Origin of the sequence: Treponema succinifaciens DSM 2489 (assembly GCF_000195275.1) — a bacterium.
Classification (GTDB): domain Bacteria; phylum Spirochaetota; class Spirochaetia; order Treponematales; family Treponemataceae; genus Treponema_D; species Treponema_D succinifaciens.
On sequence record NC_015385.1, the window covers coordinates 57,672 to 114,521 of the forward strand.

A 56,850-nucleotide genomic window follows, 5' to 3' on the forward strand; every position below is an offset into this window, starting at 1 on the left:
AATGTCTTGGCAGGTTACTCCGGGTGCAGTTTTCTATCGCCGTTCTCTTGCAAAAAAGTATCTTGGGACAGACGATCCTGCCGAAGTTCAGAAGCATCTTGCAAACTGGGATAAATTCCTTGAAACAGCAGAGCTTTTGAAACAAAAGTCAAATGGTGACTGCTATATTGTTTCTTCTACTGGCGATATGTTCAAGCCTTATAGTGCTGGCCGCGCATCTCCTTGGGTTGTAGATGACAAGCTTGTTATTGACCAGAAAATGTATGACTACATGGATATGTGCAAAATCTTGCATGACAAGGGCTATGAAGGCCGTGTTGGCCAGTGGTCTGAAGGTTGGTTTGCAGGAATGAAAGGTGTTTTCAAGGATGAATCAGGAAAAAATAAGGAAATATTCAGCTACTTCTTGCCAACTTGGGGACTTCATTATGTTCTTAAGACAAATGCTCCTGAATCTGCTGGCGACTGGGCAATGTGCGCAGGTCCTGTAGGCTATCGCTGGGGTGGAACTTGGGTTGCGGCATGGAAAGGAACAAAGAATCCTAACGCTGCTAAAGAATTTATAAAATACATTGCTACTGACGACACATTCCTTGAGTCATGGGCAAAAAATACAGGCGATGTTGTTTCAAACAAGAATGTTGTTGATAAAATAAAAGACAGCTATGCAGATCCTTATCTTGCTGGACAGAATCACTATTCAGCTTTTGCAGAAATGGCTAAATCTGTAAATGGAAAACTTTCGCAGGGAACAGATCAGGCTATTGAGTCAATATTTTCTGAAGAAACAGCGGCTTACGTAAATGGTGAAAAAACAAAGCAGCAGGCTCTTGATGACTTCAAGGTTCAAGTTTCTTCAACACTTTCACTTTCTTTGTAATGTAGCTTAAAAAACATTTATGCCTGATGCAGTTTCTTATATTCTGCATTGGGCATATATTTTTCCCGGTTTCTGCCGGAAAATTTTTTGGAGGTTTCAAGATGAAAAAAAAATCCGGAATAGAAACCAAGACAAATAGAAACGGATACTTTTTTGTTTTGCCTTTTATACTGGTTTATGCGGCATTTCAGTTTTGGCCGATTTTGTATACATTGATTTTAGGATTCAGCGATTTAAAAGGTCTTCGCTCTGATTTTAGTTTTGTCGGGTTAAAGAATTTTCAGAAACTTATACATGATAGATATTTCTGGGGTTCAGTAAAAAACACTTTTATAATGTGGGGCTGCAATTTTGCTCCTCAGCTTGGAATCGCCTTGCTTTTTGCAATCTGGTTTACTGATATAAGGCTGAATCTAAAAGGAAGAGGATTGTTCCGTGCGGTTTTTTATATGCCGAATCTTTTGACAACCGCATCTATTGCGATTCTTTTTAGAAGCCTTTTTGCTTATCCAGTTGGACCTGTAAATCAGTTTTTGACAGGAACTCTGGGAATTTGGTCTTCTGGAGTTGTTGACGGTGAGATTGTAAACCAGGGATTCAATTTCTTTAGAATGCCAAATGCTTCGCGGCTGATTGTTTCTTTTATTCAATGGTGGATGTGGTGCGGCCATACTTTGATTATGCTTATGGCTGGAATAACAAGCATTTCTCCTTCTTTGTATGAGGCTGCCATTGTTGACGGAGCGAATAACCGTCAGCAGACTTTCTATATAACATTGCCGCTTTTACGCCCGATGATGCTTTATATTCTTGTTACTTCGATGATCGGTGGAATGCAGCTTTTTGAAATTCCTTTCCTTCTCACAGGAATGCACGGAGAGCCTGACTTTAAGATTAGAACGATGTCAGTTTATCTTTACAATATGGGATTCCAAGGCGGAACAGATTATTCTTATGCCGCTGCAATTGCGATTGCTATCTTTATTATCACAATTATTTTGTCTCTTGGAATAAATGCTCTTGTAAAGGAGCGTCCTGCAAAATCCCGCAAGGAAGACTGATACAAGGAGCTTGTTATGAAATATAAGTATGGACTTACAGTTAAAAGAACAGTATTATATGTGCTGATGATTTTCTTTGCGTTGCTTGCAGTTATTCCGATTTATCTTATGCTTATAAACGCAACGAGAACAAATGCGCAGATTAACTCCGGAATTTCACTTTTGCCGGGAAATAATACTTTGCAAAACTGGAAAAATCTTACAAGCCGCTCTTTTAAAATCTGGCGCGGATTTGGAAACAGTGCGGTTATTGCTATTTTTTCAACTGTGCTTGGAGTTTATTTTTCTACATTGACAGCTTATGGAATTCAGGTTTATAAATTTAAGGGAAGGAATTTGCTCTGGGGATTTATTTTAGTTGTTATTATGATTCCTGGAACTCTTTCGTTTATCGGATTCTATCAGTTTATGGCTAAAATTCATCTTACAAACAGCTTTATTCCGCTGATTGTTCCTTCAATTGCTTCTGCTGGAACTGTTCTTTTTTTGCGCCAGTATATGGAATCAATTCTTTCATTTGAGCTTATTGATGCCGGAAGAATTGACGGAGCTGGTGAATTTAGAATTTTCAACACGATAATGCTCCCGATTTTGACACCAGCAATCGCTGCGCAGAGTATTTTTTCTTTTGTTGCTTCTTGGAACAATTTTATGACGCCGTTTGTTCTTCTTTCTGATCAAGATAAATATACTTTGCCAATGCTTGTTCAGTCTTTGCGCGGAGATATTTACCGCACAGAATACGGCTCAATTTATCTTGGAGTCGCAGTTTCGTTGATTCCGATTCTTGTGTTCTATGCGTTTATGTCAAGATATATTATTTCTGGAATTACAATGGGAAGCGTAAAAGAGTAAAATAAAGACAGAGGTAAAATTAATATGAAAATTTATAATCCTATTCTTTCAGGGTTTCATGCTGACCCTTCAATTGTCAATGCAGATGGCGAATGCATTATTGCGAATTCTACATTTGAATGGTTTCCGGGTGTTGAGTTGCATCGTTCTAAAGACATGAAGACATGGAAACCTGCGCCTTCTCCGCTTTCTGAAAAACGTCTTTTGGATATGGCGGGAAACAAGGCTTCGTGTGGAATTTGGGCGCCGTGCCTTTCTTATTCAGATGGAATTTTTTATCTTGTTTTTACAAATGTAAGAAGCTGGAACGATGGTCCTTGGAAAGACTGCCCGAATTTTTTAACTACTGCTGAATCTATTGAAGGTCCTTGGTCTGATCCGGTTTTTATGAATGCCTCTGGATTTGACGCTTCTTTGTTCCATGATGACGACGGAAAAAAATGGTTTGTGAACATGGAATGGGATTATAGACAGCAAGGTCCGCGCCAGTTTTCTGGAATTCTTGTTCAGGAATATGATTGCAAGGCAAAAAAACTTGTTGGAAAAGTTCATAAGATTTTTTTAGGAACGGACATTGGGCTTGTGGAAGGTCCGCATCTTTATAAGCGCGACGGATGGTATTATCTTGTTTGTGCGGAAGGTGGAACTAGCTATGAACATGCAATAACTTGCGCAAGGTCAAAAAATTTATTCGGACCTTATGAAGTTCATCCTGCAAATCCTCTGATTACTTCTTATGGCTATGACTGCAAGTTAAAAAGGGCTGGTCACGGCTCTTGGTGCAAGTCTCCAGACGGAAAAAAAGATTATTTGGTTTATCTTTGCGGACGCCCCCTTGAAGGAACTGAGCGCTGTGTTCTTGGGCGCGAAACTGGAATTGCAGAACTTGAATGGAAAGAAGGATGGCCTTGGGTGAAGCAGTCCGACGGAACTTTAAAGAATTGTCCGCCTGATTACATAGAACTAAATGGTCGCGGAGTTGTTGCACCAGGCTGTGGAGTTGTTCATGTTGCTGAAAAATATGAATTTAAAAACAAGGATTTTCTAGCGGAATTTAAAACCTTAAGAATTCCTTTTGATGATAAACGCTTTTCAATTTCAGAACGTCCGGGCTTTTTAAGAATTCACGGAGGGCAGTCTCCTAGTTCTTGCTTTGAGCAGAGCATTTTGGCGCGCCGCCAGACTGATTTTGATTTTGTTGCTGAAACAAAAATGGAATTCAGCCCGGAAAATTTTCAGCATTTTGCGGGAATGGTTTACCGTTATGATGAAAAATCCCAGTATCTTTGCATTGTAACTCAAGATGAGCAAAAAGGAAAAGTTATTCAGGTTATGTCCATTATGCCAGAAGGATTTTCCCGTGAAATGGAATGTCAGATTGATGAAGAAAAACCTGTCTGGATAAGGCTTGAAGTTCATCAAAAAACTGGATTTTTCTATTGGTCGCAGGATGGGAAAAATTTCAGGCAGATTCGTCCGCTTATAGATGCAAGTAAACTGTCCGATGAATATGGAACTCAAGGATTTACAGGAGCATTTGTGGGAATGTATTGCGCCGACTTGATTTCCTATAAGAAATTTGCAGACTTTGAATATTTTTCCTATAAGAGGCTCGGCTAAACGTATTTTCCATCTTTGCTTGAATAAGGATGAACAAAATTCATTTGTAAAATTTTGAAATTCTTGTTCATCCTAGATTAAGATTATAAATTGTAGTTCAAGCGGAGGCGGAAAATTTAATGGTTACAATTTATGATATCGCTTTAAAAACAGGTTATTCTGCTCCTACAGTTTCCAAGGCTCTTAACAAGACTGGTGGCTTAAGCAATTCAACTAGAAAAAAAATCCTTGATGCAGCCAAGGAGTTAGGCTATCGCCCAAATATGACAGCCCGCGCTCTTACTACAAAAAAGTCTTTTTTAATAGGGGTAATTTATGAAGATGCCGATATGCAAAGAGGTTTCGATCATCCTTTGTTTGGAAAGATTCTGAATAAATTCAGGGAATGTTTGGAATTTGCCGGGTACGATTTGCTTTTTATTTCCCATGCTCTAATTGGAGAAAAAAAGTCTTATGTTGAGCACTGCTACCACAGAAATGTAGATGCGGTTGGAATTATAAATCCTCTCAGTGCGGACAATGAAATTATGGAGCTTGCAGAATCCGACATTCCTTGCGTTTCAACAAACTTTATAATTCCCGGAATTTCAACTGTTGTAACTGCAAATGTTGATGCTGGATATAAAGCCGCTTCATGTTTTATTAAAAACGGACATAAAAAAATTGCCTACATAGGCGGAACTTATTCACAATATAATATGGCTGCAATTGACCGCTTGGAAGGATTAAAAAAAGCCTTTAAAGATTTCGGGCTGAAATATGATGAATCTTATGTGAAATTTTGCCATAAATGGTCGCGAGCGGAAAGCCATGATGCTATGAAAGAGCTTCTTGAACGGCATGACGATATTACCGCAGTTTTTGTTGCAAATGACAATATGGCGGTCGGCGCAATGGAATATGTAAAATCAATTGGAAAAAGAATTCCCGACGACATTTCTTTTATTGGTTTTGATGATGAAATGATTTCCGAATTTTATTCTCCGCCTTTGACAACATTCAGGCAGGATATAAAGACAATCGGCGAGCTTTCTGCAGAAATCCTTATGAATCGTCTTGTTGGAATTCCTGTGGGCGAATGTGTCCGTGTGCCGGCTATATTTATAGAAAGAAATTCAGTGAAAAAACTTTAGCATTTTCCGGGTGTTGAAAAAATAGCGGAATAACATTATTCTTTTATGGTTTGCGGTTATCGTATATCGGTATTACACAGGCTTCCCAAGCCTGATAGGCGGGTTCGACTCCCGTTGACCGCTGCTTGTTTTCAGCATATTACAAAGACTTTTCTGGAGAAAACAATGAATCCTTTTGATATGGTAAAAAATCTTGCGGGAATGCAGAGCCAGCTTAAGGCGGCGCAGGAAAAGCTTGCTGAGCTTGAGGCTGAAGGCTCTTCCGGCGGAAATATGGTGCAAGTTACTGTAAACGGAAAATTTGAGCTTGTAGATATAAAGCTTGATCCAATCTGTGTTGATAACAGAGATGTTCCTATGCTTCAGGATTTAATAAAAGCCGCCCATCATGCTGCCCTAGAAAAAATTCAGGATGAAATAAAAAATCAGCTTGGACCTATGGTTGCAGGAATGAATATTCCGGGAATGGGCGTGTAAAAAATGAACGCTCTTGACGAGTTGACAGAAAGTTTTTCAAGGCTTCCTGGAATCGGAAAAAAATCTGCGGCTAGAATTGCAAGCCATCTTTTAAAGACCGACAGTTCTTTTAATATCCGTTTTTCAAATCAAATTTTGTCGTTGCAGGAAAGAATAAAACCTTGTTCTATTTGCGGCGCCTGGACAGAAGAAGATCCCTGCCCTATTTGTTCCGACATTGCAAGAGATAAAACAATTCTTTGTGTTGTTGAGCAGCCACAGGACGTTGCGACAATTGAAAGTTCTCATGAATTCCACGGATTGTTTCATGTTTTGGGCGGAGTTATTTCTCCTCTTGAAGGAATTACGCCGGACAAGCTTAGAATTTCACAGCTGCTTGAGCGTGTAAAGCTTGGTGTTATAAAAGAAGTCATTATTGCAACGAATCCCACTGTTGAAGGCGATACAACAGCTCTTTTTATACAGCGCGTTTTGCAAGACACTCAAGTTGTTGTTACGCGGCTTGCTTCTGGACTTCCGGCTGGAGGAGATTTGGAATATGCGGACCGGCTTACATTGGCAAGAAGTTTTCAGGGACGCGTTAAAATTTAGCACAACGGTTCTTCTGGTTTGATTTTATCAGTTATCCGTGTTATTCTCTAAATATATGAATTTTATTTGTTCCATAAAAATTTTTGCTGCCTACATTGCTATCGTTATGCTTGGTCTTTGTACTGGCGCGTTTCTTTATATGACTTATTCGCTTTGCACAGTTCTTGTTGCCGGGCAGAAATTTTCTGCATTTAGTTCAGGATTTTTTTTACAGGGAATTTTTGAAGTTTTGCCGACTGTGCTTTCATTGTGTCCTTTATTTATTTCTTTCTATTTAATCCGACATAAAGAAATTCCTTGGTATTCAGTTCTAGTCTGCATGATTTTGCATTTGTGCCTTTGGATTTTTTTTATTCCGGCGTTAAAAGAAAAACTTGAAATTTCAGTTTATAAAAATAAGGAAATGCAAGCCGCAGTTTCTCTTTCGCCCGGATATTTTAGAGTTTCGCAAGACAACCGCTATGTTTTGTATTATTCAGAAGTTGACTCAGAAAACAATGCCTCTGGAGTTTGCATTGACAAATCAAAGTCAAACGGCAATGTTTTTACTTTCAGCTCGGAAAAGCCTGCGATTTTTCAAGATGAATTTTCAGATCCGCTTATAAAAAATACAGTTGAAATGCCGGTTCTTCTAAAACAGATTTTAAAGTATTTTCAAAAGTTTACAGTTTCATCATATTCAAGATGCTCTGAAAATTTTGTTTCCTGGATAATTTTTTCTTCAATTATATTTGCTTTTACTTCTGTGGTCTGGATAAAAAATATTTCTGCATGGCGGCTTGTAAATGTGCTTTTTATTTTAATGGACTACATTTTTGTTTTCTTTTTGAACTTTTTTATTTTGGGCGCAGATGATTCTTTGTTTCAGAAAATACCAATACTGATAAAATCTGTTCCGACAAAATCACTTTTAGTTTTCGTTCTGAATATTTTTATTTTTGTGTCGGCATTTGTTTTGTGGCTGATTTCAAGACTTGTAAAGGAAAATTCACCAGAGCCAGCTTACTACGGAGATGACTTATGAAAAAAGTTGTTTTTATTACTGGAATATATACGGCAATCATTTTTGCTTTTTGTCTTTTGATTTCTGTTTTTTTTATTCCGTGTCCTGAATCTTTGATAGCCGGTACAGAAAAACCATTTGTATTTTATTACGGACTTTATATTTTTTTAGTTTGCCTTCCGGGAATTCTTTTAAGTGGATTTACAGTTTCTTGCGCGGTTCTTTGGCAGAAAAAAACGGGAAACAGCCGCTCAAGGTTTTCTCCTGCGATGTTTTCAAGATTCAAGCTTGTCTTGTTTTTTTCTCTAGCGCTTATTCTTTTTCTTTCGTTTAATGAAGAGATTTTCAAGCCGTCTGTAAAACGTAAAATCGATTTTATAAAGGAAGCCCCGTCTGATTTTGCCGATGCGATTTCTATTGCCGGACATTTTCTGGAGCAGAACCAGCCGATTCTTGCGCTTCAATATGCAAAAAAAGCAGTGGAACTTTCACCGGAAAATTCAGATGCAAAAAGAGTTTTAAAGCTTACAGAAGATTCTGTAGCTCTTCTTATTGACAGTGAAATGCATGGAAAGAAAAATGTGCCTTCCGCAGAAAAAGTGCAGAAGCCGCTTCATGTAAAAGACAAAGGACATACAATTTTGGAGCTATTGGAAAAGTCTGATTCCGCGGCGCAAAAAAAACAGTGGTTTGACGCTCATTACTGGGCGAGTCTTGCAGTTGAAGCTTGCGATGGAAAAAACACAAATCTTGATGCGGCAGTTGAAAAATCAAACTATGCATGGAAAATGCTAAGCCTTCCAGTTGAATTTGACAATTCTGCCGAGAGGAATTATTACAAGATAAAAAAAGCCGGTTACGTTGCTTTTTCCCGCGGAGATTTTTTAAAGGCATATTATACTTTTCTTGGCTTAAAAAATAATTATGCTCAGGCTTCCGATGATCCTGATGTAAAGAAATTTCTTGCGCTTTCAGAAGAAGATTTGGAAAATCAGTATTTCTTTTTTGACGAAACAAAATACATAGAAGAGCTTTCTGACAGCCATAAAGTTTATTTTTCACTTGATTATCCTGACGGCTCAAAAAATGTTTTTTACATTTCGAATGCGATGGACATAAAAAAAGAAGGCAGCCTTATCCGCTACATGGAAAATTTCAATGTTGTGCATTACGATGAAAATGGTAAATTTGTCTGTTCATTTTTTGTTCCGTTTGCAAAAGCCGTTGCCCAGCCAGTTTCCGAATTCGGCGAAGAAAATCTTGCGCTTTTGGGAATTGAAAAAAAGTGGGAATATGTTCCGTTTGTTATCCTTCAGTCTGTAGACCGAAATACGGAAGGCTTGGTTTCGCGCCCAGTTTATTCTTATGAGCCTACAGGACTTTCAGAGCTTGACGCGCAGAATCTTGGAATTGAAAATCCGCAGAAAAAAGAACATTCCGCAAAAAGAATTCCTTTGAACATAAAGAAAGCTTCGTCAATGGTTTTGCCAATGCAGTTTTCTGATTTCAATCTTATAAATGCGGCGGCTTGCGGGGCTAAGGAAATGCCTCTTCCTGTTTTATTTAAGCTTTTGCCTAGAGCGTCTGGATATGGTTTTTCGCAGGAAGTTTTTGCGCAGAATCTTGTTCAGCGAGGAACTTTTCCTTTTATAATGCTGATAATGTTTGTTTTTTGCGCTTGCATTGGCTGGAACTACAGAATCGAGAATCCAGATGAAATTTTTAAATTCAAGTGGACTCTTCTTATTCCTGTTTTGGGCTTTATGATGGTTGTTGCCTTTAACATTGCGCTTTATTTTTTCAATATGCTTAGCTATGTTTTGGTCGGACTTTTAGGAACAAACGCTGTTTTTGCTGCTGCGGCTTTTTATGTGCTTATATTTTTTGCAGCTTCAGTTTTGTTCCTTTCTCGCAAAGCCTAGTTTTCCAAAGCTTTTATTCTTTCCATTAAAGGCGGATGGCTGTAGTTGAACATTGAATAAATCTTTGGCGGCTCAAGTTCAGAAAGATTTTCTTTGTTCAGCTTTATAAGCGCGCTGATTAACGGCTGGGAAGTTCCGCACATTTCTTTTGAATAAGCGTCTGCCTGAAACTCATCTTTTCTGCTAAAGAAATTAGAAACAAGCGAAACAATATTTCCGTAGCCTTCAAAGACTAATCCGATAAACAAAAGTCCTAAAGGCTGAATGTAAGGCGCGACATTGTTGAGCGGCTCATATCCGAATGCTGAATAAAGGGAAGGAAATTTTGCAATTAAACTTGCCGCCAGCAGCGAAACAAATACAAGCGGAATCATAACAATCATTCTTTTTGCAATGTGATGTTTTTTGCAGTGCCCAAGCTCATGTCCAAGAACCGCTTCAATTTCTGAAGGCTCAAGCTGCTTTATTAGTGTGTCGTACAAAACGATTCTTTTGTTTTTCCCAAAGCCTGTAAAATACGCATTGCTGTGGTTGCTTCGCCTTGAAGCGTCCATTGTAAAAATTCCAGAAGTCTTGAATCCAGTTTTTGCAAAAAGCTTTTCGATCCGCTCTTTTATTTCGCCTTCTTCAAGAGGAGAAAATTTGTTGAAAATCGGCGCAATCAGAACTGGATATATGTAGCTTATTCCAAGTGAAAATGCAAGGTAAACTATAGCAAACAAAAGCCACCAGATTTTGTTAAAGCAGACTATAAGGGCAACTGCGGCGCACAAAATTGGAATTGCTATGATTGCAGATAAAACTGTAGATTTTATAAAATCCAGAATCCACATTTTTAAATTCATATTGCTGAATCCAAACTTTTTTTCTATGCGGAATTCTCTGTAAAGTGAAAACGGCAGATTTAAAATAAAAGACGGAATTCCAGAAACAATAGAAAAAAGAATCACTGTTGCAAAAACATTTGTTGTAAAACTGTAGAATCCTTCATAAAGAAAAACATAGAATCCCGACAGAACAAGAGCAAGCTTTAAAATGAAATTCAGGATGTTTGAAGGAATCCAAACAAAATATTTTGCGTTTTCATAGGCGCAGGTTTTTTCTAGTTCCTGGGCATTTACAAATTTTTTTAGCCGCTCTGGAATTTGTTTTCCGTGCTTTTTTCTGAAAAAGAAATCCGAAGTTTCAAGAAACTGATTTAATGCAAAATCAAAAACAGTTCCCGCTAAAAACAAAATAAAAAAAACAGACGAATTAAAAATCATTTTTCCACCACAACAAGATTTCTTTCATGATCTTCCAGAAAAGGAACTTCCAGTTTTATTTTTTTATACGACGGAACAAGGAATTTTATAGATTCCATTTCCGCAGAAATTTTTTCTGTCCTTGCTTTGTATGCCGCAAGAATTCCGCCTTTCTTTAGCATTCTTAAAAGCAGCTTTGTATTTTTTGAGTCAAACGGATGAAACGCGCGGAACACTTCAATGTCAAATGATTCCGGCTTTATTAAATCAGCCTGAATGCAGTTTACTTTTACATTTGAAAGATTCATTTTGCAAACTGCGCTTTCCAAGAATCCGCATCTTTTTTCCATGCGCTCAACAAGCATAAAATTTTGCTCAGGAAACGCCACCGCTAAAGGAATTCCAGGACATCCGCCGCCAGAACCTATGTCCGCAATTTGCAATGAAGCAATATTTTTTTTCTCTTGAATTTTCTGAATAAAAGAAGCAATGCTTGGAGCCGCCGCAAGACTGTCAAGAATGTGGTTTACCGTAAGTTCGTCTGTGGAATCCGCTTTCATAAGATTGTAAGTCTTGTTGAATTCAAGGACACATGAAATGTAAGTTTCAATCCGGCTGATTTGATTTTGTGAAAATTCAAGTCCTAGTTTTTTTAAGCCTTCGTTAAGTTTTTCGTTCACGCTTATTTTTCTCCAAGATCAATTAAAAGTTCCAGTTTCCAGTTTGGCTCTTCTGTGCGCATTGAAACAAAGTTCCCGACCCGCATTGCAGGAAGACTTTCAAATTTTGAAAGCTGATATAAAAATGAATTTTCATTCAGGTAGTCTTGCGTTACATTTGCCGCGGCTTTGTAGTTTAAGGTTCCGCTTTCACTTGGAGAACTTTTAAATAAAATATGGAAAGTTTCAGTTCTGTTTTTTCCATCGCTTGAATAAACTCTGTCGCCTGTAATTAAAAAAGTTCCGTCCAGCTGCACTTCCGAAATATAAATTTTGCGGCAAGTTCTTAAAATGTCGTAGCCGTTCACACTGAACCTAAGAAGCCGTGCCTTGGCTTTTTCCGGCAGCTTTTCTTCTTTTGCAGAAGCGGCTGAAACTTCGGGAGCCTTTTTCTTTCCGTTTTCTTTGCCTGACTCATCTTTGATTTTTTCAATTTCAGCAAGAATTTTATTTAAAAGAACTTTTGTTTCCTGCGAGTTGTCTGATGACGAAAGTGAAAATATCATGGAATTTATGTCGCTGGAAAATCCCTGTTCCTTTAAAAGCGAAATATCTTTTGCACTCAGTGCGGACAAAATCTTCTTCTGCATCTCTCTTTTTTCATTTGAAGATTCCGCATTTTTATTTTCTGATTTTGCCTGTCCTGTCTTGCTTGAACTGCTTTGGCTTGTGCTTTTGCTGTATTCAGGCTTTAAAACTGAGCCGGGAGAATAAAATCCGTTCCCGATTTCCGGGGAAGAAACTGTGGGCATGGAAGGAGATGTAATGGAGCTGAACGATGTGCTTTGCGCATTTGCATTAAAAAGTGCAGCTGCGGTTAAAACAAAAACTCTTTTATAGATTTGCAAGGCTTTCCTCCACAAATTCCAGGCGGTGTGTAAGCTCATTTATTGTCTTTGTAAGCCTGTCGCGTTCTTTTTCAAGCTTTTTTTTTGGATCGGTTTCTTTTGCCTTTTTCTTCATCATGGCAATTACGCTGTCCGGGCTTTTTCCGCTTTTGATTGCTTCCACTGCCTTTGCTTTTTCGTCAGGCTTTTTGCAGCCAGCCACAATTTTCATGTTGTCGAATCCGAGCGAAGAATCTTCGTCCGGGAGCAAGCCTACTTTTGATGCGCTCTTTGCCGTTGTCCGCGGAATCTGAAGAATTCTGTCCAAGTAGTCTTCGTAGCGGATATTTGCCTGATCACAAAGAGCATGGGCTTTTACAAGGCTTCTTCCAAGCTCGTGCATTATGTGTCCGTTTGGCTCAATGTATTTTTCGCGGATTTCTTTTGTGAGCTGCTCAAGCTCCGGGGAAAGTGAAACATCCAGTTTATAGTAGCTTTTTTCTTCCGCAATGTCTAAAAGCGCATGGAATTTTGCCCAGAAATAGTTTGTGTGGCTTTTTGATTTTATAGGAGGATTTTTTCCGCCTGAAAGTTCAATCTGCTCTTCGTTTATAAGGTGATGTGTGTATTCGTGGATTGCTGTGTAGACAAGCTCGTTTTCTGTCTTGAAATTCTTATTGTGAAGAAGAATTTCCCTTGTTTCCGGCTTGTAAAGTCCGTTTACCCGGCTGCTTTCCTTGCCTGTCATTGTTACAGTGAATTCAAGTTTTGAAGGCTGAATGTCCAAAAGCATGTTTTTAATTGATTCGTTGTCCATAGACCTTGCATTTTAATGCAAATGCGCCGTCAGTTCAATTCATAAAATAATTGCTACCAGGGCAAACGCATTATAAATGTATTCAGCATAAAACTGGCTCCTAGTCACGGTTTCCTGATTCAAAATCGCGCAATAATGTGTTTTTGCCCCAGGAACCGTTCCTTCGCGCAAACTTTACTTAAATTATTTATAATGCGTTTGCCCTGTAATTGCTACCGATTTAAGTTTACATAAATTCTGTTTCTTACTATTATATATTCCATGATAAAAGCACAGATAAATGATAACGAGCTGAACAGCCATATTGACTCACTTGAAAAGGACGGACTTTCTATTTTTGTAATGGCGGACGGACGGGCAAGAGGCGCGCTTTTTCACGGAACGCGTTTTGTAAACCAGATGCGTTCTCAGCATAACCTTGGAATTCTTGAGACAATGGTTTTGGGACAGGCATCAATCTGTGCCGCTCTTATGATTCCCATGATGAAAGGAAAGGAGCATCTTACCTGGCATTATGACACAAACGGTCCTGCAAAAGGATTTTCTGTTGAAGCTGATTCTTCAGGCTATGTGCGCGGATTTTTGTATGAAAACCATATTCCTGTGGAAAAGCCTCTGGAAAGCTGGGATTTAAGTCCTTTTCTTGGAGACGGAACAATGACAATGTCAAAAGTTCACCCGGGCGACAAAGCTCCGCAAACCAGCTCTGTGGAAATTCTTTATAAAAACATAACCAAGGATTTGGCTTGGTTTTTTCAGCAGTCTGACCAGATTCGCACGGCGTTCAACACAAGCATTTTTATGGACAAAAGCGGACGTGTTATGGGCGCAGGCGGAATGTTTGTGCAGGTTATGCCTGAAACTGGCGGAACAAAAGATTCCGGCTCGAACACGGCAAGCGGCGCAGACCAGAAAGTTGACGAAGAGCTGATAGAAAAAATTGAAAACGCTTTTTTTGCCTGTCCTTCGCTTGGCAAGTGGTTTTCTGAAAAAGGCAAGACAGAAGACGTTGTGCACGGGCTTTTCCGCGAGTTTGAGCCTGCGATTGCAGTTGAGCGCGACATTATTTTTGACTGTCCGTGCAGCAAGGAAAAATATATCGGCTACTTAAAAACTCTTCCAAAGAACGAGCTTGCCGATATAAAGCAAAACGGTCCTGACCCGCTTGAAATTGTCTGCCGTAACTGCGGAAGCGTCTACAAAATTCCTGTAAGTGAGATTATTTAACAAGAGTTGTTCAATTTAAACATACTGCCGGCTAGAGATTCTAGCTGGCTTTTTTGTTTTCTTCATCTATTTCGATTTAAAATAAAAAACTGCCGAAGCCCACCCGCAACGACAGTGAAAACGTCTTTAAATCAATAAAAGTATTGTTCTTATTATATATCAGCTTTTAGTTAAAGTCTATTATTAGTTTAAAAAAGCGTTTTTTTATTCAATATGAATATGCCCTTGAACACTGCCTTAAAAGGTCTTAAAATAGAGCAATGAAAATCGCAAAGAAGTTATTAAAGGCTACGCGGATTTTTTCAGCGTTTATATTGTTTTCTATTTTTGCCTCGCAGTGTTTTTCGCAGTCTAATTCTTCAAGCTCAGACATAGATTCAGCAAAGCAGCGTCAGTTTCTTAAGGTTATAGATCAGCTGTATTATTTTATTCAGCAGAATTATGTAGAAGAAGTTGATCCGCAGATTTTGTATGAAGGCGCGTTAAAGGGAATGCTGGGCGCGCTTGACGATCCTTATTCAGTTTACATGGCGCAGTCTGAATGGAGAAGCCTTACCGACACAACTGTTGGAAACTTTGGCGGCGTTGGACTTTCAATAACAAAGCCTCTTGTTTCCACAGAAGAAAAGCCTGCCTATGTTGAAGTTGCCGAGCCTATAGAAAATACTCCGGGCGCAAAAGCTGGAATTCAGTCTGGGGATTTGATTGTTGCGGTTGACGGTGTGGACACATCTACGATTACAATGGATGAAGTTTTGAGTATGCTGCGCGGAACTGTCGGTGAAAGTGTTACTGTAAAAATACGCAGAAGAAATACTCTTGAATTTGAGCGGACTCTTGTGCGCGCTGTTATTCAAAATCCATCTGTAAAATATGGAATGATTGAAGGTGAAAAAATCGGCTATTTGCGTCTTACAGAATTTTCTGTGAACACTGCGGCAAAAGTTCAGGAAGCTTTGGATTCATTCAAGGAAGCTTCGTTTAACGGACTTATTATAGACTTGCGGAACAATGGCGGCGGACTTTTGGACAGCGCGGTGGACATTGCGGATAAATTTATTGATGAAGGCATAATTGTTTCTACAAAAAGCCGGCTTGCTTATGAAAATGCGGTTTATCATGCTGTAAAAAGAAAAACTGTTGTGCGCGGCATTCCGATTGTTGTTCTTATAAACAGGGCGACTGCCAGCGCAAGCGAAATATTGAGCGGAGCTTTAAAAGACACAAAGACTGCGTACCTTGTAGGTGAAAAATCATTTGGAAAAGGAAGCGTTCAAGTTCCGCGCGGACTCGTAAACAACGACGGATTTAAAATCACCGTGGCAAAATATTATTCTCCGAGCGACACAAACATTGATAAGATTGGAATCAAGCCGGATTTGGAAGTTCTTTATCCGGACTTCACTGAAGAAGAACAAAAGGATTGGCACGCTCTTGAAGAATCGGGTGCAATTGCAGATTATGTGGATTCTCATCAGAACATGACAGAAGCGGAAATTGCTTCCTATGCAAAAACTTTGCAGACAAAATACAAACTTGAAGAGCGGCTTCTTAGAAAAATGATACGCAACGAGCTTGACAGGACACGTTCTCCTCGCCTTTACGATCTTGACTATGACAGTCAGCTTAAGGCGGCAATCGAAGTTATAAAGGGCGGAAACTTTGCGGAACTTATGGCTTCAACAAAAACCTTAAAAGAACAGCAGGAACAATGAGGCAGTTTATTGTAGAAACTCCGCTTGACTCTGATGGTTGCATTGGCATCCAAGGAAAAAAATATCATTACTTGAATTCTGTTTTAAGAGTAAAATGCGGCGATATGATTTACGCAAGACTTTTGGACGGTTCTCTCCAGCAGATGACTGTTGCAAAAATTGTTTCTTGTGAAAAAAAAATAATTCTTCAGGCGGCAGGAAAGCTAAATTGCAATGATTCCATCTCGCAAGCCGCTCCTGTTTTGGAAAAGCCCAAGGCGGAAATTTATCTTTTTCAGTTTGAAGCAAAGCCTCCGAAAATGGATTTGATTATAAGGCAGGCAACTGAATGCGGAGTCTGCGGAATAATTCCAGTGGAAGGTGAATTCTGCCAAAAGGGAAACATTGAATCCGCTCGGAAAAAATCCGAATCTGGAGATGAACGCTGGCAAAGAATTGTAACGGAGGCAAGGCAGCAGAGTGGTTCTCCTGTTGAAACAAAAGTTTTTTATTCGGTTTCGGTGGAGGAGGCCTGCGGTTTTTGGAGCAGTTTGCAGGCGGAACACAAAGCGGCGCTTGTTCTTTATGAGCGCAGCGATGGAACAAAGAGCATTTATAATGCGCTAAAAAATGCCGATGTTATAAAAAAGGAAAATGCAAAAATTGCAGTTGCAGTTGGTGCGGAAGGCGGAATTTCTGTGCAGGAAATCAGCATTATGAAAGAAAGCGGATTTATTCCCGTGCATTTTGATACAAATATATTGAGATGCGAAACTGCTTCTTTGTATGGAATTGCGGCTTTGCAGACTGTTTTAAATGGAGAATAAAATGGCGGTTCAACGTATAAAACTACTCGGAGTTCCTGTGGATGTTTGTTCTAAGCAGGATTTGGAAGAAAAAATTTTGCAGCTCTTGGAAAAAAAAGGTCCTTCTCAAATTTCATTTATAACAATCTGGGACTTTATGAAAATCCGGTGCAAAAACGAATATGCGGAAAGCATAAGAAATGCCGACTTGATTTTGCCTATTTCAAAAAGCATTTTGTCCGGGGCAAAGTTTCTTAACAAGACAGTTCCTTTTAGGTATAATCCATTTGACGCGTTCATAAGCATTCTTTCTATTCTTGAAAGCCGCTACAAGTCGTTTTATATTTTCGGTGGAAGAAAAAAAGCCCTTGCTGCTGCGGAAAAAAATATGCGTTCTACTTTCCGCGGACTTCAGATTGTGGGAAGATGCGTTGGCTATTATCAGAAGCAGGACGAAGAAAATATTATTCAGGCGATTTCAAAAGCGTCTCCGTCTTTGGTTCTTGTGAGCGAAGGAATTAAAAAGAAAGATTTCTGGAGTTATTCAAATAAAGAAAAATTTTCTTCTGGAATTTTTTTGTATTACCGGGACGCAGTTGGAATCTTGAGCAAAAGAATTAAGCGTGTCAATCCAAAAGTTTTTGAAAAAGGTCATGAAGTTTGGGGCGAAATTATCAGAAATCCGCTTAGAATTTTTTTGATTTTTCCATTTTTGTGGTATATAATTCTTCTTGTCTGGACAAAACTTTTTAAAAAGGATTAGGGGCTTTTGTCAAGGGAGAGAATTTTAATAGTTTCAAGCCGAAAGGAATTTATTTCTTTTTGCAAAGTTGTTTTTGAGCGGTACTTTGATTTTTTTTGTGTGCAAACAGAAGAAATTTCTTTTATCCGCCCGGAATTTTTTTTGGTTCTGGCAGTTTTAATAGACGGCTCTTGTTTTTCCTGTGGTGAATCTTCCTACATTTCTAAATTTTTTAAGAATACACTTGAACGTCCTATTTTTGTTTGCTTTAAAGAATCCGACTGCCTTAAATATGTTTCTGCGCTGGTAAAATTGAAAGGCGAGGTTTCTTCTTCTGGCAAAGATTTGTTTTGTGCTGAAAAATTGGATGAATGTATTTGCGCGGAAAACAATTTGTGCCTTGGATTTAAAGCGCAGATTGAAATTGCCTGCAAGAGCGATTCCACAGTTTTGCTGCTTGGTGAAAGCGGTTCTGGAAAAAATCACACTGCCCGTTTTATCCACGAAAATTCAATAAGAAAAAACAGCAAATTTACTTCTTTTAATCTTGCTGAAATAAATCCGAATTTAATTGAAAGTTCACTTTTTGGCTCTATAAAAGGTTCTTTTACTGGAGCGGAAGAAAACTCTGGAATTTTTGAAGAAGCTTCTAACGGAACACTTTTCATTGACGAAATTTGCGAACTGAGCCTTGAAAGTCAAGGAAAATTTCTTGGAGTTTTGGACTCAAGGGAATTCAGCAAAGTAGGAAGCAGCAAAAAGCTTGGTCTTGATGCGCGTCTTATTTTTGCAACAGACTCAAAAATTTCAGAGCTTGTGGAAAAAAATCTTTTTAAGAAGCAGCTTTTTTATAGAATCAGCGTTCTGGTTATAAATGTTCCGCCTCTAAGAGAACGCAAAGACGAGCTTGTAAAAATTGCGGAGGACTGCGCTTCTGTGTTTGGCAAAAAACTTTCTTCCTGCGCAATTAAAAAACTTCTGGATTTTTCTTGGCCGGGAAATATCAGGCAGCTGAAAAACTGCATTGAGCGTTCTTGTGTCAGCGCAAAAAAAGAAATTCTCTTTGCTGATGACATTATCTTTTTTTAGAAAGTCCTGCCGCTTTGTCGAATATTTTTTCTATATATTGCGCTTCTCCTTCGCTTAATGCCGAGCGGGACAAAATATCGCGCCAGAAAATTTCCATGTCCTTGCGTCCTGTAACAGAGAAAAATCCGATTTTCTGAAGATTGTCTGCGATTGTTGTTACAGTTTTTTTCAGCCTTTTTGAATCTATTGGTGTGTAACCGATTTTGTTTTTTTCATTGTAGCGGAACAAAGTGTAGCACATAATCTGCACGGCATGGCTTAAGTTCAGCGAGCCGAATTCTTCACTTGAAGGAATTGTAACGCCCATTTCGCATTCAAGGATTTCGTTGTCGTCAAGTCCGGTTCTTTCGTTGCCAAACACAACTGCGACTTTTCCGCCTTTTTTTTCTGTTCCTGAAATTCTATTGGCGGTTTTTGCAAATTCTTCAGGTAGAAGAAGCTTGCCTTTGCGCTTTTTTCCTCTCCTGCGCGTTGTTCCGCATGAGCAGACACAATCAGAACAGGCTTCGGTTATTGAAGAGAAATATTCGGCATTGTCAAAAATGTATGACGCATGGATTGCAAGAACGTGGACTTTATCCAGGTCGATTTCTTCTTTTTTTCCTACAATCCGCAGTTTATGGATTCCGTTGTTTGCCATTGCCCTGCAAGCGGCTCCGATGTTTCTAGGTTCTTCCGGGCGCGATAAAACTATAACGATATTGTCTAAATTCATAAAATTTGCGGGTTAGCCTAAAAAAACATTTCCATTCTGGTCTATTACGATAATTGCTTTGCAGTCGGAACATCTGAATCGTCCGCTTTTTACGGCTTTTAGTTTTTTGGAGCAAACTGGGCAATCAAAGATTTTTGGAAATGTTGAAATATTATCATCTTTTTCTTTCTTCAAATATTCTTCCGCATCTTCTACGGATTCTTTCATATTGAAAACCTGGCTGAATCCCAAGAGCTGGAAAACTTCAAAGACTTTTGGCTGAATTCCTGTAAAAACAATTTCGCCGCTGTTTGCCTTTGCTTTTTTTTCAATTGAAGTGAGCGAACCTATTCCAGTCGAAGAAACGTAAGTCAGATTTTGGCAGTTAAAAACAATGTTCTTGAATCCGGCTGAAATAATTTTTACGGTCTGCTTTTGAAAATAATCTGAATTGTATGTATCGATGTATCCGCTAAGCGTTACAAGGATAGAATTTGAGGCTCCTTCAATTTTGCTAAGGAAAATCTCAAGGCTTCCGTCTTTTTCGTCATTAAAGCCTGGCACCAAGTCGTTGTTATCCATGTCATGCGCTCCAGAAAACATATTTTTAGGGATACTCAAATACTATATCGAATTTCGCTAGCTGTCAAATTGACCGCGGATTTTGCCTTAATTGTAAAGTTCACGTCTTTTTGATATAATTGAATTCTATTTTTAGACTTGATTTTGAATCAGTATGAAAGCAGCTAAAAATGGGGAGGAGGCTATTTTAATGATAAGAATTCAGAAAGCTGATGAAGTTGAAGAAGAGTTTTTTTGTACCCGCAATTTTGGAGAATCCATAGAGTCAGTCCGCGATATTTTAAGAAATGTAAAGCTAAGAAAAGATGAAGCCTTGCGCGAGTACAGCAAAAAATTCGATTTGGCTTCTCCATATAATTTAAAAATTCCAGAGGAAACTTTAAAAAATGCTGCAGAAAAAATGCACTCGGAAAATCCTAAGCTTTATGATTCTCTTTGCTATTCCAGAGACTTAGCTGTGCGTTTTGCAAAGAGACAAAGAGAATCTTTTGATGACTTTGAAATTGAGCTTGAGCCGGGAATTTTTACAGGCCAGAAAAATATTCCTGTTGAAAAAGCCGGGCTTTATGTTCCTGCAGGAAGATTTCCGCTTGTTTCAACTGTTGTAATGACAAGTTCTCCTGCAATTGCTGCCGGTGTAAATGAAATTATTCTTTGCACTCCTCCGCGGAAAAATCCGGATGGAAGCGGCAAGCCTTATGCTGACGAAAACATAATGGCGGCATCTTATATCTGCGGAATAAAAGAAGTGTTTGCTTGCGGCGGCTCGCAGGCAATTGCGGCAATGGCATTTGGTACAGAGTCAATTCCTGCTGTAGATGTTATTGTCGGTCCGGGAAATAAATATGTTGCGGAAGCAAAAAGACTTGTTTACGGAACTGTTGGAATTGACATGATTGCAGGTCCTACAGAAGTTTTTATAATTGCTGACAAGACTGCGAATCCTGTTTGGGTTGCGGCGGATCTTTTGGCGCAGGCGGAACATGATGTTGTGGCTCAGCCTGTAATGGCAACAGACAGCATGGAGCTTGCAGAAAAAGTTTCCAAGGAAATTGAAAAGCAGCTTGAATCTTTGCCTACAAAAGCGACTGCGGAACAAAGCATAAATACTTTTGGGCGAATAATTGTTACTGAAAATCTTGAGCAGGCGGCGGAACTTGCAAATAAAAAAGCTCCGGAGCATTTGGAGCTTGCGCTTGATTCTAGCCTTGAGCGAGAAAAAATCCAGTCTCTGGTTCATAATTACGGCTCGCTTTTCATTGGACACGGTGCTGCGGAAGTTTTCGGGGATTACGCCGCTGGCTTGAACCACACATTGCCGACTTCTGGAAGCGCAAGATTTACAGGCGGCTTAAGCGTCCGTTCATTTATAAAAACTGTTACAACTTTGCGCACAGACAATACAAAATCCGGCGCAAAAAAATCTGCTGAATCTGCCGGATATTTGGGAGATGCTGAAGGACTTGCGGCTCATGCAAAGGCGGCAAGATTAAGACTTGAATAAAATTTTAAGGCTGGAAAAAATGCGAATATGTAAACTTGGTGAAGATGTTTTAAGGCAGAAATGTGTTCCCGTTGAATCTAATGAGGTAAACGATGAACTTCGCGCCACTTTAAATGAAATGTTTGAAACAATGATTAGCGCGGACGGCGTTGGTCTTGCTGCTCCTCAAGTTGGAATTTCAAAAAGATTTTTTGTAGTTATTTCAGATGACAATGTACGCCGAGTCTTTATCAACCCTGAAATTATAAAAACTTCTGCGGAAAATTCAGAATATGAAGAAGGTTGCCTTTCCCTTCCGGGGGTGTCTGAAAAGATTGTCCGCCCTGTAAAGATTTCTGTCAGCGCAATTGACGAAAACGGAAAGCGTTTTGTTCTTGATGATGTTGATGGACTTCTTGCGAGAATCATTCAGCATGAAAATGACCATTTGAATGGAATTCTTTACATTGACAGGGGTGATGAGGAATTTAAAAATAAAACCGTAGAGCTTTTTAAGAAAAAGGCAGAACGTGCACAGAAAAAACTTGCAGAAAAAGAAGCAAAAAAACGCAGTCTTGAAGCAAAACTTGCTGCTAAAAATGCCAAAAAAGGAAAATAAATGCTGAAAGTTTTGTTTGGCGGAAGTCCGGCTTGTGCGGCAAAAGCACTGGAACTTATTTTAAAAGACAGCGCAATGTCAAATTCAGTGCCGGAAGAAGAATATAAAATTGTCGGTGTTCTTACAAATCCTCCGTCTGCGCAGGGCAGGCACAAGGAGCTTATTCCGACAGAAGTTGAGCAGTATGCGATTATTTGGAACCGGGCAAGAAATGATAATCTCGCGGTTTTTACTCCAGAACATATAAAGCAGCCTGAACGCGAGCAAATTGCAAGCCTTGAGCCGGATATTTTTGTCTGCTTTGCCTATGGGCATATTCTTGGTCCCAAGTTTTTTTCTTTGTTTAAATTCGGCGGGATAAATTTGCATCCGTCTTTGCTCCCAAAATACCGGGGCGCAACTCCTGTGAATGCCGCGATTTTGAATTGCGATGATGAAACAGGCTTTTCAATACAAAAAATGGCTTTAGGTATGGATGAAGGCGACATTCTATATCAGCAGAAAGAACGCCTGACTGGAACAGAAACAGCTGAGCAAGTTTTAAAGAACAGCGCGCTTTACGGTGGAATGAACATAACACAAATTTTGCGCAAAATTGCAAAAACTGGAAAGCTCCCAGCTTCGTTTCCGCAGGAAGGAAAAGCATCTTATTGCTCAATAATAAAAAAAGAAGACGGAAAAATAAACTGGAACAACAGCGCGGAAAAAATCGATGCGCAGATAAGAGCCTATACGCCGTGGCCGGGCTGCTTTACAACTTCTGGAAATCTTCAGCTTAAAATTTTAAAGGCGCGTGCGGCAAGCAAAGTTGCGGCTCAAGATTCTTCAGTTGTAAAGAACACTTCGGCAGTTCCGGGAACAGTTCTTGACTACAATAAGCAGCGCGGAATTCTTATTCAGACAGGAAACGGAGTTTTGATTGCTACAGAGCTTCAGTGGCAGGCAAAAAAAGCCATGGATTATAAATCTTTTATGAACGGAGCCAGAAATTTTATAGGCACTGTTTTGGAGTAAACGATGGACAAAAATAAATTCAAGGACATTCTTCAAAAGGCAAGAGTTCAATTTAACGGCTGTCTTGACAATTTAAGGGACGGAGGAAAAACTGTTGTAATAACAATTCTTCTTGCTTTTGTTATAATGACGGCTTCCTGCCTTGCTGTTTTTTTTATGGTGGTTCAGGGCGCGGAAAAAGTTCTTGTGCCAGATGTTACAGGAAAAAGCCTTACAGACGCGCTTTTGGAGCTTCAGGCGAAGGAGCTTTATCCAAAAATTCTTCTTAAATATTCAGATCTTCCGGGCGACAAAGGAACTATTCTGGAGCAGAATCCAGTTTCCGGGGCTATTGTAAAAGCCTACCGCAGAGTGAATTTGACTGTTAGCCGCGGAATTCCGATTGACTATATAGAAGATTATTATGGAAAAAATGTTGACGAGGTTTTGAATACTTTGGAACTTTTGTTCAGTGGGGACGATTCTCTTGTGCAGCTGCCGGCTCCAGTTTACCAAAAAAGCGAGCTTCAAGCCGGAACAATTCTTGCGCAATATCCGGAAGCTGGAACTCCAGTTTCAGAAAAAATCAAGCTTCAGTTTGTTGTAAGCAGCGGAACGGAAATTCCAAAGACAGAAGTTCCCGACATTGAAGGTCTTTCTATAAAGCAGCTTCTTTCAAAACTTGGCGAATATAAAGTTGTTTTTGATTTTGAAGTTGAAGAAGATCCAAAAAGTCCTGCGGAAGGAATTATTTCTGATGAAGAAAAGCCTTCAAGTCAGGTTGAACTTTTTTCAAGGGTAAAAGCCACGTTAAAAGTCCAGCCTGCATCTGAAAAAGCAAAAACAGCGCAAGGAATTTTTTCCGTGGAGCTTCCAGAATATCCATATCCTGTTCCTGTAAAACTTGATTCCCAGGATCAGAACGGAAAGCTTGTTACTTTAGCTGAATTCTGTCATCCGGGAAAACATTTTACAGTTCCTTATGATGTAAATAAAAATACAACGCTGATTTTGTATGTTCTTGATGAAGAATATGCGAAAGTTGTTGTTGAATAAAAATATTGCCTTTGTTTTTTTCATGCAAAATTTCACTCAAAACTCACTGACTTTTCACCCAAAAGTTACTGAGTTTTGACCTGTCTGCTTAAAAATTATAAAAATTCTGTAAAAAAAGAATCCCAAAAATTATCTTTAACTTTTGGGATTCAATTTAAAAATGCCGGCAACTTGTTTTTGCTAACTTTTATTTCTTTGGAGGACGCGCGATTACTTTAGCAATATTCGGGCGTTTTACAAGATCGCTTTTAAGTCCTTCCTCGCGTGCTTTGTTTACATAGTCCGGCGACTGGAAGCTGTAAGTGAAGTGTGTGTGAATGTCATAAGTTCCCTGCATAAGGGCGAATGCGTCTTCTGTCATAACAAGCTCTTCGTCTGTTGGAATTACAAAAATCTTTGTCTTGCTGTCATCTGCGGAAATGCAGGTTTCGGCGTTTCCTGTGAATGACCATTCATTTTTCTGTGCGTCGATTTTGATTCCGTAGTTTTCAAGTCCGCTCAAGGATTTTCCGCGTGTGATAGGTCCGCGCTCTCCAACTCCGGCTGTAAACACTATTGCGTCAACGTGTCCGAGCTCAGCCATGTATGCGCCTACATATTTTTTTATGCGCAATGCTTCCATTTCGATGCAAAGCTGGCAGAGCTTATCTCCGTTTGCTGCGGCAATTTCAATATCACGGCGGTCTGAATATTTTTCTGTGATTCCAAGGCATCCTGATTTTTTGTTCAGGGCTTTGTCCATTTCCTCTGGGGACATTCCTGTTTTACGCATGATGTAGAATGGAAGAGCCGGGTCAACGTCTCCGCTTCTTGTTCCCATTATAAGGCCTTCAAGCGGTGTGATTCCCATTGAAGTGTCGTAGCACTGCCCGTTTTTTACAGCGCACATTGAAGAGCCGTTTCCTATGTGGCAGATTATAAGGTTTGTGTCCTTTGGTTCTTTTCCGAGAAGAACAGCCGCTCTTTTTGCAGTGTAAAGGAACGATGTTCCGTGGAAACCGTAGCGACGTGCGGCATACTTTGTGTACCATTCGCGTGGAACTGCGTACATGAATGTTTCTTCTGGCATTGTCTGGTGCCATGCTGTGTCCATTATGGCGCAATGCGGAACATTCGGCATTACTTTTTGCGCGGCTTCAATTCCCATTATATTTGCCGGCATGTGCAAAGGTCCAAGGCCAACAACAGAACGGAATGTTTCAAGAACTTCTGGAGTTATAAGAACAGACTTTGTGAATTTGTCTCCGCCGTGAAGTACTCTGTGTCCTACAGCTTTTATTACAGACATATCAGGGATAACGCCGATTTCTTTGTCTGTGATTGTATTCAAAATAAGCTCGATTGCTTCCTTGTGCGTAGGGCAGGCGCTTTTGATTTCTGTTTTGTTTCCTTTTGCCTTGTGTGTGATACATGAGCCTTCAATTCCAATGCGCTCAACTACACCGTTTGCTAAAACTTCCTTGTTGTCCCAGTCATAAACTTGGTACTTTGCAGAAGAAGATCCGCAGTTCAATGTAAGAATTACCATAGCCATAAAATGCCTCTAAATAAAAAATAATACCAAATTATTATATTAACATGGAAGAAAAATTTCAACTTTTAAAAACTGCTCAAACCGCGCAATAGCATTTGGCTTGGGTTTTCGTTATAATTTTGGATGTTTAGAGTTTTTGGGAGGAAAAATGAATTTGTTTGGAAAAAAAGAAAAGACTCCGGCGCAGACTGTTATAGAAGATGTCTGCAAAATAAAAAAAAGCGAAAAAGTTTTAATAATTGCGAATCCTGAAACAAGCGTTATTGCGCAGAACCTGTTTACCTCGGCTCTTGATTCCGGTGCAAAGCCAACGCTTATTTATCAGACTAAAAAAACTTCCGCGGATTTTGCAGAAGAAACTGTTGTGGGTGCAATAAAATCTGAGCCGGATGTAATTTTTTCAATTTCGGAAATAAAGCTTGGAAAAGATGAAAAGGCGATTGCTTCTCCTTATAAAGCTGCGGACGGAAAACTTTACGACAACACTTTTGACTGGCTGCTTTCTGAAAAGAAATCAATCCGTGCGGTATGGACTCCTGGGCTTACAGAAGATATGTTCAATAGAACTGTGAACATTGACTATAAACTGCTTGGAGAACGCTGCAAAAAACTTTGCGAAAAATACGAAAATGCAGTTTCAGTTCATGTTACATCTCCTGGTGGAACGGACATTGTTGTTGGGCTGAAAGGACGAAAAGGCATGGTTGACGACGGGGATTTCAGCAAGCCGGGAAGCGGTGGAAACATTCCCGCTGGAGAAACTTTTATAAGTCCTGTTGTTGGAACTTGCGAGGGAACTATTGTCTTTGACGGAAGCATGACATTTAGCGATGGAGATTCAATTTTAAAGACTCCGATTTGCGTCAAAGTTGAAAAGGGCTTTGTTTCAGAAGTTACTGGTGAAGAAGAGGCAAAAAGGCTTTTAACGGATATTCAGCAGGCAGAAAAAGATGCGGTTTTCATGGAAAATTCAGGAAAGCTTCCGAAAGGGCAAGGCGAAATTTATGCGAAAAACGCAAGGAATATCGGGGAGCTTGGAATCGGCTTGAATCCTGCCGCTGGAATTACTGGAAATATGCTTGAAGATGAAAAAGCCTTTAGAACCTGCCACTTTGCAATCGGGGAAAATTATGATGGAGACGCGCCTTCTTTGATTCACTTTGACGGAGTTGTAAAAGAGCCTAGTATTGTAATCAAGTATGAAGACGGAACTGAATTTGCAGTCCTCAAAAATGGAGAGCTGCAAATTTAGGATTTTATTTTGACTTTGGAGACATGGCTTCGGACTGATGCGAAAGAAATTCTCTTGTCATGTCTTCGTTGTGCTTGAGCATTGCCGCAGGAATTCCGTAGGCTTTTTCAAGATCATCATTTGTCATGACTTCTTCTGGAGTTCCGTAAGACATATCTTTGTTCGGATAAATTAAAAGGACTTTTTCTGCGTACTTGCGTGAAAGGTCAAGTTCGTGCATTGAAATGAACATTGGAGTTTTTGTTGCCTCAGAATATTCACGCAAGTATTTAAGTGCGGAATTTTTCTGGCGGTCTTCCATTGCAAAAAGAGGCTCATCCATGAAAATTCCTGCGCTTCCGTAAAGCAGGCTGAATGCCAAAAGAACACGCTGGTTTTCACCTTTGCTGATTTCTGTGAGCCCGTGGTTCATGACAGAAGAAAGTTCGAATTTATCTACAACTTCGCTGAACAAGTCTTCTGTCTTAATTCCTTTTGCGTTTGCCTTGAGTTCTCCGTTTTTATAAACAAAAGAAAGCAGGTTTTCAACTTTTTCACTGCTTTCAAATTCCATGTTCTGATAAATTACAGAAGCTAGAAGATTCCGTTTTTCTTCCTCAAGGCTTGCAATGTTCTGGCCTAGAAGTTTTACTTTTCCCTGCGAAGGAATGAGTCTTCCGCTGGCAAGAAGCATGAGCGTTGATTTTCCGCAGCCGTTCGGTCCGATTATGCTTGTGAATGCTCCGGGAAATCCGCCTGAAAAATGCTCAAAAACCGGTGAAGGAACAATCTGTTTTCCGTTTTCGTCAAGGTCGCCTTCGACTGGCGGATATGAAAAAGAAACGTTTTCAAAGTCAATAAAATTCATGCGTCTAGGTTATTGTAATTTTGAAGAAAATGCAATGTAGAAATTTATCTATGACTGTGTTAAAATTGTCTGCATGAAATCTATTTGGTATAAAAATCCTGCTGAAAATTTTGGTGAAGCTATTTCTGTTGGAAACGGAAGAATCGGCGCGACGGTTTTTGGCGGAACAGGACACGAAAAAATATATTTGAATGAAGAGTCTATATGGTCTTGTCGCTATTCAGATAGAAATAATAAAAATGCAAAGGAAGCTGTAAACGGCATAAGGGCTTTGCTGAATCAGGGACGCGAGCTTGAGGCGCAGGAGCAAATTTTTGAATGTTTTTCCGGAGCTCCAATTTCTCAGGCTTATTATAAAAGCGCAGGAATTGTTTCGATTGATTTTTATGACGCTGAGCATCAAGGGCTTTTAGGGCCGGACTCTGGCGACAAGGGAACTTTTTCTTCTTATGATTCTTACAGGCGCGAGCTTGATTTTTCCAGCGGAATTTGCTCTTCAAGTTTTTCTCTTGAGTCTGCCGCACCAAGCACAGTGGATCTTTCAAGCGGAACAAACGGAAGCTATGTAACTTTTACGCGCGAATGTTTTGCTTCCGCTTCTTCCGATGTTTTGGTTTACCACATTTCAGCTTCCATGCCAAAAAGCATTTTCCTTAGGCTCAAGATTGAAGGCGAAACTTTTCCGAAGAAATACAATCTTACAGAAGATACAGTTGTAGCTTTGTGTGATTCAGGCATCCCTTTTGCTGCGATGGTTACGGCTGTTGCTTCAGGTGGAACGGTTTTTACTCACGGAGACAATCTGATTATAGAAAAAGCCGATGACGTTACGCTTTACATTGACGTTGAAAGCGCGTACAGAAAAAGACGTTTTAGAAATAAAGGCGGAAATAATTTTAGAAACCCGATGATTTTTGCGTCGAAATGCGCGGACATTGCATTGAAAAAAATCTGCTTTGCTTCCGGCACTTCCTACGAAAATTTAAAGACTGATCAGGCTTTGGAATTTTCCGCATGGAATCAGCGTTCTATTCTTTCTTTGGACGGACTTGAAACTGACGGAAAATCAGTCGATGAAATTTGCCAAGACAATAAAGCCGCAAAATTCCTTGATTGGATTTATTCAAAGTACAAGTTTATTTCAAGCTGCAAGGAACAGGCAACGCTTCCTTCTGTAGCAAGCGGAATTTGGACGGACAAAAAAAACGCCGGAAATTTCAGTTTGCAGGACGGAAATTTCTATAGATACAGCTCTGGAATTCTTGGACTGGAAAAAATAAATCTTCCTTTGTTCAAGCTTGCAAAAAGAATTTATAAGCGCGGAAAGGCAACTGCAAAAAAAATGTACGGATGTCAAGGCTTTGTTTTGCACAATTCAACTGACATTTGGGGCGACTCTGTTCCGTGCGGTGTAGATTTTAGGAATTCTTATACTCCGCTTGGTGCCTGTGCAATTGCAAAAGCCGCATTGGATTACTATGAATATTCGCTTGACCGAAAATTCTTAAAGCGCCATTTTTATCTTTTTAAGAAAGCCTGTGATTTTTTTGCGGAATACCTTGTTCCTGTTGAAGACAAAAAATTCCTTTCTCTTAGTCCGGCTTTTACAGATGGATATGAAACAAGAAGTGGTACTGTTGCATATATTGCTTTGGAAAATGTTTTTGAAAACAAAATTATAAAAGAGCTTTTTGAAAACACATTGGCGGCAATGAAGTATCTTGGCTTTAAAAATTCAGAAAAGCTTTTTATAAACTACAGCTCAATTATACAGAAAATAAAATGCGCTGAAGAAGAAATGCCTGAATCAAATACTGCAAGTAATTTTGACACTTTCCTTTTGAGTTCTGCGGATTCGATTATTTCAAGCAAAATAAAAAACGGCCGTGTGGAAATTTCCTTGCTTTCAAATTTGCCGGCGGAATGGCAAAGCGGTTCTCTTACAAAAGTCTGCCTTAAAGGAAATATTCTTGCGGACATAAAATGGCGCGACGGAAAATTTGAAGATGCACGGCTTTATACTGAACAGGGAACTGTCTTCATGAAGGAACTGACTATTTGCTACGGCGGAAAAAAATACAGCTCGCAGCTTTCGGACGGTTCGCTTGATATAAGAAACGTTTTGCCAACGACTGTATAACCTATTTGCATAAAGTTTCCCCTTGTGATATGATAGCGAAAATTTTAGGGGGCTTGAATGTTAAAAGGAAGACATCTTATTGAACCGGCGGATTTGACCGTCAGTGAAATTGATGAAATATGTTCTTTGGCAGAACAGATGATTGTAGATCCAGCTTCTTTTCAGGATGTGTGTCGTGGGAAAATTCTTGCGACACTTTTTTTTGAGCCGAGCACAAGAACCAGGCTTTCTTTTGAAGCTGCTATGCTTCATTTAGGCGGAACTGTTGAAGGTTTTGCTGATGCGAGCTACACTTCTTCTACAAAAGGCGAAACTTTGGCGGACACAATAAGAGTTGTAAGTTCCTATGTTGATGTTATTGCGATGCGTTCTCCAAAAGAAGGTGCGGCATTGCTTGCTTCAAGATATAGTCCAGTTCCTATAATCAATGCGGGCGACGGCGGACATTCTCATCCAACGCAGACACTTACAGACCTTGTTACAATCCGTGCGCTTCAAGGCGGATTTGAAGGACACACAATTGGTTTTTGTGGTGATTTAAAATTCGGAAGAACAGTTCATTCTCTTACTCAGGCAATGAGCCGCTACAAGAACAACAAATTTGTTTTTATCAGTCCGGAAGAGCTGAAAGTTCCTTCTTACATAACAGAAGATTTGCTTAAGCCTGCCGGAATAGAATTTGCAACAGCTGAACGTTTGGAAGATGTAATCGGTGAGCTTGATATTCTTTACATGACTCGTGTTCAAAAAGAAAGATTTTTCAATGAGCAGGATTATATCCGCCTAAAAGACAGTTATATTCTGAACAAAGAAAAAATGAAACTTGCAAAACAGGATATGATTGTTCTTCATCCGCTTCCTCGTGTAAATGAAATTGCTCCAGAAGTAGATGATGATCCGCGCGCTGCTTATTTTAAGCAAGTTAAATACGGAATGTTTGCACGCATGGCGCTTATTGCAAAACTTACAGGAGCACTCTGATGATTAATATCGCTGAAATTAAAAATGGACTTGTAATCGATCATATTCAGGCTGGAACTGGCTGGAAAGTTTTTAAGTGGCTTGGCTTGGACAAGGTGAATTTTTCTACTGCTCTGATTATGAATGCTTCATCTAAAAAAACAGGCAAGAAAGATATAATAAAAATCGACAACATTATAAATATCGATTACAGTGTTCTTGGCTTTATAGATTCCAACATAACTGTAAATGTAATTCAGGATTCAAAGATAACTAGAAAAATAAAAATGGAGCTTCCTGAAAAAATTGAAAATGTGATTGAATGTAAAAACCCTCGCTGCATTACAATTACAGAACACTATGTTCCGCAGGAATTTAAACTTGTCAACAGAGAAAAAAAAGAGTACCGATGCATTTATTGCGATGCTCTCCACAAGGGAACACTTTCAGTTGAGTGATTTTTCTGTGAACTTTCCTACACTGAAGCAAACTGTAATTTTTTTGTTTATCAATGAAATCATTGGCAGCATTACGGTATGTCCTGGAAGTTGAATATGCGGTGGTTGAGCAAGCCAAAAACTTTAGTTTTTGATTATGTCGAAACCACCGTATGAATGTACTTGGTCATTTCGACACGCTTAATGACCTCTAGGATTTGAACTTATTAGACATCCCAATTTTTTTCAGTTTTCGATTCTGTAGCCGAGTTTTTTCAGCATGGAAATATCTTCATCATTGGTTGAGCCGGGCGTTGTCAGAAAATCCCCGGAAATAAGCGCGTTTGCTCCTGTCAAGAATGCATCTTCTCCGTTGTTGCCCAAGCTTTTTCTTCCGGCGGCGCATCTTATTGTCTGGCTTGGCATTATAAATCTGAAAACAGAAATTGTTCTTAACGCTTCTTTCTGCGAAATTTTTTCAGCATTTTCAAGCGGAGTTCCTTTTATCGGTGTCAAAATATTTATCGGAACAGACTGAACTTCAAGTCTGCGAAGCTCAAGCGCAAGGTCGATTCTGTCTTCTCTTGATTCTCCCAGTCCGATTATTCCGCCGCTGCAAATTTCAAGTCCTGCTTTTTTTGCATTTAAAATTGTCTGGATTCTGTCGTTGTAAGAATGCGTTGTGCAGATGTTTGCAAAATAATTTTTGCCGGTTTCAATGTTGTGGTGGTAGCGTTCAACTCCGGCAAGCCTCAATTCCTGCATCTGTTCAAAAGAAAGAATTCCAAGCGAAGCGCAAAGTTTGATTTTGTCCTTAAGTTTTTCTTTTATCGCTTTAAAATTTTCTATTGCAGCTTCAAAATCTTTTCCAGAAAGTCCGCGCCCGGAAGTTACAAGTGAAATTCTTGAAACGTGATTTTCTAATGCACGCTCGCAAAATTTTATTGACTCTTGCGGCTGAATAATTGAAGTTGTCTGGCATGAAGTTTTCCAGTGAGCAGACTGAGCGCAGTATTTGCAGTTTTCGCCGCATTTACCCATCTTTGCATTTATAATTGAACAAACGCTGCTTGAGTTTGTGCAGCAACTTTTTCTGATTCTGTCTGCCGCTCCAAAAAGTTCGGATGCTTGTTCTGTTTCGTAAAGCTGAATCGCTTCTTCTTTTGTAACTTTGTGATTTTCGTTTATAACTGCGTTTTCCAATTCATGTAAAAAATTATTCATTTGAAATTTTGCTCCTGTTTAAAACTGCCATTCTTTTTGTTTCCGCATTGTGAAGAATACAAGAAAAAAATGTTGAAAATTTTTGTATTAAAATTTCTATTTTCCATTTTGAATTTTTTTGCGTCCGTGCTTTTACCGCAAGCTCCACTTTATTCCAAGTTTCAAAAATTTCCGGAATGAAATTTATTGCAAGCGAGATTGTGAGCGCAGGATTCCATTTTTTTATAGGCGGAATCAGTTTTGAAATTCCGTTTTGAATAAGTTCCAGTGCGTTTTGTATTTGTAACGGTGAAGTTGTTTCAAAAATAACTTGGGCCGCAAGCGATGTTATAAAAAACCTGACCGTATACAAAATTCCGTAGGCAAGAGAATCTTTGTCCAGCCAAAGCGGAATGTGAATCAGTTTTACCAAAGTTACAAATCCGCCGATTACAAAAACAAATTTCAGCTGCCTTATAGAATTCCATTTTGCGCCGGAAAGAAAAAAAAGCGTCAGGCTTGCAAAAAAGCATCCGGAAAGTTTTATAACAATCTTCCGTGAAAAAAGTTCTTCCCAAGTAACAGACATTCCGCCGCTGTAAGTAAAAATGCACAGCACAAAAAGAAATGAAAGTTTTGCAATTGAAGGAATTTTGTGCAGAACGGAATTTCCTTTTCGGTAAGCGAACAAACTCAAAGCCATAATAAATCCTTTAGGCTTGAATATTGCGTGATTGGATTTCTTATGCTCCACTGCTCAAGATTTTGCGACAAGCCTTCCTGCGGTGAACCGTCAAATCTGATTTTTCCTTTATCCAAGACAATGAAACGCTCTGCAAGTGCAAGGATTTTTTCAAGCTCGTGAGTCAGCACAATAATTGTTTTTTTTTCTTCTTTTAGTTTTTTCAGAATCATGCAGACTTGCTTTACGCCCGGCCAGTCCAAGTTTGCAAACGGCTCGTCAAAAATTATAACGCTTCTGTTTATTGCAAGAATCCCGGCAACTGCAAGCCGCCGCTTTTCTCCGCCGGACAAACTTCTTGCGTAGGCATTTTTTTTGTGAAGAAGTCCAACCTGTTCAAGCGAAGATTCAACGCATTGCTTTAGTTCATCTTTTTTCAGTCCGTAATTTTTTGCGCCGAATGAAACATCTTCTTCTGGAGTCTCGCCTAAAATCTGCGAGTCGGCATCTTGAAAAACAAGCCCTGCGGAATTTCCGAATAAGTCAATTGTTCCGCCGGTCGGTTCATCAAGTCCTGCAATCAGCGACATTAGAACGCTTTTCCCGGAACCGTTTGAGCCTGCGATTACACAGAATTCTCCCTGCTCAATTGAAAATGAAATATCTTCAAGTGCTTTTGTTTTGTCCGGAAATATTTTTGAAATGTTTTTTACTTCGAGTGCTTTCATTTTTTACGAATTTGTGTAGCGGAAAATCACCGGGCGGAATTTGTAAGTGAGTGGCACCATTAAAATTATTTTTATAATGTTGCCCGGAATGAACGGAAACAAAACTGTTGCCAAAGTTTTTTCAAGTCCGCTTTGTGTTACGCGCATGAAGCCAAGGATTCCGCCTGCAAAAATAATTACAGTCGCAGCGATTGCCGCAAGCGATATAACAATCAGCGATTTTATTTTTGAGTGCTCTTTTTTATTTGAAAGAAAAATTGCAAGGATCAGTCCGCCTGCCAAAGCTCCGATTGCGTAGGAAAAAAGAAATCCGCCTGTTGGCCCTGAAATCAAATGCTGGATTCCACCTTTGCCTGAAAAAACAGGCAGCCCCAAGCTTCCGAGAATTAAAAAAATTACAACGGACAAAGCTCCGTAAAATGGTCCAAGCAGCATCCCGGAAAGCATGCACATCATGTCTTGAATAATAATTGGAATGCCAACCGGCAGCGGAATTTGTATAAAGCACGAGGCTGAAATAAGAGCCGCAAATAAAGCCGTAAGAATAATGTTTGTTCCTGATTTTTGTGATTTCATAATTTACCTTTTTTCGTTACCCAAGTTTTTTATTAGGTTAACGGAATGTGTACTTGTAGTCAAGGCGATTGATGTAGTTTGTCTTTAAACAAAAAAAACTGCCGCAAATAAAATCTTGCAGCAGTTCATTTTCTTGATTTGTTATTCAGAATATAACAGATATTTTTTTACATTTTTTCTATCAGCAGTTTATATTTTCCATAAGGAACACGGCGGAATTTGTGCAGTGCTGTATGTGTTGCAACGCGGTTATGATAGAACACTTCCAGAGTAAGTCCTTGATCAGATGACATATCGGCTTTTACAACAAGATAATAAGTTCCTGATTCTGCAATGTTCCAGTTTGTTGTAACCATGAACAAGAACGGCTCAAAAGTTGTAGGTGGAGTTGCGGCTCCTGTTAAATTTTCATTCGCAATAAGATTAAAGTTTTCATCGTATAAAAGAATTTCTGGAATCATTGCGCTCTTTTTTTCTTCATTTGCGCTCATAAGTCCTGTTGGAATTGACTTCAAAGTAAAATCATAAGTACCATTTTCCAAAGTTAATTTGTAGACATTTGCTGGAACTGGAGTTTCAGAATATTTTACGGAAACATGACTGCTTTTTTCAGAAAGAGTTTCTTTTTTAAGCTGTTTTCCGATTTTATAATCTAAAGCATTGCCTGATGTGATAAACTCTTTTTCATCTGCGAAAACTTTTTCTGTTGAAATTTTTGTAGATGCGCAAGAAATAATGCAAATTGATAAAAATGCCAATCCAATGCAGCTTTTTAATTTTTTCCTTTTTATAAAAAATAACAATTCATTATATCATTATTACCCTACATTGGGTCAATACTTTTGCAATGTTTATTTTTTTTGTTCTTTGTTCAGAAAAATAAATTTTTACTTTATAAAACTGTCTTGACCGGGAATTAAAATGCGGTTTTGATTTTTTGATTCCAGCAATGCAAAGCCAAATGCGTTTATTCCTTTGAATGTGTAAATATTTTTTTCGGATTCAAGGCGGATTTTTTTTCCGTTGTCAAAGCAGAGGTTGTTCCATTCACAAACGAGAGATGAATCTTCCTGCTGCAATTTTTCTTCCGCTGATTTAAACTCTTTTAAAAATGCGGAAAGAAATTCCTTGCGTGAAAACTTTGCATCTGATTTTACTGCGCAGTCTGTGTTTGGAATCTTTGGGCACGAAGTTAAATTTATTCCGATTCCTATATTGAGCCAGTTGCATTTTCCGCCGGTTGCAGAAATCTCATCAAGAATGCCTCCGACTTTTCCGTTTTCGCTCCAGATGTCGTTCGGCCACCTTGCGTAGAATTTTCTTCCTGTCATTTCAGTTAAAGTTTTTACGATTGCAATTTGAGCCGCCATTGTTGCGCGGTGTGAATAGGACACTGCGATTCCGCTTCTTGTAATCAACGTGCAGGCGAGGCTGCCTTTTGTTGTTGTCCATTTGTGGCTTGAGTGTCCCTGCCCTTTTGTCTGCTTGTCCGCTGTTATGATTTCCATTTTTTTGCTGAAAGAATTTTCCTGCGCGATTTTTCTTGCTTCTGTCATCGTGGATTCAGTTTCCGGAAAGTGAAAGAAAAGTTCTTCTTCTGCGCCGAATTCCCAGGGAAACAGACTGTCCTTTAAATCTTTTTCAAGAAAATATCCTGCGCGTGTTGAAGAAATTCCATAGCCGGAAGCTTGCAATGACTGAATCGCTTTCCAAACTGAAACTCTGGAAATATCAGCGAGCTTTGCGGCTTCTTCCCCGGAAACAGGTGCGTTTGCTTCCCGAAGAATTTTTAAGATTACATATTTTGTTGAAAGATTTTTGTTACCCATTTATATTTATAGGTTAACAAAAAGTTATTGCAGCGGTCAAGGTGTTTGCCCAAGACTTGCTTTTTCTTTTGAAGATACATAATCTGTCAAGAAGTTGTAAAACTTTTCAACTTGCGAGCAGTCAAGTTTGTTTTTTTTATAGGAAATTAAAATGTCGCGGCTGCAAACAGGATCGCTTATTTCAAGAAGCAAAACTTTTTTTGTGTCAAGTTTTCCCCAGGAATATTGCGGCCAGAACCCGATTCCTAGGTTTGCTCCGATTGTATTTTTTACAGCTGAAATATTATCACTTTCAAAAATAATATTCGGGCGGATTCCCGCTTCGTGACAGTATTTGTCGCAAATTGTGCGCAGATGCTTTGAGCCGGACAGCGCGATAAAATTTTCATTTTTTACTTCTTCAAGGGAAATTGATTTTAAATTGGAAAAGCGCGGAATGTTTGGAACAGCAAGAAAAATTTTTTCAGAACAAACAAAGACACTGTCTTTTTCATTTTCGTTTTGCTGATAAAAAAGTTTTGTTGTAACGCAAATATCGTAAAGGTCTGTCTGGTCGTTTTGATTCAGCTGAATATGAACTTTTTTATTTATTTTTTTGTATTCGATAATCGCGTTTGTTATAAGTGTGGAAGCCGCCAGAATATTTAAATGGATTGTCGAATCTTCAAGGTTTGCCATTGTCTTTAGCTGTTCAGGAATTTCATCTATTTCTTTTACTATTGGCGTGAGCTTTTTATAAAGCCATTGTCCGTAAGTTGTAAGTTTTATGTTCCGTCCGTCGTGCTTGAATAAAGGAATTTCCAGTTCTTCTTCCAGCTTGTGAATTGACTGAGTGAGCGCAGGCTGGGCCACGTGAAGATTGTCCGCGCTTTTTGTAACGTGTTCGTTTTTTGCAACTTCAAGGAAGTATTTTATTTGATTCAGTTCCATTTTTTATTCATAAGTATAACTTATTAATTTAATAAAAACAATATATTGGTAATTATAAAAAAAATTTGCTATCTTTTTCTCAGTTTGGAGGTTTGATATGCCAGAGATTTTGGAAACAGCGATGCTTGTTTGTTTTGGGCTTTCGTGGCCGATTTCAGTTGTGAAAAATATAAAGTCAAAGACTGCGAAGAACATGAGCTTGCGCTTTATACTTTTAATTGTTGTTGGTTACATTGCAGGAATTTCAGCAAAAATAATTCTTGGAAGTTTCAACTATGTTTTGGTAGTTTATGTTTTGAATCTTGCAATTGTAAGCATAAATATTCCGGTTTATTTTATAAACAAGAAATATGACAAAAAACTTGCTTTGTATAAAAAGGAGGCCGCATGATGGATGTTAAAGAAAGAATTGATGACTTTAAGACATTGAATGAAATGGGAAAAAGCGGCGGAGTTGTATTTTTCGGCTCAAGTTATTTTTCAAGAATGAATATAAATGAGCTTGCAAACAATGAGGAAATGGGCGGAAAAATCTACGACAGAAGCGTGCAGGGACTTAAGCTTGTTGATTCGTTAAAGTTGCTTGAAAGCGGAGTTTATGAACTGAATCCTGCGAAAGTTTTTGTTAACTTTGGATAAGAAGAATGTTCTTCTGAAAATTTCAATATGGATGAATTTATAAACAAATACGAATGGCTTTTGCTGAACTTGCATCGCAACTGTAAAAACTCAAAAACTTATATCGTATCCGTGGTTGCCTCAGGAAAGAATGCAGCGGATGCAAACAGCCGTCTTGAAGTTCTTGCAAAAGAAACTGGATGTACATTTATAAATGTAACAAAGGAAGCTTTTGAAAACTTAGGGTTTGAAAAAGTTTTTAATGTGCTTAAGCCTTACATGAGAGTTTTCCCGGTAAGCTTTGCACAGGCAATGCAGATGGCTTAACGCTGGATTCTTCCGCTTGAATCTCCGTGCGCAAGATGTTCAACTTCTTCCACGGAGACCATGTTGAAGTCTCCTTCAATTGAGTGCTTTAAGCATGAAGCTGCGCTTGCAAATTCAACAGCACGCTGGCTATTTTCATTTCTTAAAATAGAATAAATCAGTCCGGCGCAAAAGCTGTCCCCGCCTCCAAGTCTGTCTACAATTGCCATGTCATATTCACGGCTAAAAAAACAATCAGTTCCATCGTAAAAAAGAGCTGCCCATTTATTTCTGCTTGCATTTATAGAAGAGCGCAGTGTTATTGCGACTTTTTTGAATCCATATTTTTCTGAAAGTTTGCGGGCTACATTTTTGTAACCTTCTTTGCTGAGCTTTCCGTTTTCAATGTCTGTATCGTCCGCGCTTATTCCAAAAACATCCATCGCGTCTTCTTCATTTGAAATGCAGATGTCAATATACGGAGCGATTTTTTCCATTGTTTCTTTTGCTTGCTGCTTTGACCAAAGCTTGCTTCTGTAGTTTAAGTCGCAGCTTACAGGAATTCTTTTTGCGTTTGCGGTTTTGCAGGCTTCAATACAGATTTCAGGAAGTTCTCCACCAAGAGCTGGAGTTACGCCTGTAAAATGAAACCAATCTGCTCCTTCAAGAATTTTGTTCCAGTCAAAGTCTGATTTTTGGCTTAAAGCGATTGCCGAGCCTGCTCTGTCGTAGATACATTTTGACGGACGTTGGCTTGCTCCCCGTTCATTAAAGTATATTCCGACTCTGTTTCCGCCGCGCACAATATATTCAGTTTTTACGCCGAATCTTCTAAGGCTGTTGACTGCGCTCTGCCCTATTTCGTGGCAAGGAAGTTTTGTAACAAAAAAAGAATCTTCGCCAAAGTTTGCAAGCGAAACAGCAACATTTGCTTCAGCTCCGCCGAACGTTGAAGTCATTTTGTCTACCTGAACAAATCGGTAGTAACCTTCCGGCTGTAAGCGAAGAAGAAGTTCCCCAAAAGTAATTATTTTCATATTATTCCCTGGATAAAAGTTCTGCAAACGGAGTGTCGTGCAGAATAAGATAGCGGCTTGCGTATCCGTTGAAATAATCATCTTCTGTGAGCGTGTAAGATTTTATATTTCTTTTGCTTGTGTCGGCTTCTGTAACTTTTCCGCCTTTTAAAGCTATTTTTGAATTGTATTCCCTGATTCCGCATTTTGCGTTTCCGCGCGGATAAACTTCAAGGTTCATGTCATCGTCCCACAAAAGTTCCTGTGCAAAGATGTCAGAAAAAATGCAGTTTATAAAAGCAATGCTGTCCCAGTCTTTTTTGCTTTCTGAATTTCCGGCTCCATCTGTTCTGCAGGCATACACAAAATTCTTTTTTCTTTTTTCTCCGAGAAAGCGGCAGTTTGTAAATACGAATCCTGTTTTTTCGGCTATTGCGTGGCTGTTGATTGCGAATCCGTCAAAGTCGCCTCTGTTGTCTGCAATCACTTCAATTGCGCAGTTTTCAAAAAGGCAAGTGTCCGGTTCTCCGTAAATAAAATTAACATCGCCTGAAATGCTTGAATTCAAAAACCAGCTGAATCCTTTTACAAAAAGCGTGTTCTGGTGTCCTTCAAGTTTGATTCTTTCACAGAACAATGTACCAGTTGTGTTGTTCCAGGCAAGGGCTTCTGCAGAATCCTCGGCAGAATAAAGTTCCTCGGAAGTTTTTACGTGCGTATTTGAAATTGTAAAATTTTTGAGAGAAACATTTGTCGCGTTTGGTCCGAAAGAAAACACAGCCCGATTTTGCTGACCTTTGTTGTAAGCCTCGCAGTTGTCGGCAAGAATTACGCAGTCTTCTGCTTTTGTTCCGGGAACGCTTTCTATTGCCAGCGGATTTGAAAGATTGTACCGCACTGTTTCTCTGTAAGAACCCGGCTCAAGAATCAGATGAATTGCTGTGTCTTTTGCGACAGTTCCTGTGAAAATCATTTCTTTTATTTTTTTTAAGGCAGCAGTTATTGCCGCAGGTGATTTTGTGTTCACATTCAGTTCTAGCATAAAACGTCCCGCTTTTAATTATTTTATTTTCATGTCATTGTCTGACATTGACCCGATAATCTGCTTGTGTGAGATTGCCGTATCTATCCGTTGTACAGCAATGACAGATATTTTATATTTATCGATTATATATTGAATGCTCAAAAATTGCAATTTTTCCAAGGCAAAAGTTCAGGGTAAACGCATTATAAATGTATTCAGCATAAAACTGGCTTTCAGACACGGTTTCCTGGTTCAAAATCGCGCAATAATGGGGATGTCCAATAAGTATCTTTTTTGTCATTTATAGGCTTTTATAGACTTGACCCGAAATTCTAAATGCATATATTACAATCATTTAGAAATTGTTCAGCAATGACATTCAGAACTTATTGGACATCCTCTGATTGTTGCAAAGTAACTATAGAATTCCCCGCTCACGCGGTTGCAACAATCAGAATGTTTTTGCCTTGGGCAAAAGTTATTTTATTCAGCTAGAAAATTCGATATAATCAGCGCATGAAAAAAATAAGTGCGGCTTCGGCGTTTGGAATTTTTTTGGCTTGCGTTTCAGTTTTTATATGGGGAATAACTTTTGTTTCTACAAAATCGCTTTTAAATGATTTTTCTGCATTTGAGATTCTGGTTGTCCGTTTTTTGGCGGCATATCTTGGTCTTTGGGCTATGCGTCCTAAAAGGCTTGTTTTAAAAAGCAAGAAAGAAAATATTTCATTTGCGCTGGCGGGACTTACCGGTGTTACGCTTTATCAGTTTTTTGAAAACATTGCGATTTCTTTTACAACGGCTTCAAATGTAAGCATAATTGTTTCTATTTGTCCTATGTTCACGGCGATTGTTGCGCGGATTTTCTTGAAGGAAAAATGCATTACGAAAAGCTTTGTCGCAGGATTTATTCTTGCAATTTCAGGAGTCGCCCTTGTGAGCTTTAACGGAAATGCGGAATTTCATTTTAGTCCGAAAGGCGATTTGCTTGCTCTTCTTGCCGGAATCTGCTGGGGATTTTATTCGCTGTTTGTTTCAAAAATAAATTCCATGAAATACGACATTGTTTGCAGCACGCGCCGGATTTTTTTCTTTGCGCTGATTTTTATGATTCCGCTTGCATTGTCTGGAACTGGAGCTGAAAAAACTTCTTCTGTTTTTATTAACACTGATGCGGCTTTCAACATAAAAAGATTTTCAAGCCTTGCCAACTGGGGAAATTTGCTTTTTCTTGGAATTATGGCTTCTGCCGGCTGTTTTGCTTTATGGAACAAATCCTGCAAAATTCTTGGAACTGTGAAAGTTTCCGCCGGTCTTTATATGATTCCTGTTGTTACTGTTATTTTTGCATTTATATTTCTTGGGGAAAAGCTTAGCCTGATGGGAATCTGCGGCGCGGCAATGACAATCTGCGGACTTTTTATTTCAAGCTGGAAAAAATAAAAGCTGCCCTTTTTTAGGACAGCTCATTAATTTTTACTTTGCAAGATATTCGTTTATGCTTGCGGCGGCTTTTCTTCCTTCGCCCATTGCAAGAATAACGGTAGCGGCACCTAGAACAATGTCGCCTCCTGCCCATACTTTTGTCATGCTTGTTTCCTGGCTTTCGTCAACCGTGATGTGTCCGCGGTCATCCACATTGATTTCAGGAGTTGTCGCAGGAATAAGCGGATTTGAATTGTTTCCGAGCGCAACAATTACAGCGTCGCAAGGAATTTCATGTTCGCTTCCTTTTATTTCAACTGGACGGCGCCTTCCTTTTTCATCCGGTTCTCCAAGCTCATAGGACAAGGCTTTTATTCCTGTTACTTTTCCTGTTTCGCTGCTTCCAAGAATTTCAACCGGGTTTTCAAGGAATTTAAAGATTACGCCTTCTTCTTCCGCGTGGTCAACTTCTTCACGGCGTGCCGGCATTTCCACACGGGAACGGCGGTAAACAACGTAGACTTTTTCAGCTCCAAGCCTTAACGCCATTCTTGCCGCGTCCATTGCGACGTTTCCCCCTCCGCAGACAACAACAGTTTTTGCGTGGTAGTAAGGAGTATCGGCGTGCTCTGTGTCGTAAGCCTTCATCAGGTTTGCGCGTGTAAGATATTCATTTGCGCTGAATACACCGATGTAGTTTTCGCCAGGAATTCCGAAGAACTTTGGAAGACCGGCTCCAGTTCCGATAAATGTGGCGTCAAATCCTTTTTCCGTGAGAATCTGCTGAACCGTCATTGTGCGTCCAACAAGGGTGCTCATTTCAAATTTTACGCCCATTTTCTTTAGGTTTTCAACTTCATTCTGAACGATTGATTTTGGCAGACGGAATTCTGGAATTCCATAGACCATTACACCGCCGGCTTTGTGGAATGCCTCAAAAACTGTAACATCGTGTCCTGCGCGCCGGCAGTCTGCTGCAACAGTAAGCCCTGCAGGTCCTGAACCTACGACTGCGACTTTTTTTCCTGTTGAAGGAGCGATTGCCGGGGAAGTTACGAGGTTGTTTGCACGTTCCCAGTCAGCTACAAAGCGTTCAAGGCGTCCTATGCTAACTGATTTTTCTGCGTTCTTGTAAACTTTTCCAACTGTGCATTGTCCCTGGCACTGCTTTTCCTGAGGACATACGCGTCCGCATATTGCAGGAAGAAGATTTGTTTCTTTTATAATGTCAACTGCCGCTTTGAATTCGCCTTTTGCAACCTGCTCAATAAATTTTGGAATCTGAACATTTACAGGGCAGCCTGAAACACAAGGCTGGTTCTTGCACTGAAGACAGCGGTTTGCTTCAACAATTGCCTGCTCTGCTGTGTAGCCAAGCGCAACTTCTGTCATCTGCCTTGCACGTACCAAAGGCTCTCCGGAAGGCATCTCCATCTGCGGAATTGCCATGCGGTCTTTATTTGTAAGTGTTTTTCCTTTTATTTTGTTATATTCATTTGCAGCAATTTCGTTCAGCTGCTCTACTGTTTTGTGTTCGCTCATATTTTTTCTCCGTCCAGTTTACATTCCGAGTCTGCACTTGTGTTTTTCTTCTTCGTCTTTAAAGCTTTTCATGCGCGTCATCATATTTGCCCAGTCCACCTGATGTCCGTCAAAGTCGGGACCGTCAACGCAAACGAATTTGATTTTTCCGCCTACGCTTACACGGCAACCACCGCACATTCCTGTTCCGTCAATCATAATTGTGTTGAGCGAAACTGTGGTTTTTACATTGTACTTTGCGGTTGTGGCGCATACGAATTTCATCATTATTGGAGGGCCGATTGCAATTACTTCTGCTGGAGGAGTCTGCGACTGGCAAAGCTCTTCGACTGGAACTGTGGAAACTCCTTGGCGTCCTGCGCTTCCGTCGTCAGTCATAATTATAACTTCATCTGCGATTGCTTTCATTTCATCAACAAAAATCAGAAGGTCTTTTGTGCGCGCGCAGATTACAACAATTACTTTGTTTCCGGCTGCCTTTAAGACCTGAACGATTGGATAAAGAGGAGCTGTTCCGATTCCGCCGCCAACACAGAGAACTGGAGCGTCGTATTTTTCTATTTTAGACGGAGTTCCCAAAGGACCAAGAACCGCCGCAAGATAGTCGCCCGGATTAAGGCGCGCTATTTTCATTGTGCCTGCTCCAACAGCCTGAAAAACAATTGCAACCCAGCCTTCTTCTGCGTTTGCATCTGCGATTGTAAGCGGAATTCTTTCTCCCATTTCATCATCGTACTGAACAATCAGGAACTGTCCTGCCTTGCGGTTCTTTGCAATGTCCGCGGCTTCAAACTTCATGTAATAAACGGTTTCTGAAAGCTGCCGTTTTTCTAGAATCTTGTTCATCTTGTAATCCTTACACAAACTGAATTTTTTGAATATTTTACAATTTTAACACAAATCTGATTTTTAGTGAAGTGTTAGACATAAAATGCAAAAGTGTCATAATGAAAAAAGGCTCCCGGAATACGGAAGCCCAAAGTTTATTTTTTATATTGGATTTAATTTAAAGAAACAAGGTCGCTTTCAAGTGTTACTGTGCGCCACTGCGATACTTGCGGGCAGTCAGGAACTTCAAATGTAAAAGTGTACTGCGCAAAGAATGTATTTGAAAGTTCTGAGATTGGCTTACCATCCCAGCGTTCTAATTCAATAGATACATTTTCTTCAACTGCGCTAGGATTTTTATAGGAGCAGTACCAGTCAGTTTTCCCAAGGGTATCCCAGTCTTTGTCGCCATAGAAAATATCGATATAAGTTCCTACATTTTTTACAACGCTGTCCTGCGGAGGAATTACATTTTCAATCCAGACTGTTGCTTTGTTGTCGCTGTAAGATGCAAATACCCATTCGCCGTTTTTTAAGTTTGAATAGTCAATGTCGCCGATTCCGCCTTTTGCAGTTAAAGTAAGATAGTGGAAATAGCCATGGTCACGGTCAACAGGGTTTTCTATGCCATTTTCATCTAGTCCTCTTTGTGGCTCAATCTGAACTTTGAATTTATACTGTTCTCCGGCTTCGCATAATGGATAGACAAAATTTATTTCTTTAGCTGGCTCTTGTTCTATCCAAGTTTCATTATTCCAGTGTCCAGGCTCAAAAGGTGATTTGTCTACAACTGCCAAAGTTGTTTGGATTTCTTCTCCGCCGATATTTTCCAAGCGGTAAACGCCAATCCAGTTGCAGCCTTCTTTGTATTTTTCATCGCTGCCTGCTAAAGTTGCCGGATTTTTAATTGTAAAGTGCATTCCGTCAGATTCCGCGGTTACTTTAACAAGGTCTGTTTCTGCCTCGTAAGTTCCAGATACTTCCTTTTCAATCCAGCGGGCAACTCCGCCGTTTTGAATTCTCAAATCAAGAACACGGTTTTCAGTTCCACTGTCGCCATCGCTTCCGCTGCTTCCAGAATCTGAGCACGAGCAGAGTGCCAAAGAGATTGCCGCCAAAGCAAAAAATGTTTTTACAGCCTTTTTCATGATACTGCCTCCAGTAAAATAGTTTCTGGGGCATAATACCACGGGGGGGGGTACTGTTAACTGGTCCGCTGGAATTTATGGGTTATTCTTTTTATTAAAGATATTTTTTTGTTCCATTTGCATATTCGATATACGCTTTTTTTGAACGGCATCATATTTTGCTACAGGTTTTTTGCAAACCTTTGCTTTTTTTATTGCGGCTTTTACTGCATAAGCAGCTCTTTTGTCCATTTCTGAATCATTTTCAGAGATTGATTTTCTTGAATTTCGAGAAACAATAGTAACTGTTTTCTGAGTATTTCCTATTTTTATTTCTACTTTATTAATAAAATATTCTCCAATTTTGCACTATTTTTCCTGCTCGTCTATTGTGTTTGCAGAGCCGTCCTGCACATATTTTTCTAGCTGGAGTTCGGCCTGTTTTACATTTGTGATTACAGAGGGTCCTGCTATGCATCCGCCTTCGCAAGACATTACTTCAATGAGGTTCGGGGTGTCTGGCTTTGCAGGAATTTTTCCCGAATTTATAAGGCCATAAGCATTTAGGACTTTCATTCCGGCTTTGCTAAGTCCGTTGATTTTTGCGGGGCGCAGAATGGATTTGTCTTTTAAACGGAGCGCAACAGCTTCCATTACGCCGCCTGAACGCGCAAAATTTCTTCCGCTGGCTGTAGGAATTATTGTTTCGTGCCTCTTGTCCATTTCCGCAACATTTATTTCACGCGCTTCAAACAAGGCCGAAATTTCTTCAACAGTTATTACATAGTCAACAAGGTCGTCATCGAATCCTTCGCGTTTTTTTGCAAGGCAAGGTCCTATAAAAACCGTTATGCAGTCAGGGTCGGCTTTTTTTGCGATTTCCGCAGTGTAGTGCATGGGGCTTCTTGTTTCAGAAACGCATGGGATAAGAGCAGGAACGTGTTTATGAACTGCGCGGACGTAAGCGGAACAGCATGAAGTTGTCATCATTTTGTCTCCGCGTGCCATTCGCTCTTCAAATTCTCGGGCTTCGTTGTCGGCGCAGATGTCAGCACCGATTGCAACTTCCCATACACGGTTGAATCCCGCCGCAATCAAAGAAGATTCAAGTTGGCCTGGTGTAACCTTGAACTGGGACGCAATAGAAGGCGCGTAAAGGGCAACAACTTTCTTGCAGTTCATTATGTGCTTTATTACATCAACAAGCTGGCTTTTGTCCATCATTGCGCCGAACGGACATTCACGCATACAGTTTCCGCAGAAAATGCACTTGTGATAGTCGATTTTTTCGTGTCCTTTTTCGTCTTTTGAAATTGCTCCAACCGGGCAGGCTTCTTCGCAAGGAACAGGAATTTTTATAATTGAGTGGTAAGGGCAGTTTTCCATGCATTTTCCGCAGTTGATGCAAAGCTTTTCATCTATAGTCGCCCTTCTGTCTACGGTGATTGCCTTGCGCGGGCAGTTAACCATGCAGGGGCGTGCGTAGCATCCTTGGCAGGCGTTTGTAACCATGTAGTGCGCTTTTACACAGCCGTTGCAGGCTTCGTCAAGAACTGTAAGCATTGGCCAGGTCGGTTTTTCACGTTCCAATGCCTGTTTTGCAAAAGAGCCGAGCGTCGCTTCTTCGTCAATGTTTTCAACTGAAATTCCCATGCGGGCAAGAACTCTCATGCGGAGAATTTCCCGGTCATGGAAAATGCAGCACCTTAAAGGCGGCTTGTCTCTGGGAGCCATTTCACGCGGAATAAAATGCACGCCTTCTTCTAGTTTTCCCTGAAGCTGAAGCTTTGCGATTCTAACAAGGATTTCGCGTTTTATATTTGATGTGTTGTTGTTTATGTTAAGCATTTTATCTCCTGTAAAAAGTTAAAATTAAAACTTCAGTTTTAGGATTGACTTATCTGATTTTATTTTATAGTTAATCTTATGCAATTTCAACGATTATTGAAGGAATACTTCCTAAGAGGCTAAGTGAGTATTCCTAAAGCCCTAAGTAAGTATTCCTAAGACCTGAAGTGAATATTCCTAAGAGCCTTAGAGAGTATTCCTTAGGGTCTTAGGAAGTATTACTCAGCCTCTTAGGAAGTATCGCTACGATCCTTAGGAAGTATTCCTTCAGTCTGTTATTGAAAATTCACTTAAATTTCCTAGCTCTTCAAGAGATTTTATAAGCACGGAAAAATCGTATTCTGTAGGAGATTTTACAAGGTAGTGCAGGATTATCTGCTTTGTTTTTATAATGCGGCTCATGTTCATGTCTGCCACAATCAGTCCGTGCGCTGTGATTGTTTTGCGCAGTTTTTCCATGTCCAGAGAGTCGTTTTCAAAGCACAAGTGAAGGCTTTTTGTTTTTTCAGCCGGAAACCATTTTGTTTCAAGTTTTTCAAGGCGCATAAGAAGAAACAGAACCATTGCAAGCGCGATTCCCACTTGAATGTAAAGCCCGGCTCCAATCGCAAGCCCGAACGCTGATGCAGTCCAGATTATCGCCGCAGAAGTAAGGCCTTTTATGTTCAGCCCTTGCTTCATTATTGCTCCACCGCCAAGGAAGCCTATTCCGCTCACAACTCCAGCCGCAATCCTTGTGGGATCTCCTTTTGCAGCTGCAATAAAACCTTCCGCCTTTGCCATGTAAACAGAAAGAATCGAAAGCAACGTTGAAGAGACACAGATTAGAATCAAAGTTCTCATTCCGATTACCTGATTGTGGCTTTTGCGCTCAAGTCCAAGGAGACCGCCGCACACAGCGCCTGCGGCAACTTTTATAATGCTTTCTGTTAAAAAATCAAGTTCCATCTATTAATATGCTTACCTTTTAAAAAGTTTGAATCCGCTTGAAGGCTTTGCTCCCGGTTTTACCCACTGGGCTTTTTTGCCTGATTTTGAAGCGTCCATTGAGTTTAAGTATGTGCATAGCCATCTGCCAGTTTCGTCATCGCGCCGGAATCCTTCCATTGAATTGTCTCCGCGAATTAAAACAATATTCACAAAAATTGAATCGCTGCAAACCGCCGCAAGATTTTCAGCAAATGAAGCGAATGCGGCTTTTCCTGCTGAAACCAAAGGGGAAGCAATTGCGCTGAGTCCGTCTTTTAGAGCCGGGGAATGAAGCACGTCTATTCTTGAAGGAGTTTCCTTTAGAAGGAAGACAAGTGTTCCAGGACCTTCCGAAGCATCTCTTTTTTGAAAAGATGAAATTATTTCCAGCGCAAGATACTGGTAGCCTGCAATCATTTCGTCGCAGCCACGCGCAATTTCCTCGCTGTCCATTTTTTCAGCTTTGGAAGCAAACCATTCTTCATCAAAGTAAAGAACCGCTTCATCCATTCTGTTGAATATTGTAAGCGTTTGAAGCACAAGAGAGCGTGCCGAAAGCGGAGACGATTTGTTCCATTCAATTGTGCAGATTCCAGATTTTGCCTCAAGATTTTTTTCTTCTTCGTAAGCCGCCTGATTTGCCTTGCGTTCTGCAATTGTAAGTTTTTTTATAGGCTGAACTTCATCTGTCTGCGGTCCGGTTATTATTATGTTTCTGCCCGAAAAAGCAACTCCGTCCGTAAAGCTTCCTGCATCCGGCATATTTTTTCCAGCAATAAGAATTGTTTTTTCCATGTGCAGATTATAGCATAAAAAGTAAGAATAAATAAAGGTTGATGATGATAACAAACAGGGCAAACGCATTATAAATGTATTCAGCATAAAACTGGCTCCTAGTCACGGTTTCCTGATTCAAAATCGCGCAATAATGTGTTTTTGCCCCAGGAACCGTTCCTTCGCGCAAACTTTACTTAAATTATTTATAATGCGTTTGCCCTGTGATAACAAAAATAAAGCTTGAAATTAAATCTGCTGTTTTTTATTTTTAGCACGTTCGTTAAGAAGGAATAAACTTTGATTCATGCGAAGTATGCATGCAATGCCCAATTCTACAAAGACTATAAAAGGAAAAAGGAATTTCAAAACTTGAATTTGGAATTTTTGCCTTGTCTATTACAAATTATGAAGAGGTTGAAAACATTGCAGAACAATTGCTTTGCTTTAGGACAGAAACAGACAAATTGAATGATTCTGAAAAAGAAATTTATATCAAGGATTTCATAAATGAGTATCTAAGAGATTTTAAAAATCCGCAGGAAAATATTCATGAATATACAGATAATATAATCCGTTGCTTGCGATTGACAAAATACATTTATATTCGTGGCGGTGGATATTACATAGATTTAGAGCCAAGACGAATGTTGGAAATAAACGCTATCTTGTCTGATTTGTCAGGATAGGCAGACTATTATTCTGTAGAAAGCTACTACGCTTATATCGGCGATTATTACGGATATACATTGCCTTTTGAATCTGTGGAGAATCTTCAAAAAATAGCTTCTGATGAAATAAACGGTTTAAAAATAGAACTAAGAAAAGAAATATTTGCAATTGAATTAAAAACAGAAATAAAAGAGTTGAAAATTCAGATTGAGAATTTGAGAAAAGAGCGTTTGTCATTACAGAATGAAAAACTGAAATATACCTATAATGATATTGCCAAGATTGATGAAGCTGAAAACGCTTTGAAAAATATAAATAAGCTTGGAATAAAACCGTCTATCGCATTGGAAAAATGGGCGAATATCGCTCTCAATATCATTGATGACGCAACTCTTATAAAGCCAAATTCGCCGCTTGGTGACGATAATGAGCCGACATTTACAGCACCTGCAAAAGTTCCCGATATAGAATGTTATTACGAAAATTTCCAGTCGATATGTGAGGTAACAATGCTTACTGGAAGAGACCAGTGGTTTAATGAAGGTCAGCCAGTCATGCGGCATCTACGTGAGTTTGAAAATAAGAATACATCAGTTCCGAGCTATTGCCTTTTTGTCGCTCCAAGAATACATAACGACACAATCAACACATTTTGGTTTTCTGTAAAATATGAATATGAGGGAGCAAAGCAAAAGATAATTCCAATAACAATCTCTGAATTAATCAAATTGCTTGAAGTTGTAAAATCAGCAAAAAATAACGGAGTGAGAATTTCACATACAGACTTTATGAATTTTTATGACAGATGTGCCGCAATTGAAAACATTGTAACTTCCACTATGTGGCGAGAGCATATTGCAAACGAGATTAAGTGCTTTAAAGAAATGTATATTTAGAATACTTCTAAAAATGGAGAATATAAATTAATGAAAAGAAATGAAATTTATAAACTTATTCAAGAATATTTAAAAGACCCTCCTGTTATAATTTGGGGATCTGGAGCAACAATTGCTTGTGGGTTGCCTTCAATGAATGACTTGAATAATATGCTAAAAGCAAAATTTAGTTTTTTTGATAAAGATAGTACAAATTTGGAAAATGAATTGGGAAAAACTAAATATGAGCCTCATATATCAGAGATTAGAAAATGTATATGGGAATGTATTGCAGAAAAAGATGTGTCTTTCTTAAATAATATTTTAGAAAAATCAGATACATATATAGGTGTAAAAAAATTGATAGAGAAATTCACAGAACCACATCCTAACATTTTAAATATAATTACAACAAATTATGATAGGGTTTTAGAAAATACTATGGCATTGAATAATATTTCTTATACGGATGGTTTTTCTGGTCGTTTATTATCTGTTTTTGATGAAACATTATTCTCGGAAAAGAAAAAGAGTCCTTTTGTAAAATTAATAAAAGTTCATGGTTCTTTAAACTGGTTTTATATAAATGGTGAAACAAGATATTTTCATGGAAATAATAACTTTGACCCCAAAATCATTCCGCCGGGAAAAAATAAATTTCAAGAAGCATTTGCTGAACCTTATAGAACATTGATTCAAAATTCTGACGAAATTATAAAGAATTCAAGAAGTCTATTAGTTGTTGGATTTGGTTTTAATGATGAACATCTTACACCTCAGATAACAACTAAAATAAAAAAAAGGCTGCCCTATAGTTATCTTGACAAAGCAATTAACTGATACAACTAAAAAACAGCTAGAAAATGCCTCTTTTTATTTATGCTTAGAAGAGAGCGAGTGTAGAAAAACAAAAATTTCTTATAAAAAAAGAATGGATTCTTCTGAAGAAACTATAGAAGTAGATGGAGATTTTTGGCAATTAAATAACTTTATGGAGGCTTTATAATGAAATCAAATGAGGATTCTATAGGAACAGTTTTAAGTGTTGATACTGGAACTGTTATAATTAGCGTTGAAAAAGAAGACTTATTGAACAGTGTTCAAGTAAATCAAATTGTTGAGATTGCTTCTACAAAAACAAATGAAAAAATTATCGGTTTAATATCAAAGATAATGAGAAAGGGTGTAGCAGAAGGAATTGATGATAATTCTGAATCTATTGTTATCGAAAATTTGTTGAAAATAAATCTTGTTGGAACTTTGTATGAAAAATTGGGAGATATAGAAAACGTTTTTAAAAGAAGTTTGAATACAGTTCCTTGTGTAAATGCTAATTGTTGGCTTTTGCAAGGAAATGACTTGTCTTCTTTCATGAAATCTATTTCAACAGATACCGATAACCCTCTTAAAATAGGAAGATATACAATATCTGATGATTCTGAAGCAAATCTTGATGGTAATAAGTTTTTCCAACGTCATGCGGTTATTGTTGGTGGTACTGGCTCTGGAAAGTCTTGGACTGTGGCAAATATATTGGAACAGGCTTCAAAATTAAAATCTGTAAATGGAATTGTATTTGATTTGCATGGCGAATACACTCCTTTGGTTAAATTAGAAAATACAGTGTTGCTAAAAATTGCAGGACCAGCAGACAGTGTTTCTGATGAAGTTATATTTCTTCCATATTGGCTTTTATCATACGAAGAAATGGAATCATTTTTACTTGACCGAAGTGATAGTAATGCCCCTAACCAAGCAAGAAAATTATTTGATTTAATAATCGAGTATAAAAAAGAAAAACTTACATCAGAGGATAAAAATGATGTGTTAGCAAATTTCACAATTGAAAGCCCTGTTCCATATTCAATAAATAAAGTATTAGAAGAATTAAAACGATTAGATTCAGAAATGGTTCAAGGTGCAAGAAGTGAAAAGCAAGGTCCGTTAAATGGAAAATTGACAAGATTCGTTCAACGATTAGAAAGTAAGTTAATGGATAAACGTCTGAACTTTATTTTCAATTCAGATGATAAATTGCAAAAGTATGAATGGTTTGAAAGTCTAGCGGAAAAACTATTAGATTTTGGAAATGAAAAAGGTCTGAAAATTATTGACTTTTCAGAAGTTCCTGCAGATATATTGCCTTTAATAACAGGACTTATTGGTAGATTGATTTTTTCAATTCAACAATGGATGTCAGATGATAAGCGACAGCCAATAGCATTATTTTGTGATGAGGCGCATTTATATCTTCCTAATAAAATTTCAGAAGGTATAGAGGAGAGAGGTCTTAAAAGTTTTGAACGAATCGCAAAAGAAGGTAGAAAATATGGAGTTTCACTTGTAGTTATAAGTCAAAGACCATCAGATGTAAACAAAACTATTTTAAGTCAATGTGGAAATTTTATAGCTATGCGTTTAACAAACCCTGAAGATCAGAATGTAATACAGCATTTACTTCCAGATAATTTAGGTGATTTTACAAATGTTTTGCCAATATTAGATGTAGGAGAGGCACTTATCGTTGGAGACTCTTCTTTATTGCCTAGTCGAGTAATTGTAAATGAGCCAACAGTAAAACCAAACAGTGCAACAATTGATTTCTGGACAGAATGGTCAAGAAGCAAGGATTTAAAAGGAATAAAAGAAGCTGTCGAATCTTTAAGAAAACAACATAAATAAAACAAGCGTTAGGGATTGGAAGGGTGAGCGCATTTTGAAAAAAATGTGCGAAAACAAACGCTTGCGTTTGGTCGGAGGCGTAAGCCGTAGCCCTGAAAAGCCCGGCGGTCGCGGCGGTTGAGAGCGCCGTCCGAAGGCGCGAAGCAACCAGAGCGACCGTAACGCCCTAAAACTCTGTGGAAAAATCCTTCCCCCAATCGCTTACACAAAATAAAAAAATTTGGTAATATGGGCGGCAATAAATAAAAATAAAGCAATCTATCTAACGAGCAGCTAAAAGCGTAAGTCCAGTTCGGACACGTTTTTTGGCTGCTTTTTTTTTTGCGGATTGCGTTTTTCTTGAGGTATTTTATGAAAAGTTATGACTTGGGGAGTGAAAAAATCGGGCGGCTTGTGCGGCATTTTGCTGTTCCTTGTGTTATCAGCATGCTGGTCGCGGCGCTGTACAATATTGTTGACCAGATTTTTATAGGGTGGAGCAGCGCGGGTGCGGCGGGAAATGCGGCTACAAATATTGTTTATCCTTTTACGGTTCTGGCTCTGGGGCTCGCGCTTCTTGTGGGCGACGGAGAGGCGGCAATGTTCAGTCTTGCTTTGGGCGAAAAAAACAATGAAAAGGCGGACAGGTGCGTCGGAAGCGGATTTTCTTTTCTGGTTGTTCTTTCGGTTCTGCTGTGCGCGTCGGGATTTTTGTTCAAGAAACAGATTCTTGGAATTTTCGGCGCGAATCCAAATGAAAAGGTTTGCTATGATTTTGCGGACCAGTATTTTACGGTGATTTGCATGGGACTTCCTTTTTACATGATTGGACAGGGAATGAACGGCGCAATCCGCGCGGACGGTTCTCCAAAGTTTGCGATGGCTTGCACTCTGGCAGGCGCGTTTTCTAATCTTGTTTTGGATCCGGTTTTTATTTTTGTGTTTGACATGGGCGTAAAAGGCGCCGCGGTTGCGACTGTAATAGGGCAGGTTTTGACTTTTGCAATGAGCATTGCGTATATTTTTCGCTCAAAGAATTTTCACATCAATTTAAAAAGCATGAAACCTGATTTTTTCCTTCTGGGACGGATTTGTTTTATCGGAGCGGCCTCTCTTATCGTTCAGCTTTCAATCGTGATTGTAATTGCTGTGAACAACAATCTGCTTTCAAGATATGGATATGAAACTTTCGCAAGCACAGGAGTTGCGTTCGGTTCTGTAGTTCCTCTTGCCGTAGTCGGGATTGTGATGAAGGTTTTTGGAATCGTAATTTCGGTTGTGATTGGAATAAGTCTGGGCGGTCAGCCGATAATCGGATTCAATATGGGAGCAGGAAACTCCGGGCGCGTGAAGGAAACTGTCCGGGTGGTTCTGCGTCTTGTGCTTGCAATGGGAACCGCGGTTTTCCTGATTTTTGAATTTTTGCCGGATATGGTTATTTCGATTTTTGGAAAGGGCAACTCGCCTGAATACATGGAATATGCCCGGCTCTGCGTAAGAATCTTTTTAAGCGGAATTATAATGACCTGCTTTATAAAATCCACGTCGATAATTTTGCAGTCAATCGGAAAAAGCGGAAAGTCAACTTTGCTGGCTCTTCTGCGCGACGTTATTATTTTTGTTCCGTCCTCAATAATCCTTGCGACCGTAAGCCAGAATATTGTGACAATGCTCTGGAGCGCGCTTATAAGCGATGCGGTTTCGTTCGTGGTTGCAGTGATTTTTCTGCGTGCGGAGATGAGGAAGATGAATGGCAATTTGTAATGCGTGATGATTAATGCATAATGTTCAAAAATGTAATTTCCCCGCTCGCATCATTGTTGTTAAACGTGCGGTGGGGTTTCTTCCGGTTTCGTGTTTGTTTTATCCGTAAGCAAAATTACAGCACATCATCCAAGTTGTCAAAAGCACTGACTGCATTTGCAAAACCGTATTCAATCCAAATGTATGCCTTGTCGGTGATGTATGTCGCTTGCGTTCTTATGCCGATAGAAATTGTTGTCAATCCGCCGAATTTCTCAAAATTATTTTCGTCAGCAGTCCAATGAAACTCAAAAGTTCTTGAACCTTCTGCAACTGCTGTCATCCAATATTTTTCATCTTGGAAAAGGCTGTCTTTTGAAATTTTGTCAATTTTAGCAAACGTTCCATATTTGCGTTCAAGCGGAGAAAGCAGTTTTGCAAATTCCTGTTTGACTTCCGTTCCGTAGCTGTTTGCCTGAATCTCGCGACTTATTCCTTTTATATAATATAAACCTTCTGTTTCGCTAATCCAGACGACGTATCCTTCAAAAAGAGGATGCGATTTTACAGGCTGGATGTAATACCTGTCATCAGAAATATATTCCGTCTCATTTCCTCCGCAGGCTTTTGTAACGTCTTCAAGCGTCATTCCCATATCCAGCCCGAACGGTCCTGCAAAAACAGAAAGCGAATAAACAAACAGCAAAGTAAAAATTGAAATCAGTTTTTTCATAGTTAAAATCTCCTTGAACAATCATATCATAAATATCAGCAAAGCTCATCAAAAACAGTGCCACCAGTCCATTCATTTTCTCGACCTTGAAGAACAAGAAAAAACTTGTCTGCCCCATCTTTTTCAAAGCAGGTCATATAAACTCTGTGAACAAAAAGATTGTTCTCAAAAGTAATCGTACAGAGACTCCACGGCTTTATCGCATTTATTTCGCGACTTTCTCCTTTTACAATTATCATATCTTCATGCAATGCAGTTTCTAATACGGAAGAAGAATACTGCTTGGTTTTGCTGAATATTTTTCCCTGCTTTAGATTTTCAAAATAATCCTGCAACGGAGTTTCAGTTAGTTCAGTTGGGCAGCAAGGAAATTCCGCAGGAATACGCCATCTTGATTTGTCCTGCGCTGCATTTGGCGAGAGCGACATTATAATATCAGGTTTTGTTCCGTCAGGCTTTTCAAATCCTTCTGGATATTCATATTTAAAAATATTTTTTCTTGTCCGATATACCCATTCTCCAAGACTTCCGCCAGCAGAAACATTTTTATATGAATTCTGATTTGCCCATTGTGTAAGATTTTCAAGGCAAGATTCAGATTCTTTTTGATTTACTAAAACTATCAAACAAATATCAAAAATTTTACTTGCAAGATCATGTTCTGTACTTGCTTGTATTATTTCAAAAGTTCGTTTCTTTATGTTCTTGTAAACCATCTAGAAATCCTTTTCTTATTATCATTTTTCCATATTCATATGAGATTCTATAACTAAAACATTGTTTTCGGTGAATAATTAGGGTTTGAATACATTAAGAGCGTGTTTAATCCCGTATTTGAAGTTAATTCAATTTCGCCATACTCACAGATTGGAATCTGCCTGTTATCTGAAAAACGTCTATCAGGTCCACCGGATTTATTTACGTACTTCCATGTACTCCCAACAACTATTGAATCTTTAGGAACAGATTCTGATTCAACAAACCTTGTCGTTCTTACTTCGCTGGATATGTCAGAATAGTTTAATGCTCCGATTTTATTTTTCTGAATTAGAAATAGTTTATCAGGTAGAAAAATTAGTGTTTCTTTACCAGATTTAAAAACAGAGGCTTTGACTGTTGATTTAAAGGGAAATGGCGTTTTAGAGGACATTTGACACAAAACTCGAACTACAGTGGTGGATGCTCCTGATGAGTATTTTTTATCAATAACTTTACTTGATTGCATTAGTCTCCAAACTTTATTACATTCAGTTAGCTTTAGCATTTCATTAATTCTGTTTTCTACAACTTCTTTTTGATCCTCGTCTATTACATAATCTAATCTAACTCGGCCAAGTGTTTTTACAAGGATTTTCATTAATATGAAAACGAGAGATGATATTGCATAAATAGGTTTCAAAAAAACAAGAAGCAAAGCAAGCCAAAATAGAATGGTTG

At 39.1% G+C, this 56,850-nt stretch carries 58 protein-coding genes, 1 tRNA gene and 1 pseudogene (2 of these 60 running past the window's edge); 32 read left to right on the forward strand and 28 right to left on the reverse strand.

What is annotated here, in order from left to right; genetic code table 11:
* The 10 genes from TRESU_RS00260 to TRESU_RS00305 form a co-directional block, all read left to right on the forward strand.
* Window positions 1–880: the 3' portion of an ABC transporter substrate-binding protein gene (locus TRESU_RS00260; protein WP_013700331.1), read on the forward strand. 425 nt of this gene lie to the left of the window's left edge; only the last 880 of its 1,305 coding nucleotides appear in the window; the start codon falls outside the window, past its left edge; it ends in the stop codon at window positions 878–880.
* Between the two features lie 101 nt (window positions 881–981).
* Window positions 982–1,941: a carbohydrate ABC transporter permease gene (locus tag TRESU_RS00265; protein WP_013700332.1), complete on the forward strand. Its 960-nt coding sequence runs from the start codon at window positions 982–984 to the stop codon at window positions 1,939–1,941.
* A 15-nt stretch (window positions 1,942–1,956) separates the two neighbouring features.
* Window positions 1,957–2,796, forward strand: a complete 840-nt coding sequence (locus TRESU_RS00270) for a carbohydrate ABC transporter permease (protein WP_013700333.1) — start codon at window positions 1,957–1,959, stop codon at window positions 2,794–2,796.
* 24 nt (window positions 2,797–2,820) lie between these two features.
* Entirely contained in the window at window positions 2,821–4,416 is a 1,596-nt protein-coding gene (locus TRESU_RS00275; RefSeq protein WP_013700334.1) for a glycoside hydrolase family 43 protein, read from the forward strand.
* Window positions 4,417–4,535: 119 nt separating this feature from the next.
* A complete protein-coding gene (locus TRESU_RS00280) occupies window positions 4,536–5,549 on the forward strand; it encodes a LacI family DNA-binding transcriptional regulator (protein WP_013700335.1) in 1,014 nt (337 codons plus the stop codon).
* A 52-nt stretch (window positions 5,550–5,601) separates the two neighbouring features.
* Window positions 5,602–5,672 (forward strand) — tRNA-Gly (locus tag TRESU_RS00285).
* 42 nt (window positions 5,673–5,714) lie between these two features.
* Window positions 5,715–6,026: a YbaB/EbfC family nucleoid-associated protein gene (locus TRESU_RS00290; protein ID WP_013700336.1), complete on the forward strand. Its 312-nt coding sequence runs from the start codon at window positions 5,715–5,717 to the stop codon at window positions 6,024–6,026.
* Between the two features lie 3 nt (window positions 6,027–6,029).
* Window positions 6,030–6,617, forward strand: a complete 588-nt coding sequence (gene recR / locus TRESU_RS00295; protein WP_013700337.1) for a recombination mediator RecR — start codon at window positions 6,030–6,032, stop codon at window positions 6,615–6,617.
* Window positions 6,618–6,672: 55 nt separating this feature from the next.
* Entirely contained in the window at window positions 6,673–7,641 is a 969-nt protein-coding gene (locus TRESU_RS00300; protein WP_013700338.1) for a hypothetical protein, read from the forward strand.
* On the forward strand, window positions 7,638–9,542 hold the full coding sequence (locus TRESU_RS00305; RefSeq protein ID WP_013700339.1) for a hypothetical protein: 1,905 nt from the start codon (window positions 7,638–7,640) through the stop codon (window positions 9,540–9,542). Before TRESU_RS00300 ends, TRESU_RS00305 begins: the two co-directional genes overlap by 4 nt.
* Here the strand turns inward: TRESU_RS00305 and TRESU_RS00310 are convergent.
* From TRESU_RS00310 to TRESU_RS00325, 4 genes are read right to left on the reverse strand one after another with little or no spacing between them, the layout of a single operon-like run.
* Entirely contained in the window at window positions 9,539–10,807 is a 1,269-nt protein-coding gene (locus tag TRESU_RS00310; RefSeq protein WP_013700340.1) for a M48 family metallopeptidase, read from the reverse strand. The two genes, TRESU_RS00305 and TRESU_RS00310, sit on opposite strands and share 4 nt — an antisense overlap.
* On the reverse strand, window positions 10,804–11,466 hold the full coding sequence (rsmG, locus tag TRESU_RS00315) for a 16S rRNA (guanine(527)-N(7))-methyltransferase RsmG (RefSeq protein WP_013700341.1): 663 nt from the start codon (window positions 11,464–11,466) through the stop codon (window positions 10,804–10,806). The genes TRESU_RS00310 and rsmG overlap by 4 nt, the downstream gene beginning before the upstream one ends.
* Before the next feature lie 2 nt (window positions 11,467–11,468).
* Window positions 11,469–12,353: a hypothetical protein gene (locus TRESU_RS00320; protein ID WP_013700342.1), complete on the reverse strand. Its 885-nt coding sequence runs from the start codon at window positions 12,351–12,353 to the stop codon at window positions 11,469–11,471.
* On the reverse strand, window positions 12,340–13,149 hold the full coding sequence (locus TRESU_RS00325) for a hypothetical protein (protein ID WP_013700343.1): 810 nt from the start codon (window positions 13,147–13,149) through the stop codon (window positions 12,340–12,342). Before TRESU_RS00325 ends, TRESU_RS00320 begins: the two co-directional genes overlap by 14 nt.
* Window positions 13,150–13,410: 261 nt before the next feature.
* On the opposite strand from TRESU_RS00325, the gene TRESU_RS00330 reads away from it, so the two are divergent.
* The 5 genes from TRESU_RS00330 to TRESU_RS13930 all read left to right on the forward strand — a co-directional run bounded on the left by TRESU_RS00330 (window position 13,411) and on the right by TRESU_RS13930 (window position 18,707).
* On the forward strand, window positions 13,411–14,376 hold the full coding sequence (locus TRESU_RS00330) for an Hsp33 family molecular chaperone HslO (protein WP_013700344.1): 966 nt from the start codon (window positions 13,411–13,413) through the stop codon (window positions 14,374–14,376).
* Window positions 14,377–14,636: 260 nt separating this feature from the next.
* Entirely contained in the window at window positions 14,637–16,091 is a 1,455-nt protein-coding gene (locus TRESU_RS00335; protein ID WP_013700345.1) for a S41 family peptidase, read from the forward strand.
* The gene (locus TRESU_RS00340; protein WP_013700346.1) at window positions 16,088–16,897 is read left to right on the forward strand and encodes an RsmE family RNA methyltransferase; all 810 of its coding nucleotides are present in this window, start codon (window positions 16,088–16,090) and stop codon (window positions 16,895–16,897) included. Before TRESU_RS00335 ends, TRESU_RS00340 begins: the two co-directional genes overlap by 4 nt.
* A 1-nt stretch (window position 16,898) precedes the next feature.
* Window positions 16,899–17,639, forward strand: coding sequence for a WecB/TagA/CpsF family glycosyltransferase (locus TRESU_RS00345; protein WP_013700347.1), 741 nt, complete (start codon window positions 16,899–16,901; stop codon window positions 17,637–17,639).
* Window positions 17,640–17,738: 99 nt separating this feature from the next.
* Window positions 17,739–18,707 (forward strand): sigma-54-dependent transcriptional regulator, encoded by a 969-nt coding sequence (locus tag TRESU_RS13930; protein WP_169309719.1) that lies wholly within the window; start codon window positions 17,739–17,741, stop codon window positions 18,705–18,707.
* On the opposite strand, the gene TRESU_RS00355 is transcribed toward TRESU_RS13930, so the two are convergent.
* On the reverse strand, window positions 18,694–19,422 hold the full coding sequence (locus TRESU_RS00355; RefSeq protein WP_013700349.1) for an RNA methyltransferase: 729 nt from the start codon (window positions 19,420–19,422) through the stop codon (window positions 18,694–18,696). The genes TRESU_RS13930 and TRESU_RS00355 overlap by 14 nt on opposite strands.
* Window positions 19,423–19,434: 12 nt before the next feature.
* Window positions 19,435–19,983: an STAS domain-containing protein gene (locus tag TRESU_RS00360; RefSeq protein ID WP_013700350.1), complete on the reverse strand. Its 549-nt coding sequence runs from the start codon at window positions 19,981–19,983 to the stop codon at window positions 19,435–19,437.
* Window positions 19,984–20,173: 190 nt separating this feature from the next.
* On the opposite strand from TRESU_RS00360, the gene hisD reads away from it, so the two are divergent.
* From hisD to TRESU_RS00380, 4 genes are read left to right on the forward strand one after another with little or no spacing between them, the layout of a single operon-like run.
* Complete coding sequence (gene hisD / locus TRESU_RS00365) at window positions 20,174–21,487, forward strand: histidinol dehydrogenase (RefSeq protein WP_013700351.1); 1,314 nt, start codon at window positions 20,174–20,176, stop codon at window positions 21,485–21,487.
* Window positions 21,488–21,506: 19 nt separating this feature from the next.
* On the forward strand, window positions 21,507–22,085 hold the full coding sequence (gene def, locus TRESU_RS00370; RefSeq protein WP_013700352.1) for a peptide deformylase: 579 nt from the start codon (window positions 21,507–21,509) through the stop codon (window positions 22,083–22,085).
* Window positions 22,086–23,099, forward strand: coding sequence for a methionyl-tRNA formyltransferase (fmt, locus tag TRESU_RS00375; RefSeq protein WP_013700353.1), 1,014 nt, complete (start codon window positions 22,086–22,088; stop codon window positions 23,097–23,099).
* Window positions 23,100–23,102: 3 nt separating this feature from the next.
* Window positions 23,103–24,134: a PASTA domain-containing protein gene (locus TRESU_RS00380; protein WP_013700354.1), complete on the forward strand. Its 1,032-nt coding sequence runs from the start codon at window positions 23,103–23,105 to the stop codon at window positions 24,132–24,134.
* 187 nt (window positions 24,135–24,321) lie between these two features.
* On the opposite strand, the gene TRESU_RS00385 is transcribed toward TRESU_RS00380, so the two are convergent.
* Entirely contained in the window at window positions 24,322–25,662 is a 1,341-nt protein-coding gene (locus TRESU_RS00385; RefSeq protein ID WP_041612103.1) for an acetate kinase, read from the reverse strand.
* Between the two features lie 154 nt (window positions 25,663–25,816).
* Here TRESU_RS00385 and TRESU_RS00390 point away from each other — a divergent pair, with 154 nt between their 5' ends.
* A complete protein-coding gene (locus TRESU_RS00390) occupies window positions 25,817–26,920 on the forward strand; it encodes an aminopeptidase (RefSeq protein ID WP_013700356.1) in 1,104 nt (367 codons plus the stop codon).
* A 4-nt stretch (window positions 26,921–26,924) separates the two neighbouring features.
* Here the strand turns inward: TRESU_RS00390 and TRESU_RS00395 are convergent, their stop codons facing one another.
* On the reverse strand, window positions 26,925–27,767 hold the full coding sequence (locus TRESU_RS00395) for an ATP-binding cassette domain-containing protein (protein WP_013700357.1): 843 nt from the start codon (window positions 27,765–27,767) through the stop codon (window positions 26,925–26,927).
* Between the two features lie 73 nt (window positions 27,768–27,840).
* On the opposite strand from TRESU_RS00395, the gene TRESU_RS00400 reads away from it, so the two are divergent.
* From TRESU_RS00400 to TRESU_RS00410, 3 genes are read left to right on the forward strand one after another with little or no spacing between them, the layout of a single operon-like run.
* A complete protein-coding gene (locus TRESU_RS00400; RefSeq protein ID WP_013700358.1) occupies window positions 27,841–29,907 on the forward strand; it encodes a glycoside hydrolase family 95 protein in 2,067 nt (688 codons plus the stop codon).
* A gap of 57 nt (window positions 29,908–29,964) precedes the next feature.
* The gene (pyrB, locus tag TRESU_RS00405; RefSeq protein WP_013700359.1) at window positions 29,965–30,888 is read left to right on the forward strand and encodes an aspartate carbamoyltransferase; all 924 of its coding nucleotides are present in this window, start codon (window positions 29,965–29,967) and stop codon (window positions 30,886–30,888) included.
* The gene (locus TRESU_RS00410; protein ID WP_013700360.1) at window positions 30,888–31,325 is read left to right on the forward strand and encodes an aspartate carbamoyltransferase regulatory subunit; all 438 of its coding nucleotides are present in this window, start codon (window positions 30,888–30,890) and stop codon (window positions 31,323–31,325) included. The genes pyrB and TRESU_RS00410 overlap by 1 nt, the downstream gene beginning before the upstream one ends.
* Window positions 31,326–31,550: 225 nt before the next feature.
* Here TRESU_RS00410 and bioB read toward each other — a convergent pair whose 3' ends face one another.
* From bioB to TRESU_RS00445, 7 genes are all read right to left on the reverse strand, one after another.
* Window positions 31,551–32,528 carry a biotin synthase BioB gene (gene bioB / locus TRESU_RS00415; protein ID WP_013700361.1) on the reverse strand — a complete coding sequence of 326 codons (978 nt, stop codon included), beginning with the start codon at window positions 32,526–32,528 and terminating at the stop codon, window positions 31,551–31,553.
* A complete protein-coding gene (locus tag TRESU_RS00420; protein ID WP_013700362.1) occupies window positions 32,521–33,210 on the reverse strand; it encodes an energy-coupling factor transporter transmembrane component T family protein in 690 nt (229 codons plus the stop codon). The genes bioB and TRESU_RS00420 overlap by 8 nt, the downstream gene beginning before the upstream one ends.
* Entirely contained in the window at window positions 33,201–33,917 is a 717-nt protein-coding gene (locus tag TRESU_RS00425; protein ID WP_013700363.1) for an energy-coupling factor ABC transporter ATP-binding protein, read from the reverse strand. The genes TRESU_RS00420 and TRESU_RS00425 overlap by 10 nt, the downstream gene beginning before the upstream one ends.
* Before the next feature lie 3 nt (window positions 33,918–33,920).
* Window positions 33,921–34,493 (reverse strand): biotin transporter BioY, encoded by a 573-nt coding sequence (locus tag TRESU_RS00430; RefSeq protein ID WP_013700364.1) that lies wholly within the window; start codon window positions 34,491–34,493, stop codon window positions 33,921–33,923.
* A 167-nt stretch (window positions 34,494–34,660) separates the two neighbouring features.
* Window positions 34,661–35,251 carry a hypothetical protein gene (locus TRESU_RS00435; protein WP_013700365.1) on the reverse strand — a complete coding sequence of 197 codons (591 nt, stop codon included), beginning with the start codon at window positions 35,249–35,251 and terminating at the stop codon, window positions 34,661–34,663.
* 129 nt (window positions 35,252–35,380) lie between these two features.
* On the reverse strand, window positions 35,381–36,322 hold the full coding sequence (locus TRESU_RS00440) for a biotin--[acetyl-CoA-carboxylase] ligase (RefSeq protein WP_013700366.1): 942 nt from the start codon (window positions 36,320–36,322) through the stop codon (window positions 35,381–35,383).
* Window positions 36,323–36,358: 36 nt separating this feature from the next.
* On the reverse strand, window positions 36,359–37,252 hold the full coding sequence (locus TRESU_RS00445) for a LysR family transcriptional regulator (protein WP_013700367.1): 894 nt from the start codon (window positions 37,250–37,252) through the stop codon (window positions 36,359–36,361).
* 97 nt (window positions 37,253–37,349) lie between these two features.
* On the opposite strand from TRESU_RS00445, the gene TRESU_RS00450 reads away from it, so the two are divergent.
* From TRESU_RS00450 to TRESU_RS00460, 3 genes are read left to right on the forward strand one after another with little or no spacing between them, the layout of a single operon-like run.
* Complete coding sequence (locus TRESU_RS00450; RefSeq protein WP_013700368.1) at window positions 37,350–37,643, forward strand: hypothetical protein; 294 nt, start codon at window positions 37,350–37,352, stop codon at window positions 37,641–37,643.
* A complete protein-coding gene (locus TRESU_RS00455) occupies window positions 37,643–37,891 on the forward strand; it encodes an SGNH/GDSL hydrolase family protein (RefSeq protein ID WP_169309720.1) in 249 nt (82 codons plus the stop codon). The genes TRESU_RS00450 and TRESU_RS00455 overlap by 1 nt, the downstream gene beginning before the upstream one ends.
* Before the next feature lie 27 nt (window positions 37,892–37,918).
* Complete coding sequence (locus tag TRESU_RS00460; protein WP_013700370.1) at window positions 37,919–38,197, forward strand: hypothetical protein; 279 nt, start codon at window positions 37,919–37,921, stop codon at window positions 38,195–38,197.
* Here the strand turns inward: TRESU_RS00460 and TRESU_RS00465 are convergent.
* The 3 genes from TRESU_RS00465 to TRESU_RS15030 form a co-directional block, all read right to left on the reverse strand.
* Window positions 38,194–39,213, reverse strand: coding sequence for a sugar kinase (locus tag TRESU_RS00465; protein WP_013700371.1), 1,020 nt, complete (start codon window positions 39,211–39,213; stop codon window positions 38,194–38,196). The two genes, TRESU_RS00460 and TRESU_RS00465, sit on opposite strands and share 4 nt — an antisense overlap.
* 1 nt (window position 39,214) lies before the next feature.
* Window positions 39,215–40,234, reverse strand: coding sequence for a pectinesterase family protein (locus TRESU_RS00470; RefSeq protein WP_052299470.1), 1,020 nt, complete (start codon window positions 40,232–40,234; stop codon window positions 39,215–39,217).
* 118 nt (window positions 40,235–40,352) lie between these two features.
* Window positions 40,353–40,517 (reverse strand): hypothetical protein, encoded by a 165-nt coding sequence (locus tag TRESU_RS15030; RefSeq protein ID WP_169309721.1) that lies wholly within the window; start codon window positions 40,515–40,517, stop codon window positions 40,353–40,355.
* Between the two features lie 215 nt (window positions 40,518–40,732).
* On the opposite strand from TRESU_RS15030, the gene TRESU_RS00475 reads away from it, so the two are divergent.
* Window positions 40,733–41,659 carry a DMT family transporter gene (locus tag TRESU_RS00475; protein WP_013700372.1) on the forward strand — a complete coding sequence of 309 codons (927 nt, stop codon included), beginning with the start codon at window positions 40,733–40,735 and terminating at the stop codon, window positions 41,657–41,659.
* A gap of 33 nt (window positions 41,660–41,692) precedes the next feature.
* Here TRESU_RS00475 and gltA read toward each other — a convergent pair whose 3' ends face one another.
* The 7 genes from gltA to TRESU_RS00510 form a co-directional block, all read right to left on the reverse strand.
* The gene (gltA, locus tag TRESU_RS00480) at window positions 41,693–43,183 is read right to left on the reverse strand and encodes an NADPH-dependent glutamate synthase (protein ID WP_013700373.1); all 1,491 of its coding nucleotides are present in this window, start codon (window positions 43,181–43,183) and stop codon (window positions 41,693–41,695) included.
* An 18-nt stretch (window positions 43,184–43,201) separates the two neighbouring features.
* Entirely contained in the window at window positions 43,202–44,029 is an 828-nt protein-coding gene (locus TRESU_RS00485; RefSeq protein ID WP_013700374.1) for a sulfide/dihydroorotate dehydrogenase-like FAD/NAD-binding protein, read from the reverse strand.
* A 155-nt stretch (window positions 44,030–44,184) separates the two neighbouring features.
* Window positions 44,185–45,159: a hypothetical protein gene (locus TRESU_RS00490; RefSeq protein WP_013700375.1), complete on the reverse strand. Its 975-nt coding sequence runs from the start codon at window positions 45,157–45,159 to the stop codon at window positions 44,185–44,187.
* Between the two features lie 75 nt (window positions 45,160–45,234).
* Window positions 45,235–45,390, reverse strand: coding sequence for a hypothetical protein (locus TRESU_RS15330; protein ID WP_215904936.1), 156 nt, complete (start codon window positions 45,388–45,390; stop codon window positions 45,235–45,237).
* A gap of 117 nt (window positions 45,391–45,507) precedes the next feature.
* Window positions 45,508–46,986, reverse strand: coding sequence for a monomeric [FeFe] hydrogenase (locus TRESU_RS00500; RefSeq protein WP_013700376.1), 1,479 nt, complete (start codon window positions 46,984–46,986; stop codon window positions 45,508–45,510).
* Window positions 46,987–47,253: 267 nt separating this feature from the next.
* Window positions 47,254–47,934, reverse strand: a complete 681-nt coding sequence (locus tag TRESU_RS00505; protein WP_013700377.1) for an MgtC/SapB family protein — start codon at window positions 47,932–47,934, stop codon at window positions 47,254–47,256.
* A gap of 12 nt (window positions 47,935–47,946) precedes the next feature.
* Window positions 47,947–48,750: a hypothetical protein gene (locus TRESU_RS00510; protein ID WP_041611846.1), complete on the reverse strand. Its 804-nt coding sequence runs from the start codon at window positions 48,748–48,750 to the stop codon at window positions 47,947–47,949.
* Between the two features lie 341 nt (window positions 48,751–49,091).
* Here TRESU_RS00510 and TRESU_RS00515 point away from each other — a divergent pair.
* The 5 genes and pseudogenes from TRESU_RS00515 (at window position 49,092) to TRESU_RS00530 (ending at window position 54,701) form a co-directional block, all read left to right on the forward strand.
* Window positions 49,092–50,297 (forward strand): annotated as a pseudogene (locus TRESU_RS00515) (AlwI family type II restriction endonuclease).
* A 30-nt stretch (window positions 50,298–50,327) separates the two neighbouring features.
* On the forward strand, window positions 50,328–51,116 hold the full coding sequence (locus TRESU_RS00520) for an SIR2 family protein (RefSeq protein WP_013700379.1): 789 nt from the start codon (window positions 50,328–50,330) through the stop codon (window positions 51,114–51,116).
* Window positions 51,097–51,282 carry a hypothetical protein gene (locus tag TRESU_RS14805; RefSeq protein WP_148228223.1) on the forward strand — a complete coding sequence of 62 codons (186 nt, stop codon included), beginning with the start codon at window positions 51,097–51,099 and terminating at the stop codon, window positions 51,280–51,282. The genes TRESU_RS00520 and TRESU_RS14805 overlap by 20 nt, the downstream gene beginning before the upstream one ends.
* Window positions 51,282–52,958, forward strand: coding sequence for an ATP-binding protein (locus TRESU_RS00525; protein ID WP_013700380.1), 1,677 nt, complete (start codon window positions 51,282–51,284; stop codon window positions 52,956–52,958). Before TRESU_RS14805 ends, TRESU_RS00525 begins: the two co-directional genes overlap by 1 nt.
* A 351-nt stretch (window positions 52,959–53,309) precedes the next feature.
* Window positions 53,310–54,701, forward strand: coding sequence for an MATE family efflux transporter (locus TRESU_RS00530; protein WP_013700381.1), 1,392 nt, complete (start codon window positions 53,310–53,312; stop codon window positions 54,699–54,701).
* A 115-nt stretch (window positions 54,702–54,816) separates the two neighbouring features.
* Here the strand turns inward: TRESU_RS00530 and TRESU_RS13935 are convergent, their stop codons facing one another.
* From TRESU_RS13935 to TRESU_RS00545, 3 genes are all read right to left on the reverse strand, one after another.
* A complete protein-coding gene (locus TRESU_RS13935) occupies window positions 54,817–55,413 on the reverse strand; it encodes a hypothetical protein (protein WP_013700382.1) in 597 nt (198 codons plus the stop codon).
* 35 nt (window positions 55,414–55,448) lie between these two features.
* On the reverse strand, window positions 55,449–56,039 hold the full coding sequence (locus TRESU_RS13940; RefSeq protein WP_148228224.1) for a hypothetical protein: 591 nt from the start codon (window positions 56,037–56,039) through the stop codon (window positions 55,449–55,451).
* Window positions 56,040–56,182: 143 nt separating this feature from the next.
* Window positions 56,183–56,850, reverse strand: partial view of a DUF4236 domain-containing protein gene (locus tag TRESU_RS00545; protein WP_013700384.1) — the 3' portion only. 343 nt of this gene lie beyond the right edge of the window; 668 of the gene's 1,011 nt are visible here — the last part of the coding sequence; its start codon lies off the right edge, out of view — the gene reads right to left on this strand; its stop codon occupies window positions 56,183–56,185.

Coding starts and splice junctions, on each gene's coding strand:
- TRESU_RS00505 (WP_013700377.1), bottom strand. CDS start 47,934: ATGGAACTTGATTTTTTAACAGAAAGCATTATAAAAGTTGCCGCAGGC.
- bioB (WP_013700361.1), bottom strand. CDS start 32,528: ATGAATAATTTTTTACATGAATTGGAAAACGCAGTTATAAACGAAAAT.
- TRESU_RS00300 (WP_013700338.1), top strand. CDS start 6,673: ATGAATTTTATTTGTTCCATAAAAATTTTTGCTGCCTACATTGCTATC.
- TRESU_RS00395 (WP_013700357.1), bottom strand. CDS start 27,767: ATGAATTTTATTGACTTTGAAAACGTTTCTTTTTCATATCCGCCAGTC.
- TRESU_RS00335 (WP_013700345.1), top strand. CDS start 14,637: ATGAAAATCGCAAAGAAGTTATTAAAGGCTACGCGGATTTTTTCAGCG.
- TRESU_RS00450 (WP_013700368.1), top strand. CDS start 37,350: ATGCCAGAGATTTTGGAAACAGCGATGCTTGTTTGTTTTGGGCTTTCG.
- TRESU_RS00400 (WP_013700358.1), top strand. CDS start 27,841: ATGAAATCTATTTGGTATAAAAATCCTGCTGAAAATTTTGGTGAAGCT.
- TRESU_RS00340 (WP_013700346.1), top strand. CDS start 16,088: ATGAGGCAGTTTATTGTAGAAACTCCGCTTGACTCTGATGGTTGCATT.
- TRESU_RS00355 (WP_013700349.1), bottom strand. CDS start 19,422: ATGAATTTAGACAATATCGTTATAGTTTTATCGCGCCCGGAAGAACCT.
- TRESU_RS00455 (WP_169309720.1), top strand. CDS start 37,643: ATGGATGTTAAAGAAAGAATTGATGACTTTAAGACATTGAATGAAATG.
- TRESU_RS00525 (WP_013700380.1), top strand. CDS start 51,282: ATGAAATCAAATGAGGATTCTATAGGAACAGTTTTAAGTGTTGATACT.
- gltA (WP_013700373.1), bottom strand. CDS start 43,183: ATGAGCGAACACAAAACAGTAGAGCAGCTGAACGAAATTGCTGCAAAT.
- TRESU_RS00490 (WP_013700375.1), bottom strand. CDS start 45,159: ATGAAAAAGGCTGTAAAAACATTTTTTGCTTTGGCGGCAATCTCTTTG.
- TRESU_RS00290 (WP_013700336.1), top strand. CDS start 5,715: ATGAATCCTTTTGATATGGTAAAAAATCTTGCGGGAATGCAGAGCCAG.
- fmt (WP_013700353.1), top strand. CDS start 22,086: ATGCTGAAAGTTTTGTTTGGCGGAAGTCCGGCTTGTGCGGCAAAAGCA.
- TRESU_RS00470 (WP_052299470.1), bottom strand. CDS start 40,234: ATGCTAGAACTGAATGTGAACACAAAATCACCTGCGGCAATAACTGCT.
- TRESU_RS00385 (WP_041612103.1), bottom strand. CDS start 25,662: ATGGTAATTCTTACATTGAACTGCGGATCTTCTTCTGCAAAGTACCAA.
- TRESU_RS00270 (WP_013700333.1), top strand. CDS start 1,957: ATGAAATATAAGTATGGACTTACAGTTAAAAGAACAGTATTATATGTG.
- TRESU_RS00380 (WP_013700354.1), top strand. CDS start 23,103: ATGGACAAAAATAAATTCAAGGACATTCTTCAAAAGGCAAGAGTTCAA.
- TRESU_RS00360 (WP_013700350.1), bottom strand. CDS start 19,983: ATGGATAACAACGACTTGGTGCCAGGCTTTAATGACGAAAAAGACGGA.
- TRESU_RS00310 (WP_013700340.1), bottom strand. CDS start 10,807: ATGATTTTTAATTCGTCTGTTTTTTTTATTTTGTTTTTAGCGGGAACT.
- TRESU_RS00280 (WP_013700335.1), top strand. CDS start 4,536: ATGGTTACAATTTATGATATCGCTTTAAAAACAGGTTATTCTGCTCCT.
- TRESU_RS13935 (WP_013700382.1), bottom strand. CDS start 55,413: ATGAAAAAACTGATTTCAATTTTTACTTTGCTGTTTGTTTATTCGCTT.
- TRESU_RS00500 (WP_013700376.1), bottom strand. CDS start 46,986: ATGCTTAACATAAACAACAACACATCAAATATAAAACGCGAAATCCTT.
- def (WP_013700352.1), top strand. CDS start 21,507: ATGCGAATATGTAAACTTGGTGAAGATGTTTTAAGGCAGAAATGTGTT.
- TRESU_RS15030 (WP_169309721.1), bottom strand. CDS start 40,517: ATGACAAAAAAGATACTTATTGGACATCCCCATTATTGCGCGATTTTG.
- hisD (WP_013700351.1), top strand. CDS start 20,174: ATGATAAGAATTCAGAAAGCTGATGAAGTTGAAGAAGAGTTTTTTTGT.
- TRESU_RS00410 (WP_013700360.1), top strand. CDS start 30,888: ATGATTAATATCGCTGAAATTAAAAATGGACTTGTAATCGATCATATT.
- TRESU_RS15330 (WP_215904936.1), bottom strand. CDS start 45,390: ATGGACAAAAGAGCTGCTTATGCAGTAAAAGCCGCAATAAAAAAAGCA.
- TRESU_RS00420 (WP_013700362.1), bottom strand. CDS start 33,210: ATGGCTTTGAGTTTGTTCGCTTACCGAAAAGGAAATTCCGTTCTGCAC.
- TRESU_RS00325 (WP_013700343.1), bottom strand. CDS start 13,149: ATGGACAACGAATCAATTAAAAACATGCTTTTGGACATTCAGCCTTCA.
- TRESU_RS00265 (WP_013700332.1), top strand. CDS start 982: ATGAAAAAAAAATCCGGAATAGAAACCAAGACAAATAGAAACGGATAC.
- recR (WP_013700337.1), top strand. CDS start 6,030: ATGAACGCTCTTGACGAGTTGACAGAAAGTTTTTCAAGGCTTCCTGGA.
- TRESU_RS00330 (WP_013700344.1), top strand. CDS start 13,411: ATGATAAAAGCACAGATAAATGATAACGAGCTGAACAGCCATATTGAC.
- TRESU_RS00460 (WP_013700370.1), top strand. CDS start 37,919: ATGGATGAATTTATAAACAAATACGAATGGCTTTTGCTGAACTTGCAT.
- TRESU_RS00390 (WP_013700356.1), top strand. CDS start 25,817: ATGAATTTGTTTGGAAAAAAAGAAAAGACTCCGGCGCAGACTGTTATA.
- TRESU_RS00530 (WP_013700381.1), top strand. CDS start 53,310: ATGAAAAGTTATGACTTGGGGAGTGAAAAAATCGGGCGGCTTGTGCGG.
- TRESU_RS00520 (WP_013700379.1), top strand. CDS start 50,328: ATGAAAAGAAATGAAATTTATAAACTTATTCAAGAATATTTAAAAGAC.
- TRESU_RS00485 (WP_013700374.1), bottom strand. CDS start 44,029: ATGAACAAGATTCTAGAAAAACGGCAGCTTTCAGAAACCGTTTATTAC.
- TRESU_RS00425 (WP_013700363.1), bottom strand. CDS start 33,917: ATGAAAGCACTCGAAGTAAAAAACATTTCAAAAATATTTCCGGACAAA.
- pyrB (WP_013700359.1), top strand. CDS start 29,965: ATGTTAAAAGGAAGACATCTTATTGAACCGGCGGATTTGACCGTCAGT.
- TRESU_RS00305 (WP_013700339.1), top strand. CDS start 7,638: ATGAAAAAAGTTGTTTTTATTACTGGAATATATACGGCAATCATTTTT.
- TRESU_RS00475 (WP_013700372.1), top strand. CDS start 40,733: ATGAAAAAAATAAGTGCGGCTTCGGCGTTTGGAATTTTTTTGGCTTGC.
- TRESU_RS00510 (WP_041611846.1), bottom strand. CDS start 48,750: ATGGAAAAAACAATTCTTATTGCTGGAAAAAATATGCCGGATGCAGGA.
- TRESU_RS00440 (WP_013700366.1), bottom strand. CDS start 36,322: ATGGGTAACAAAAATCTTTCAACAAAATATGTAATCTTAAAAATTCTT.
- TRESU_RS00445 (WP_013700367.1), bottom strand. CDS start 37,252: ATGGAACTGAATCAAATAAAATACTTCCTTGAAGTTGCAAAAAACGAA.
- TRESU_RS00275 (WP_013700334.1), top strand. CDS start 2,821: ATGAAAATTTATAATCCTATTCTTTCAGGGTTTCATGCTGACCCTTCA.
- TRESU_RS00345 (WP_013700347.1), top strand. CDS start 16,899: ATGGCGGTTCAACGTATAAAACTACTCGGAGTTCCTGTGGATGTTTGT.
- TRESU_RS00465 (WP_013700371.1), bottom strand. CDS start 39,213: ATGAAAATAATTACTTTTGGGGAACTTCTTCTTCGCTTACAGCCGGAA.
- TRESU_RS00430 (WP_013700364.1), bottom strand. CDS start 34,493: ATGAAATCACAAAAATCAGGAACAAACATTATTCTTACGGCTTTATTT.